The organism is Arthrobacter terricola, assembly GCF_004354015.1.
GTDB lineage: Bacteria > Actinomycetota > Actinomycetes > Actinomycetales > Micrococcaceae > Arthrobacter > Arthrobacter terricola.
The window spans coordinates 1-46,063 of sequence record NZ_SMRU01000036.1 but is presented as its reverse complement, the minus strand read 5'-3'; the positions used below and the strand labels follow the sequence as shown (position 1 = coordinate 46,063).

The following is a 46,063-nucleotide window of genomic DNA, read 5'->3' as shown; positions in this document are numbered from 1 at the left end:
CACCTCCGGACTGTCCGGCTTCACCGGATTCCGCATCATCATCCTCCCCCAAGCCCTGCGCATCTCCACCCCGCCCCTGGCAGGACTCGCCGTCCTCGTCTTCCAAGGCAGCGCCCTCGCCTTCGTCATCGCCGTGCCCGAACTCATGTCCAAAGCCTTCGAAATCGGCTCCATCACCTTCCAATACCTCTCCGTCTACCTCCTCACCTCCATCCTCTACGGCACCCTCACCCTCCTCTTCCTCGCCCTCGTCAAACTCCTCGAACAACGCCTCAACCGCCACCTCCAACGCAACTAAAACACCCCCACATCTCCAACACCACAGCAAAGAAAGAAGAACCATGTCACGCACTCCCCGCGTCCTCGTGCGCGCGCTTTCAGCCGGCACCGCCGCCGGCCTGCTCGCGCTCTCCCTCGCAGCCTGCGGAGGCACCGACAGTGCCAGCAGCAATTCCAGCTGCAAACCCGCCCACGACGGCCTCAAAACCCTCACACAAGGCCAACTCACCGTGGCCAGCTACGACTACGCACCAGCCACAACCCTGACCCCCGACGGCGGCGTCACGGGTACCGAAGGTGACCTGATCGGCGAGATCGCCAAGCTCGAATGCCTCCAGGTCACCGTCAGCTCCTCCGGCGGTGCCGGTGCGGTCATCCCCTCCGTGCAGTCCAAGCGCGTCGACATCGGCTCGGGTGACTGGCTGCGCACCAAGGCACGCTCGAGCATCGTGTACATGAGCACCCCTCTGTGGAACGACCCCCAGGCGATCATCTCCACCAAGGGCCTCACGAGTGACGACCTCGCGGGCAAGAAGGTCGGCTCGGTCGCCGGCAACCTTTACAACAACAGCCTGCAGAACTGGCTCGGCGACAACTTCAAGATCTACCAGGACGACGAGTCCATCTACGCGGACCTCAAGGCAGGACGCATCGACGCCATCGTGGCATCCGCCGCATCAGCCAAGGGCCGTTTCAAGACCGCGCCCATCGACGGCGCGAAGGTGATCGACGTCAAACCGAACCCGCATGTCCCTGAATTCGCCTCGGTGGGCCAAGTCATGTTGCCCTCGAGCCTCGACGACCAGGCCCTCGGCAAGGCGATCGACGACGACATCATGAAGCTCCGCGCGGACGGCACCATCAAGAAGATCCTCGAAAAGTACGGACTCGACCCGGCGGTCGGCGAGCCGGGTGCGCCCAGCGAACTGTAATAGGAGCACCACCTGAACAAGGGCGGCGCCAAGGGCGGCGCCGGATATCCTGTCCGGCGCCGCCCTTCCGCTACCCGACGGGCGCCGTACGCGCCCTTGGCACTCAAGTAAAACGAAACAAAGCAAGGGAGCAAGGACATGAGCGGAACCGTTGTTGTAGGCGTTGACGGCAGCCCCACAGCACGAAAAGCGGCGGAAACCGCGAGAGATCTCGCCACGGCACTCGGCGCGACCCTCCATGTGGTTTCGGCGTTTGATAGCGACCGTTCGGACGTGTTCGGTACCGGCAGCAACAAATGGCTCGTGTCAGACGCCGACAAGGCCGAACAAGTAGCAAGGACCGTCGCCGATACCCTCGGCGGGAACATCAACATCACCTATGCGGCAGCCGGCGGCAGGCCGGCCGATGCCATCATCAGGGAGGCAAACCAAAAGGAAGCCCGCCTTATTGTGGTGGGCAACCGGAGGATGCGAGGCATCGGACGCGTCCTGGGCAGCGTGGCCAACAGTGTGGCCCATAACGCGCCCTGCGACGTCTACATCGCCAACACCTACGACGCAGACTAAGCCTCAGCGTCCGTCGCGGGCGGGGACCTGGGATAGGCGAACATCACTGCTGCCGAGACGATCCAAATGATCCCCAAAGTACTCAGGGACAAGGCCCCGCCCAAACCGGTGGCGGCGGCAGCGAGCATGGCACCGCCGGCCGATGCGCTCGTGCGCAAACCGGCACTGACGGTGAAAACCTGGGACTTGAGCCGCGGAGTACTGTGCCGGTCGCGCAGACGGAGCATCGCCGTCGTCGTTGAAGCCGTAAAGACGCCGGACAGTCCGATGGTGACGAAAACCCAAGGCATGCCGAGGTCAAAGGCGGCGCTGATTGTCAGCAATCCTGTTGCCACAAAACCTGCCGTCATGGTGCGGTCAGGACGCCCGCGGCTGGGCCGCAAGGTCTCCCAGAGGGCGCCGATCAGGCTGCCGACAGCGAAGGCTGTCACCAGACCGGCACCTTCGCGCGGTGACCCCACCCGTTCAACGGAAAGTGCGACGACGGCAATCGCCAAACCGCCTTGGCCCACCTGGGTCAGTGTCGAGGAGGCCGTCACGATCGCGAGGGGTCGGTGCGCGAAAATCCTTCGAAATCCCGCTTTGACAACCTGCCATGGCGGCTCTGATGAATGGTGGTGGGCACGCCCCTTGATGGCACCGGCAAATGAAGTGCCGGCAAGACAGATTCCCGCCAAAGCGAAGAGGGCGGCCTGCGCGGAAAGAAACGCCGCAATCAGGGCAACAAGCGCGGGGCCGGCCACTGCTGAGACGTTGTAAGAGAGCGCATCGTAGGCGAATGCCCGCCGTCCGTCCGGAATCGTATCAGCGACGAAGCTGGACAATCCGCCCATGTAAAAGGGCGAAGCTGCGCCCGCGAAAGCCATCAGGGTTATCACGGCGGGCAGCGGCAGTTGGTTCAGATTGGCGGCCGCAAGGAAGGCCAGGGCCGTGAGTAGTCCTGAAGCCGCGACGAGTATCGCGGGGCGACGCGCCATGTCGAGTGCTGCCCCGACTGCCGGAGCTGCAACCACGCTAGGGCCAAGGAATGCCGCCACCAAGCCACCCCCGACAGCCACATTATGGGTCTGGTCGATCGCCAGGATGGGAAGTGCGACGAGGGAACCGGCCATCGCCGTTCTTTGCGGTATAGAGGCAGCCAGATAGCCGAACGCACTCAACTGTTTAATACCTTTCAAGAAAGTAACGGCGCCTGCCACCACTGTGAAGTGGTGGCAGGCGCCGTCGTGGGACTGCTGCGGACGACTTTCGCCTGTAGCCTAGCTGGCTGTTTCAGCTGCAGCGAAGGCGGGTGCGCCTTGTTCCTGCTCTTGCGGGGCCCAGATGTCGCCCACGGTGAAGCCGTTGGGGAACGGGTCGTCGTGATCCAGGACCCAGGTGCTGAAGCCGGTTATCCACGCCTGGCCGCTGAGCGTCGGGACTACTCCGACGTGGTCGTGGATCGTCACTTCTTCCACCAGTTCGCCGGTGTAGACGTTGCCGAGGATGCCTTCATGGCGGAAGGGCTGGTTCAGTGCGAGTTGGCCCTTGGCGTGCAGGGTTGCCATCTTTGCGCACGTTCCGGTCCCGCAGGGGCACCGATCGACGCCGCCGGTCCACGTGGCGGGATTGTCGAAGTCCACCGGGCCACTGGCGACGGTAACGGCGTTCTTGCGGTCCGCGTTGGGGTTGTTGGTGAGCCCGGAAAGCTGGGAGATGGTGATGCCGATGCCGGGATAGTCCGGATGCGATACAGGCAGCTGGTCCTGGGCTGCGCGGAGGATCAGGGACGAGATACGCGTGATGTCACGCCCCTGCTCCGGGACAAGATCCAGCCCTTCGAACTGGCTGACATCCGCGATGACATAGAACATGCCGCCCCACGCGACGTCGACGGTCACCTGGCCGAGCTCGGGAACGTCGATCGCGGTGTCAAGATAAACGGCATACGCGGGGACGTTCTTGAACTTGACCTGCTTAACCTTGCCGTCCTTGCATTCGGCCTCGATGGCGATGAGGCCGGCAGGCGCTTCCAGGTTGAATTTGGTGATGGGCTCCTCCATGGGAATCATTCCGGTTTCCAGGAGGACCGTAGCGACGGCGATAGTGTTGCCGCCGCTCATGACCGGGTATTCCACCTGCTCCATGATGATGAAGCCGGCGACGGCGTCCGGATGCTTCGGGGGCACGATCAGGTTGCAGCACAACGGCGGATATCCGCGGGGTTCGCGGAGCATGAGCTTGCGGAGCTGGTCGTCGTTTTCCTCGAGCCATTTCATTTGCTCGTAAACCGTGTCGCCGGGGATGTGCGGCACGCCGCCGGTGATGACGCGCATGGGTTCACCGGAGTGGGTCTCCACGGATTGGATCATTCGTTTGAAGGACATTGGCTTCGCCTGGATTCTCTGTTGGGGAAGTGGTGGTTGGAGGTGGGTTACTTGGCGCCGTGGGCTTCTGCGGCGCGCAAACGGTCCAGGAGGCCGTCGTCGATAGTGACCTCCTCGGGGAGCTTGGTGTTTTCAAGGGCCGGGAGCCGGACCTGGTGCTCGCCCTGCAGGGTTTCGAGCTGTTTCGTGAGGCGTTCTACAGATCCTGAGAAGATGCCGGGATCGATGCACAGCAGGAACACTCCAATGCCCGGCGATGTTGCCCCGTGATCGAATGGGGCGGCATCCATCGAGAAGTTGGCCCCGGAGAGCGTCGCCAGAATCTCGACGAGCAATGCGATGTTTCCGCCACGGTGGCCACCAAAAGGCAGGAGCGTGCCGTGGAGGGCTTGTTCCGCGTCTTGGGTGGGTTGCCCGTCAGGACCAAGGGCCCACCCGGCCGGAATGGGATCGCCCGCCTCGGCGGCCCGCCTGATATTGACGAACGCCGTGGATGAAGAGGCCTGGTCGATCACTACCGGGAGCTTGCCGGGCCGCGGGATGCCATATGCCAGCGGATTTGTGCCAAGGATCGGCTTGGGCGCTCCACCCAGCGACATGAGGGAAGGGCTGTTTGCAGAGGCCAGGGCCACAATTCCCTGCCCGGCCAGGCGGCGGGGGTAGTAGCCGAGTTCGCCGCAAGTGTATGACCCGCGGATCCACAAGGCCGCGATGCCGGACTCCCGGGTGGCCTGCAGCAGTTCTTCCAAGGCGTCTTCGAAGGCGACTTGGGCCAGTCCGTTGCGGGCATCGACGTCGACGACGGCTCCCGCGGCGCGCCGAACGGCGGGCTGGGCGTCCGCGACAATGCGGCCTGTCCGGTAACCATCAAGGTAGTCGAACAGGTGGGCGACGCCGACGGCGCGGTTGCCCACGAGCTCCGCTTCAACGGTGGCACTGGCCAGGACCTGGGCGGCCTGCCCATCGGCGCCAGCGGCCAGCAGCGCACGCTCGCACAGGGCAGCCAATTCCTCGCTGCGAATGGTGGTCATCAGGGATTAGTCCTTTCAACGAGCGGGCGTCGGTGCCAGCCGGGGAGCGCAGCCATTGGACAGGCTGCGCCGTCTCCAAAGATTGTGGTCTGATCACCATAACTTGCGATATGTGATCACACAAGAGTTTGCTTATTCATGGTCTCGTTCCATGCTCCCCCTACAAATGAAGGAAGCAAGTGCCAAAACCATCAGGTTTCAAAGTTGTCCATCCAGCCCGGCTCTCCCGAATGAGATGGGCCAACGGTGGCGGTGCCACGCGCGAGATCGGCATCGGATTCAGGGATGCGCCGCATACCGCCGGGTACGCCTGGCGGCTCAGCCTGGCCGAGTTGACCCGGGCCGCGGACTTCTCCCTGCTACCCGGAATCGACCGCATCTTCACGCTTGCCAGCCCCGGACCGCTGACCCTCAGCATCAACGGCGTCCAGCGCACGCTCGAACTGGGCCAGGCCGTCGAATTCACGGGAGAGGCGAAAGTCCAGGTCGCGTTGCTCACGGCAGGCCCGCAGCTAGGCCTGAACCTCATGACCCATCGCTCCATTTCCGCCGGGGCGGTGTTGACAGCACGACGGAACGGAAGGCTGCAACTGGACCCGAGGGCCGGCGTCGTTGCCGCCACCGTCTTGGCCGGACGGGCAACCTTGACCGGAGATCGGAGGCTGACGGATCTGGCTACGCTCATCCTCGGTTCGGAAGTGGAGGAACTTCACGCCGAGGACTGCCTCCTCGCCGTCACAACCATCCACTCGGATTAACTGCAGCGGCCGGATTCGCTCAGACCTTGTGTGATTTGTGATCACAAGATAATGTGGTGTGAACAACACTCGGAAGAGGGTTGGGCCACAGAAGGAAGTGCACCAATGCCTAACAGACTTCTGCTGCATGTCGCAGAGAACAAGCAACTTGAAGCGATCGCCACCCGCAACCGCTTCACCCGTCCCATCGTCGACCGATATGTCGCCGGGAACGGACTCGAAGACGCCTGGGCAGCAACCGCAGAACTCAACAAGGCCGGCATCGACGTCAGCCTTGATCTCCTGGGCGAGTCGGTCCACCACCTGGCCCAGTCCAAAGCGGCAACCCAGGAATACCAAGGCGCCATCGAGAACATCCAGAACCGCGCCCCGGGCTCCACGGTATCGGTCAAGCTGTCCCAACTGGGCATCATGATCGATCCCCAGGAATGCGCCAACAACCTCAAGGCGCTCCTGGATGCCGCGGCAACCCACGGAGCAACCGTGGAAGTCGACATGGAGCACAGTTCCGTCGGCCGGGAAACGCTTGCGATCTACAAGAGCATCCTCCCTGACCACCCGAACACGCGGGTGGCCATCCAAGCCAACATGCGCCAGACCCCCGAGGACCTGGCATCCTTCACGGATATCAAGCCGCGGATCCGCCTCGTCAAGGGCGCCTTTGACGAATCATCAGCGGCAGCCCTGCGCAACGCCGACGAAGTGACCGAGCAATACAAGTTCCTCTCGCGATGGGCACTCCAGCACCTGCCGGACCCTGCATTCGGAACCCATGACGACTCGTGCGTGGACGTCGTCAAGAAAGCCGCGGCCGAACTCGGCGTGGACAAGCGATCCTTCGAATTCCAGATGCTTTACGGGGTCCGGCGGAAATTGCAGGACCAACTGGTCAGGGAAGGGTACCGGGTGCGCGTATACCTCCCCTACGGCACGCAGTGGTACCCGTACCTCATGCGCCGGATGGCCGAAAAGCCCGCCAACCTCCTGCTTTTCCTGAGGTCGCTGATCGGAAGCTAGCCGAAATCCGACAACCCCTGAGAAACCCACTGAACCAACCCGTCGCCCCCGCTTCGGAAAACCCACGAGGAGAAAACCGGATCATGTCCGCCCAATCTGTCAGCGTAACTGGCAACTTCAAAGTCCCCACGCCCTACAACGAGCCGTCGCGGGAATTCCGTCCGGGTTCGCCGGAGGCCGCGTCCGTCAAGAAGGCGATCGCGGAGGTCACCTCCAGTGTCCGCGACCTCCCCCACGTCATCAACGGCGAACGTTCCATGACCGGCGAACTGCGCAACGTCGTCGCGCCCCACCGCCACTCCCAGGTATTGGGCCGCATTCCCACCGCCGATGAAACCGTCATCCAGGCCGCCATCGACGCGGCCCTCGCCGCCCAGCACGACTGGTCCCGTACCCCTTGGTGGGAGCGCGCCGCGATTTTCCTCCGTGCAGGGGACCTCGCTGCCGGCAAGTACCGCGATGAACTCGTGGCCACCACCATGCTCGGCCAGTCCAAGACTTTCCACCAGGCAGAAATCGACGCCGCGAGCGAAGTGGCGGACTTCTTCCGCTACAACGCCCACCTGGCGCAGCAGATCTTCAGCGACCAGCCCGCGGCCCTGCAGGGCGAAGGCAACACCCTGGACCAGCGCGGACTCGAAGGCTTCGTCCTGGCAATCACCCCCTTCAACTTCACCGCCATCGCCAGCAACCTGCCCACCACCGCCGCCTTGATGGGCAACGTGGTGGTCTGGAAGCCTTCAGAAAAGTCCGCGCTCAGCAACGACGTCCTGATGCGCATGTTCGAAGAAGCAGGCCTGCCCCCGGGCGTCATCAACCTCATCCACGGTTCCGGCCGCGCCATTTCCGATTACGCGATGGCGCACCCGGACTTCGCCGGACTGAACTTCACCGGCTCCACCGACGTGTTCCGCAGCCTCTGGAAGAAGACCGGCGAACACATCGACCAGTACCGCTCCTTCCCCCGCCTCGTCGGGGAAACCGGCGGAAAGAACGCCGTCGTGGCCCACCCCAGCGCCGACACCGGCGCAGTCCGGGCCTCCCTGATCCGCAGCGCCTTCGAGTACTCGGGCCAGAAGTGCTCCGCCGCATCCCGCACCTACCTGCCGCGCAGCGTCTGGAACGTGATCAAGGATGAACTCATCGAAACCACCAAGTCCCTGCGCGTGGGCGACGTCGTTGAACACGAAACCTTCACCGGCGCCGTCATCGACGAGACCTCGCTCCGCAAGCTCGAAGCTGCCATCGAGAAGGCCAAGGGTTTGGAAAGCCACACCCTCCTGGCCGGCGGCAACGTCCACCCGGAGGAAGGGTGGTTCGTCGAGCCCACCATCTTCGAAACCACGGACCCGCACGCCTTCACCATGAGCGAGGAATTCTTCGGCCCGCTCCTCACCGTCTATGTCTATGAAGACAACGAATGGGAATCCGTGCTGGATCTCGTGGACCAAACCAGCAACTACGCCCTCACCCTGTCCATCTTCGCCAACGACCGCCGCGCGATCTCGCTCGCCCTGGACAAGCTGCGCAATGCCTCGGGCATGACTTACGTCAACGACAAGCCCACTGGTGCGCTCATGGGTCAGGTCTCCTTCGGCGGCGGCCGCGCGTCCGGCACGAACGACAAGACAGGCTCCCGCCTTGCCCTGCAGCGTTGGCTGAGCGGCCGGTTCATCCACGAGAACTTCTCGCCGTCGTCGGAATGGCGCCAGCCCTACCTCGCCCAGTAGGCAGCACGTGAAGCAGCCGCCGCCTGACCACTCCAGGCGGCGGCTGCCACCCTCTCACCGGTTTGTTCCACGCTTCGGAAAGCCACCCCTCATGAAAAAGCGAATCCTCCCCAAAAAAGCCTCCTCGACCGCCTTGTCCGACTTCCCGAAGCGGCGCGACGAGCGCGGCACGGCGATGTCCATCCTGCTCCTGTTCGCGAGGCACCGAAGCCTCAGCAGCCAGCAGATCGCCGGGCTCCTTCGGCTCCCGGCTTCCACTGTCTACCGGCACCTCGAGACGCTGCTCCAAGCCGGGTTCGTGGTGGAGAGCCAGTCCATGGGCCGCTACGCCGCCGGACCGGAAGTGGTGCGGTTGGCCGACAACTACCGCGAAGAGGCCTTGGCACAGGGCGTCGTCTCCCACCGGCTCGAACAACTTTCCAAGGAAACCGGAGAGCTGGCCGCCTACCTGGTCCAAAGCAGCCGGGAAGTCCTGTGCGTCGAGTCGGTCGAAAGCATCCATATCCTCAGCTGCAGCTACGCGGCCGGCCGGTCCCGCCCCCTGCTTAACGGCGCGAGCGCGCGGGCCATCCTCGCCCACCTCCCGGAAGAAGAGATCAACGAGATCCTTGCCGGCCATTTCCTCGCCCCCGCGGAGGAAACCATCATCCGGACCGACCTGGAAGAGATCAGGGCCCGCGGTTTCGCCACCAGTTCCGGCGCCCTGGCTCCGGGCGTCTGGGGCGTCAGCGCCCCCGTCTTCGGCGAAACGGGGCTCGCCGGCGTCGTCACCACCATGGTTCCGCTCGACCGCGCCGCAACAGACGCGGAACGGAACCGCTTCATCACTTTCACCCGCCAAGCCGCCCAGGACCTCAGCCGGGTCGGCGCGAGCGCCTGATGCTTCCGCTGGCTGACGGAATTCCGACGGCGGTGCCTCACCGTGGTGCCTCACCGAGCCGCCGGAGGCAAAACACGTCCGGCTCGCCTAGGATCGATTCCATGGCAAGAAACGCCGACGCCGACGAACGGCAAGAGACCACACCCTCCGCACCGGGCAAGCAGGCCGAACCATCCCTCGGCCTTGCGATTACGCCCACCCTCGTTGCAGACCAGGTCTACAACGCGCTGCGCACGGCAATCCTCACAGGGGAACTGGCAGGCGGGTCGCCACTGCGGGTCCGGGATATCGCCGCGATGGTGGGCACCAGCGTCATGCCGGTCCGCGAGGCTATCCGGCGCCTCGAAGAAACAGGACTTGCCACGCGGGTCGCCGCGCATCGGGGAGCCGTGGTCCGCGAGTTCACAGTCACCGAACTGATCCACATCTACGACGTCCGCGCTACCCTCGAAGCCGAAGCCGCCCGCCTCGGGGCAGCCAAAGTCACCGACGCCGATATCGCGCGCATGGAAGCCGCATGCTCCCGAATGCAAAAAGCAGTGGCCGAGCGCCGGGTATGGGACGCGCTCGACGACGACGAAGACCTCCTCCGCACGCTGTACAAGGCCGGCGGAAACCCCGTCCTTGTGGACGTCATCGAAAACCTGTGGCTCCAATGCCGACCCTATAAGGTCATCGGCGCCACCGAAGCCATTGATCACAACGACGCCAGTCTCTGGACACCGCAGCCCGCGCTCTTGGAAGCGTCCCGGGCGCGCGACGTCAAAGCCGCCACCAAACTAACAAAGCAGTCCCTTGCAAGCGCCCGCTCCCGGCTGGAAAAACGGCTCGAGCAGCACTAAGCACCACCCGCCGTCGTAACGCAACGCGATTGCAACCCCGCACGGCATGCCGGTCGCCTATGCTCAACACCAGGTAATCGACGGCGATCCACCAAGGAGCGGGCATGAGCAATTGGCGAATCAGGGATTTCCATTCCTCGGACATGGACGGCATCCTGCACCTGTGGGAAACGCTCAAGGCGGACAACGTGGAGCCGGTCTATGCGCTTTCCGAAGTGTTGGCGTCGTGCGAAAAGGACCATGCCGTCGTCGCGGTGCAGGGCGATCAGGTGGTGGGTGCCGCCGTCGGACGCGCGGCGCACGACCAAGGCTGGATCGTGTTCCTGGCCACGCTGCCCGATTTCCGCGGCCGCGGGATCGGCACCTCGCTGCTGTCCGCCGTCGAAAACCGCATGGCGCCACACGGCCTGAACAAGCTCTCGGCGCTCATGCCCGAGTCCGAGACCCGCGTCGAGGCGTTCCTGGGCCGCGGTTTCCTGCTCAAGCAGAACCTGCACTACTTCGAGCGGACCATTCCGGTGCAGCGCCAGGAGCTTGAGCCGTTGAGCCAGCTCGGCGGCCGGATCCTGGCCCGCGACCTGTGGGAGAACGTCGCCGGCATGCGGCGCGAGAAGGAACTGTTGGAGCGCCGCCTGGTCCTGCCCCTCGCCGAAGCCGACCTCGCGGACGAATTCGGCGTGGTGCCGCCGCGCGCCGTCGTGCTCTTCGGCCCTCCGGGAACGGGCAAGACCACGTTCGCGAAGGCGATCGCGTCCCGGCTCGAATGGCCGTTCGTGGAGGTCTTCCCGTCCCGCCTGGCGTCGGATCCGAAGGGCCTGGCCGGCGCGCTGCGCGAGACGTTCCTGGAGATCGCCGAACTCGAGCACGCGGTCGTGTTCATCGACGAGGTCGAAGAGATCGCCGCGCAGCGTTCCGGCGAGCCACCATCGCCGTTGCAGGGCGTCACCAACGAGCTCCTCAAGATCATCCCGGCCTTCCGTGAACAACCCGGCCGCCTGCTGGTGTGCGCGACGAACTTCATCCGCGCCCTGGATTCGGCGTTCCTCCGCCACGGCCGCTTCGACTACGTCATCCCGATCGGCCTGCCGGACACCCACGCCCGCGAAGCCATGTGGCAGCGCTTCATCCCGGCGAGCGTGGTGGACTCGATCGATGTGGACTTGCTGGTCTCGCGCACCGAGGGCTTCTCCCCCGCGGACATCGAGTACGCGGCCCGCAGTGCCTCCCAGCGTGCGCTGGAAAAAGCAGTGTACGACGTCGGTACGTCGCCCGCCGCTGCCGGCTCACCGGCGTCGAACGGCCGCAAGGGACCCGTCACGCAGGACTACCTCGACGCGATCGCCGATACCCGCACCACCGTCAGCGAAGAAGTGCACCGGGACTTCCTGGAGGACATCGACGTGCTGGGCCGGGTTTAACAGGCGCCGGCCCGCCAATTCGCTGGAAGCGTGCGAACTCGCCGGAAAATTCCGGCGAGCGGGAGGGCTTCCGGCGAAGTGGGCGGAAGTGCCTGAGGATGAGGAGGAACCATGGTGTTGTTTCTGACAATCCTGAGCGGGATCGCATGGACGGTGGTCTACATTGACGCCATCCGCGTGGGATTCCGGGATAAAAGCTACGCGATCCCGGCCGCGGCGCTGGCCTTGAATATCGCGTGGGAATCGATTTACGCCTTCCATTCGCTCACTACGACGCCGTCCGTGCAGGGGTTCATCAACCTCGCGTGGGGACTTGCCGACGTCGCGATTGTGTACACCTTTTTCGCGTTCGGCCGGCGTGAATTGCCCGACTTCGTCACCCGACCCATGTTCATTGGATGGGCGGTCTTGCTGGGCGTGGCGGGGTTTGCGGTCCAGGGCTTGTTTGTCCTGGAATTCGATTGGGATCTTGCGGCGCCGTACGCGGCTTTCCTGCAGAACCTACTGATGTCCGGCTTGTTCATTGCAATGTTCGCTGTTCGCCGTGGCTTGCGGGGCCAAACGCTGTTGATCGGTGCGTCGAAGTGGATTGGCACGCTGGCACCGACCATCAGTTTCGGCGTGCTCCAGGATTCCCCGTTCATCCTGGGAATCGGTGCCTTGTGCAGCGTCTTCGACCTGACGTACATCGGACTGCTCCTGTGGGCCAAGCGAAACCCCTCGAGTTTGTGCACAGAAAACACCCCTTAAACCGGCGGCTTTTAAGGGGTACGAGGTGTACACAAACTCGGGAGGGAGGGGCGGAACGAACGTGCCGTTTTTCGAGTTGCGGGGCTTGATTCGGGGTTCAGGGAAGCGCAAACTGGGGGAATCGGAACGAACGTGCCGGTTTGTCGCAATGGTAGCTAAGGAACAGTTGCAGCCGACGCCAGGAAGGATGAGCATGTCCCCTGAGGAGTTCGCCCGATCCCTCGGCTCCACCGTCCGCGCCCGCCGCGGGTCCCTCAGCCTGAGCCAGTCCGACCTCGCTGACCTCGCCGGGGTGTCGGAGCGCTTCGTCCGCTTTGTCGAGCAAGGCAAAACCACCGTCCAATTGGAACCCCTCTTGTCCGTGCTCGGCACGCTGGGCCTGGAACTCACGGTCGCGCACGCCAACAAAACAACCAACAAAACAGCCCAACCATGACCTTCCACCGCATCGCCGACGTCTACAAGCAAGGCATCCTCGCGGCCCGCATCGAGCGGCATGAAGGCGGCACCAAGTTCAGCTACCTGCCGCGGTACCTCGAATCGGGGGGCCCGGCCGTCGCCACTACACTCCCCCTCACCAGCCAGGCCGTCTTCACCCCGAGCGGCGCGGTTCCCGCCTATTTCACCGGGCTGCTCCCTGAAGGCCGCCGCCTGAATTCCCTGCGCCGCGCGGTCAAAGCCAGTGCCGACGACGAACTTGCCCTCCTCATGGGCGCGGGCGGGGACGCCGTGGGCGATGTCCAGACCGTCCCGCATGGCGAGCAGCCTGCGGAAGGGGGCTCCGCCGTCGTACTCGATTCGAAACTGCCGCTCGACTTCGACGCCCTGCTGGGCGACTCCGGACTCATCGATCCGGTGGCCTTGGCGGGTGTGCAGGACAAGTTGTCCGCGGGGATGATCTCGCTCCCGGTGGCGCAGGCCGGCAAGCGGTTCATCCTCAAGCTCAACGCGCCCGAGTTCCCGTTCGTTGTGGAGAACGAGTTCCTCATGTTCCGTTTTGCGCGCAAGTTGCGGATCCCCGTCAGCTCAGTCCAGTTAGTGCACGACGTCGGCGGGCGGGCGGGGCTACTCGTCGAGCGTTTCGATCGGCTCACCGGAGCCGACGGCGTGCCGGTGCGCCTCGCCGTCGAAGATGGTGCCCAAGTTCTGGGCCTGTACCCTGCGGACAAGTACAGCGTTCCGTTCGGCGACGTGTGCAGGGCACTCGCCGCGCATTGCGCCGCGCCCTTGCCAGCCCTGCGCAACCTCGCGCTCCAACTCGCTTTCGCCTGGCTTACGGGCAACGGCGACCTCCATGCCAAGAACGTCTCGATGGTCCAGTCCCCGGGCGGCGAATACACCATCGCGCCGATCTACGACATCCCCTCCACAGTCGTTTACGGCGACAAAACCCTCGCGCTCGGCATCGGCGGAAAGAAAAGCGGCATCTCCCGGAAGCATTTCCTCGCCTGGGCAGGAAGGCTCGGCCTGACCGACCGCGCGGCGAGCGGCGTTCTGGAGCTCGCGCTCAAAGCGTCGGGTCCGCTGATGGCAGAGCTCGACGCCGGCGCGTCACCTTTCGGGGCGGCGCAAACCCGGGATTGGATCAAGGAACTCAAGCACCGGCGAAGATTGATGGGTGGATAGTTCGGATCCTGGTAAGAGGCAAGTTTCGATCCTAGGTTCACGGGAGTCGCGGCGCTAGGCTCGCTTTCGAAGGCGAGATCGCCTCGCCCCGAGCCAAGGGATCGAACGGATGACACAGCAGGTCGACAAGCAACCGGCATCCACCAAAAGCGTTCCTCCGCATCCACGGCCCTATTTGAGGCCAACACGGTTGCTTACCTACACCGAACCGTCCAGGCTGCATCCATCAGTCCTGGCAGAAGCCGAACGTCGAGCCGCAAGCATTCAACTGCGGGTCGCGGACGCAATCACGGCTTTTGCAGGATCGATGAACTTCGTCTACCTGCACGTGCTGCTGTTCGCGGTCTGGATGCTCGTGTTTGAACAGAGTCCGTGGCCCACGCTGACGCTGATCGTCTCCCTGGAAGCGATCTTCCTCTCAACCTTCGTGATGATCGGCCAAAACCGCCAGGCGGCTTTCCAGCAGGCGAAGGCGGACCACGACTACAACGCCCAAGAGCAGCTGCTGGAGGAGAACACCAAACTCACGCGGACGATCCACGAGCTCACGCGCCAGATCCACGAACACATCCTCCTTGAAACGGCCGCGTCCGCTAGTCGGGAGCCCACCGCATCGACCAAGAACGAGCCCGGGAAGGCATAGACCCGCTGCGTTCCGGTCGATTCAGCCGTTCAGTCGTCGGCCAAGCGGTCCAGTTCGGACAGCAGGTCCGGGTTGAGTCGGTCGAGGATCAGGTGGCTTTCTCCGCGCGGAACCGCCGTGTACAGCACTTTGCGGGCCTCCGCGTAGCGGGCGGTCGCCGGCGGCCTGTCCGGCCACTTCTCGGCGAACGCCTGCATCCGTTCCGGCAAGGAGGTGTGCGCGTTGCAGGCAATCTTGACCAGGCTCGCGTCATGGTCTTCGGCGATGTGGAGGATTACTTCCTCATCGCTGTCCGGATTGTCATTGAACCGTCGCGTCACCCGTTCGATGATGGCCACGGCCCGCTCGGACACGCCCATGTCCACCAGCGCTTGCTTGGTGATGGGGGTGTCCTTGGCGATGTCGTGGAGGTAGCCGGCGATCTGGATGTCGTCGTCGAAATCGACCAGGGCCTCGCCCACCGCCAAAACATGGTCGCGGTGCGGCCGCTTCAGTTTGTCCTTCTGGCGGTAGTGGGCCACCTCGGCAAGGACCTTGGCGGTTTCAACAGTGAATGTCATGCCGTCCTCCTAGTGAGACAGTCCGGTAATCGCCTTGCGCACCGCAGCGCTCAGTTCGAGGTTGCGGCACCCTGCACCACCGGGTTCGGCCTGCTGCGGTACGTAACCAAAGGCGAGTTCATACACAGGGTCCGCGAACCCCAAAGACGCGCTGGCGCCGTCGTGCCCGAACGCACGGTGGCTGCCGTACGGGTTCCGCGCGTGCGATCGCATGAACACCGTCGCGAAGCTGCTCGTATCACCGAACACGCGGTCGATGCCAAAGACCTGCTCTTCCGAGACCGTCCGGATGGTTTCCTCGCTGAGCAAGGGCCCGACGGCGGAACGGTCGCCGTCGGGGGCAAGTCCTGTGAGCGCCGCCGCGTAGACGCGCGCCATGCCTTCGGCGCTGGCGACGCCGGCGACGGAACACAAGCCCGCCGCCCGGACCTCGCGGATATTGGGCAGGTCGAGGATCGCTTCTCCCACCGAGTTGGCAGACAAACCGTAATGGCTGGCGGGGTCGATCCACGGCTGGGCGGGGTCGGCCTGCCAACGAAGCGTCGCGTACCGGGCCTCCTCGGCATCCGGGAATCCCAGGAAAAAGTCGGCACCGGTAACAGCGCGGATCCGCTGTTCGTAGACTTCCTGGAGCGTGGATCCCGTGATTCGCCGGCACAACTCCTCCATGAAGACGCCGATGGTCAGGGCGTGGTAACCGAACGCGGCGCCGGGCTTCCACATCGGGCGCAGGCGGGCGAGCTTGGCCGCGGCGAGCTCGGAGTTGTTGCATTCCTCCAGGGAAAAGCCGCCTTCGATGCCCAGGAGGCCCGCCTGGTGGGAAAGCAATTGGGCAACGGTGACCGCAGCCTTCCCTTCGGCCCCGAATTCGGGCCAATACTTGACCACTTCGGCGTCGAGGTCCAGCAGGCCGTCCTGGACCAGGAGGGCGATGACCAACCCGGAAACGCCCTTGGAACACGAGAAGACACCCGTGACCGAGTCCGGACGGCGGTGCGGGCCGCCGCTGATGTTCAGGACCTTGACCCCTCGGTGATAGGCCGCCAACTGGGCCGAGTATTCTGGGTCCTCGCTGAGGTATTGGCCAAAGAGTTCGGCTACCGGTTCGAATCCTGGGGCAATCGTCTGTGCATCCACCCGGACAGCTTAATCCCTTCTGCCCCCTAACCTCGCTACGCTCGGCCAGGGAACCCGGCAGAATGGGCCCAGGCCCGACTGTCCATGGTCACCACGATCTTGCCCTTGGCGCGTCCCTGCTCGAGTGCGGCGAAGGCGTCGGCGATTTTTTCCAAGGGATAGGTACTGTCCAGGACCGGTTTGAGCCGGCCTTCCGTGACCAGCCGCGCCAGGGCAGTCAGGTCTTCGCCGCTGGGGTGCATGAACAGGTAGCGGTATTTGACCTTCTCTTCGCGCGCGCGTCCGCGTAGCCCGAAGCTTGCCGCCCAGAACAACACTGTCAGCCAGGCAGGTGCGCCGAGGTCCTTCAGCGCGGTCTGCGGTTCCGGCATTCCGGCGATGCTGACTACCGTGGATCCCGGCTTGAGGATCTTGAACGTCTGCTCCAGGGTTTCCCCGCCAACCAGGTCAAGGGCTGCGTCGAAACCGCTCAGCACGGTGGCAATGTCGTCCTTCGTGTAGTCGACGACGGCGTCCGCGCCGAGGGAGCGGACCAGGGCTTCCCCCCGGGGAGACGCAGTGGTGGTCACCTCTGCGCCGAAGTGCTTGGCGAGCTGGATCGCGAGTGTGCCCACTCCGCCGGCGCCGCCCGAGATGAACACCTTCATCCCGGGTTTGACCTTGAGTTCATCCCGGAGCGCTTGCAAGGCGGTGAGCCCGGCGAGCGGGAGGCTCGCGGCTTCGGCATAGCTGAGCGACCTCGGCATAAGGGCCACCAGGTCCTCATGGACGGCGGCATGTTCGGCGAACGCACCGAGGCTGGCCTTGTCCACACGGGCGAACACCCGGTCTCCGGTTGCGAAGCGGCGCACGCCAGGACCCACGGCTTCGACAATTCCAGCCAACTCGCTTCCGGCAACCAGCGGCATCCTGGGCCGGGTGATGAGGCGCACCGCTCCTTCGCGCTGCTTGTAATCGACGGGATTCAAGCCAGCCGCGAAAACCTTGACCAAGACCTCGCCGGGGCCCGCGATGGGCTTCGGCACGTCTTGGAGTTCCATGGCCTCGGGTCCGCCATAGCCGGTCAGCACGTATGCGAGCACCTAGTCCCCCTTCCGGATCATCGCTTGCAGCCGCCCGGTCCACACCCATGGCTCGAGCGGCAATCGGGCCGGTTCAAAACGGTCCACGGCGTCACCCAGCGGCCCCATTGGCAACTCTAGCGACTCCAGGATCATGTCCCGCACCTCTTCGGCGGAAAGCCCGACGGCGGCGAGGTCGCCGAGCGTGACTGCACCGTCGCGCTTTGCCAGGCGGTCGCCGTCGTGATTCACCACGAGCGGCACGTGCGCGTATTCCGGAACCGGCAAACCCAGGACGGAAGCCAAGTACGCCTGGCGCGGCGTGGAGGACAAGAGGTCGTCGCCGCGGACCACCTGGTCGATGCCTTGTTCGGCGTCGTCGACCACGACCGCCAGGTTATAAGCGGTCACGCCGTCGTTGCGCCGGAGCACAAAGTCGTCCACGATCCCCGTGTAGGCCCCGTGCAACTGGTCCTCAACAGTCCATTCCTGCGTTTCGGAACGGAGCCGGATGGCAGCGGGGCGAGTGGTCCGGCGGATCTCCCGTTCCGCCGTCGAAAGCGTCCTGCAGGTCCCCGGATAGGCGCCTTGAGGAGCATGCGGCGCAGACGGGGCCTCCTGGATTTCCCGGCGCGTGCAAAAGCACTCGTAGGTCAGTCCGGCGTCGCTCAGCTGCTTGATCGCGGAATCGTACAAAGCGGCGCGACCCGTTTGGCGGACGACGCCGCCGTCCCACGTGACGCCCACCGCTTCCAGGTCCCGTAGCTGGACGGCTTCGGCCCCGGCCCGCGCACGGTCGAGGTCTTCGACGCGCAACAGGAAAGCACGGCCGGTGGAACGGGCGAAAAGCCACGCGAGCATGGCCGTGCGCAAGTTGCCCACGTGCAACTCACCCGAGGGGCTCGGGGCGAAGCGGCCGGCGGAGGTCATGCCTCAAGCCTATGCAGCACAAGAGCCCCTCAGCTACCGCAACGCGTTCGGTGGCTCAGGGGCTCTTGATGATGGTTGCCGGCCGCCCTTCATTGGCGACACCGGCGGATGCGGAAGGACAATGCTGTGAACAAGAGTCATTCAGCGGGCTACATCCTTGCGGGATGTGTTTGCGGTGACCGGTTGGTGTGCCGGCTGGTCCGTAGCCTCTTGGGTTCGGCGGTAGCCGTTCCCCTCGTTGCCATAATTGCAGCAGGATCCCGGCAGTTGGCGCAACAGACCTAACCTCGAGTGGTCAATCTGACCAAACTCTTGGAAGAATGTAAGCAGCGGATAGTCAGTTTGCCGAAGCCACCTCCAGAAAGCCCCACCATGCACGAATTGGATTCAACGGACAAGCGGATCCTCGCAGCGCTCGACGACGATCCCCGGGTTCCCATCATGGTGCTCGCCCAGCGCCTGGGCTTGGCCCGCGGAACGGTACAGTCGCGCCTCGAGCGGATGTCGGCGTCGGGGGCTTTGCGTCCCAACAGCAGCCGGGTCCTGCCGTCCGCGCTGGGCCGCGGCGTCGCGGCGGCGGTCAGCGCGGAACTGGACCAAAGCCGGCTCAACGAAGCGATCGCGGCCCTCCGGGAAATCCCCGAAGTCCTCGAATGCCACGCCCCCGCCGGCGACACCGACCTCATCATCCGCGTTGTCGCCACGAGCCCGGACGATCTCTACAGGGTGTCCGAAGAGATCCGGCTTTGCCCCGGAATCGTGCGCACTTCAACGAGCATGTTCCTTCGCGAAGTGATCCCCTACCGGACCACCGGCCTCCTCCACCCCTAAACGGGCGGGCCGGTGTTGGTCTTGAGGTTCTTCATCACCAGCGTGGATGTAAGGCGTTCGACGGCGGGAAGCGCCGTGAGCTGGTCGTCATAGAAACGCTGGTACGCGGGAAGGTCCGCCGCGATCACTCGCAGGAGATAGTCCGGCGAACCGAAGAGCCGCTGTGCCTCCACGATGTTCGGGATGGCAGCCACTCGGTCCTCGAAATCGGACATCGTGGCCCGATCGACCTGGCGCAAGGTAACGAACACGATCGCCTCGAAACCAAGGCCAATAGCCGCGGGATCGATGTCCGCGCGATACCCCCGGATCACCCCGGAAGCCTCAAGATCGCGCAGCCGCCGATGGCACGGAGCCACGGTCAGACCCACTTTGCCCGCGAGCGCCGTGGCAGTTATCCGGCCGTCTTCTTTGAGGTGGCGCAAAATAGTTCTGTCTATTCCGTCAATCACGCAAATATCTTACCCATCCGGCGGTGAGTTGAGCTAAAAAGAGGAACACTTATGGGGCGATTTTCCCTAAAGTTCATGGTGTACCCACCAGCCAGGAGCCACCATGAATCCCCAGCTTTTCATCGCGTTCGTGATCGTCGCCTTCAGTTTGGCGGCCACGCCGGGCCTCGACTGGGCGTACACGATTTCCGCCGGGCTTCGGCAGCGGAGCTTCGTCCCCGCGGTGGCCGGCCTGTGCAGCGGGTACCTTGTGCATACAGCCCTCATGGTGGTTGGCCTTGCCGCCCTCCTGGCCGGCGTTCCGGGGCTCCTCGGCTGGCTCACGGTCGCCGGGGCAGGCTACCTGCTGTGGCTCGGCATCGGCACCATGCGCTCATGGCGGAGCGCCAGCTTCGCCGCGGATGACGCCGTCGGGCAGTCCCCCACGCAACTGCGCACCTTCCTGCAGGGAATGGGGACCAGCGGTATCAACCCCAAAGGCCTCCTGTTCTTCCTGGCGCTGGTGCCGCAGTTCGTGAGTCCGCAGGCGTCGTTGCCGGTGCCGGTGCAGTCGGGTGTGCTTGGATTGACGTTCGTGTTGCTGGCGGGGGCCATCTACACAGTGGTGGCGTTGACGGCCCGGAGGCTTCTGCAATCGCGGCCCAGCGCGGCACGCGGAGTGACACTGGCCAGCGGCATCATCATGATGGGGCTTGGGGCCGTGCTGCTCGGGGAACAGGTGCTGCCGCTCCTGCGGTGACGCCGGCCGTGGCGGCTGCGGGCTCTAGCGTTCGCGCGCGGGGCGGCCTATCGTCGGCTTCATGTCTGACGACTTTTCAGCCCTCGTGGAATCCTTCAAGCAATTCGGCGTATCACGGGCCTTTGGCCCTGCGCAGCAGATCGGCGGAGAGGAACTGATCCCGGTCGCCGTCGTATCCTTCGGTTTTGGCGGAGGCGGCGACGGCAACAACGCGGCCGGTGGCGGGGGCGGCGGCATGGTCTTCCCGATCGGAACCTACGGCCGCAAAGCCAACGGGAGCATCGCGTTCCAGCCGAACACCCTGGTGCTCATGGCGTTGATGCTGCCGCTCGTCGGAGCCGTGGGGGTTTCGCTGCGGGGAGTCATCAAGGCGCTGCGCTCCTAGTCGCCCGGCTCGCTGAAATCCTTGTTCCACAACCGGCGGATTTCGGCGTCCTTGCGGATTCCGTCCACGGTTTCGAGTTCCCCGTTCTTACGGTCCTTCCCGCGCAGGCCGGAGCGGGGCTTCGGCGCGCGGGCACCCGGGGGACGTGCACCCGGGGGACGGGGGCTGGAAGCCTTCAGTCCGACGTCGAGCACTAACAAGGCGCGGTCCGTGAACGCGTCATTGCGCAGCGCCAGACTGGTCTTCTTGCGTCGAAGCACTTCGGCGAGCGCCGCCAGCGCGGCCCTCCGCTCGCCCAGGCTGTTGAGCGAGCGCGCCCGGATCAAGAGGAGCGCCGCCGAAAGATCGTCCGCGTTGCGGAGCCCTTCGGTCCAGGCGACGACGTCGGCGTGCCGCTCGAGCGTCCCCGCGGCGGTGCAGCGGGCCAGCGCGGAAGGCAACGACGGCGGCAAACCGGCCAGGACTTCGAGCGACTCTTCCGTCTGGCCCGCCTCCCGCAAGCAGTGCGACAGCGCCAGGAACACGGATTCCTCACTGAAGAGGACCGGTACGTCGATCCGCTCGGCGACCTCGACCCGCGTGACCACCCTGCCAAGGTAGGTGGCCGAGAACTGGCTCGCGTCGTCGTCGATCCGTACCGAAAGACCGCGCCGCAGCAGCTCCGACGCGCGAAGGTACCCGCCGTGCTGGTACAAGAGAAGGCCGGCGATGACGTAGCACAAGCCCGCCCAACCCGGATTGGCGCGGGCGAAGGCGATGAGGCGGTCGGGTTCGGTGCTGGTGAAAACCGCTTGGTACATGGTCTTTGCTTGCTTGCCGGAAAGCCGCTTCAGCCTGGGAACATCCCCGACGACGTCGATCCTGCCCGCCGTTTTTCCCTTCAGCACGGCGCTTATCGCCCCGACCAGGCCGTCGGCCAAGCCGCTCACCGAAGTCCGGACATGTCCATTCCTGAAAGGCGTGATGTCCCGCGTTTCATTGAAGATCGGGCCGTTGGCCCCAGGAACCGGCGACTCGCTCATGTTTGCCGCGCCATCGCCCGGCCGGAACCGGGACGGGAACTCGAACAGTCAGGCATCACAGAACCATGCTAGCTGCGCTGGTTCCACCCCTTCCCCCTCTTTTTCGCCGCATTCGGGAGTAAGATATCTTCGTCGGCAGGGTTCCGACTCCTTGCCGCGATACGGCCCTCCATCTGAAGGGCCGGTGGAAATCGTGATCGGGAGGAGCTATGACTACTGCTTCGCACCCGGCGCAGCACCATCACGTCATGGGGCTGACGCTGCACAACACAGCACTCACCTTGGGCTGGGTTTTCCTGGCTGTTGGTGTTCTGGGATTCATTCCTGGCATCACTACCAATTACGGCGCGATGTCCTTCGCTGGGCATGACTCGGGCGCCATGCTTCTTGGAGTCTTCCAAGTATCCATCCTGCACAACATCGTCCACCTGCTGTACGGAGCTGTAGGCCTTTACCTGGCCCGGACCGACGGAATGGCCCGTGGATACCTTCTGTTCGGCGGTGCAATTTACCTCCTGCTGTGGATCTACGGCCTTATCGTTATGTCCAACGCAAGCGCGGACTTCGTGCCCTTGAACAGCGGCGATAACTGGCTGCACCTGGTCCTCGGCATCGTCATGGTTGGCCTGGGAATCTGGCTCGGCCGGGACATTAGGGAGGAAGCAAAAGGCCGCGCCATGTAGCGCAGGCTGATTGCGGCACCAACTGAAAAGCACGACGGCGGCCACCCCTTCGCGGGGCGACCGCCGCCTTTGTTTCTACCCTAGAAGGCGATGCGGCGGGTTTTTCCCCGACGCCCGCTCACATCCCGCGCCCTTTCGTCCGTTGGCCAGGCGATTCATCCTTTAAGCCAGAATTGCGCAGCTCCTAAGCGGCGATGACTGCTATCCACACTCCGACCACCCACGTACTTGCCGCCAAGCACGCCAGGGTGAATTCCGCCAGCATTCCCAAACCCGTGGCCTTGAGCGCGGCAGCACTGGTCTTGATTGCGCCTCTGAATTTCCTGGTCCGAAGCAATTCATTCAGGAAAAGGCCTACCGCGAATCCCAGGAACAAACCAACCACGGGAAGGACAAACATCCCCACGATTCCCAGAACTACCCCGGCCAAAATGGAACGATTTGGAATCCGGTGCTGCTTGAGTTTTCGACCCGTGAGCACAGTGCTCGATGCCATGCCCGCCAGGACGAACACTGCGCCGATCCCGAACGCTATCCACCCCACTGCGCCGGCACCGCCCCAAAGAGCCCACGCCAATAAGCTCAAGCCGATCAAGACGCTCCCCGGCAGCACCGGAATGATGGTGCCGATCACGCCCACCACAATCGCGAGCCCGCACAGCACGGTCACTACTGATTCGGCGTCCATTGCCCCAGTCTAGGTTGGGCAGACCTGCGCGAGGGTCGGGAAAAAACCCACCAGAACTGCGCGAGCGTCGGGAAAAAACCCACCAGAACTGCGCGAGCGTTGGGTGGACTGCCGGGAAAAAGAACGACGGCGACTCCACCCTGGGGAGCGTCGCCGTCGTCGGATCTTCGGGCGAGGTTGGCGTTACTCGGCCGCGGCGGCGACGGCGGCCGTCACCGCGGGAGCGACGCGCGGATCCAGCGGGCTCGGCACGATGTATTCGGCGGAGAGGTCTTCCTCGGCGAGTTCGGCGATTGCCCGGGCGGCGGCGATCTTCATTGCCGGGGTGATGCGGCGTGCGCCGGCGTCCAAGGCTCCGCGGAAGATGCCCGGGAACGCGAGGACGTTGTTGATCTGGTTCGGGAAGTCGCTGCGGCCCGTGGCCACGACTGCCGCGTACTTCACCGCGACCTCGGGAAGGACTTCCGGATCAGGGTTGGACAGGGCGAACACGATTGAATCCTGGCTCATGAGCTTCAGGTCCTCCTCGGCCAGCTTGGACGAAGAAACACCGATGAAGACGTCCGCTCCCTGCAGAGCCTCGGCGGGGCCGCCGGAAATCCCGCGCGGGTTGGTGCGGCGGGCGAACCGGGCTTTGACGCTGCTCGAATCGTTGACCAGGTCCGCGCGCTCGGCGTTGATGATGCCCTTGGAGTCCAGCAGGACGACGTCCTTGACGCCCGCGGTCAACAGGATCTCGGAAACCGCAATGCCCGCGGCGCCCGCACCGGAGACGACCACCTTGAGGCCTTCGAGCTCGCGACCCGTCACCTTGGCGGCGTTCGTCAGGGCCGCGAGGACTACGACGGCAGTGCCGTGTTGGTCGTCGTGCATGACCGGGCAGTCGAGGGCTTCGATGAGGCGCTCTTCGAGTTCGAAGCAGCGAGGCGCTGCGATGTCCTCGAGGTTCACCGCGCCGAAGCTCGGGCGCAGGCGAACGAGGGTTTCGATGATTTCGTCCACATTGGTGGTGTTGAGGACGAGCGGAATGGAATCGAGGTCGCCGAAGGCCTTGAAGAGGGCGGACTTTCCTTCCATGACGGGAAGGGAGGCGCTGGGTCCGATGTTTCCGAGGCCCAGGACGGCGGTGCCATCGCTGACGACGACCACCAGGCGTTCGGCCCAAGTGTGGGTGCGGGCGAGCTCGGGCTTGGCGTGGATTGCCCGGCTCACTTCGGCGACGCCGGGAGTGTAGGCAATGGAAAGGTCCCGCTTGTCCGCAAGCGGGACGGTGCTGGAAACGGAAAGCTTTCCGCCTTCGTGGGCGGCGAAGATTTCCTCTTCGCTCAGCGCCAGGGCGGTCAGGTTCTGTTCAGGGGTGATGGTTTCGACGGACACGTCGTTGTCTCCTCATGGCTAGCCGTGTACCCACGGCACGTCGGGCAGGTGTTGAGGCTTCGGTGCGGACCAAGGGTGGCTGGTCCGTGCTGTGAAGCTCCTGCGGATATGGGCTGCTAGCCGCTTGGCCCCTGCCTCGGTAGGCAGGGGCTTGATAGGAAGACTAGATAATTCCAGACGTCAACACATACTTTTGGTCATAGTGGTCTAGACCAATTACGCGAATTAGCGGGAAAACTACGCTGCCGCGAACAGCTTGCAGGCGTTCTTGAGGTCCTTTTCGGCGTCAAAAAGGGAGAGCCGGCGGCAATTGACCGACTGGACCAGACCAGTGATCATGTGCAGCAAAATCCGCGCATTCCCCTGGTCCCGGGTTGCCGCTGTGACCATCTCGACAGACAGCGCCTCGATGTCCTTCAGGAGCACGGGGATGTCGCCGTCACGCGTATCCCACGCGCGGGAAAGGCAATGCTCGACGGCGGGCTGCATGACCCGCATGTGGAATATCTCCATCGCGAGCCCTGTGAGTTCTTGCTGGCTGGACCGCGACGAAGCCGGCTTGGAGTCCCTCAGTTCCCGGAGCTGGTTCCGGAAGACCGCGAGCATCAGATGAACTGTGGAGGGGAAGTACCTGTAGAGCGTCCCGAGCGGAACGTATGCCCGGGTGGACACGTCCGAAAGGCTCACAGTATCAAACTGCCGCTGGGCGAATCCGGCGGCAGTCTTCAGGATGCGGGCGTAGCGCAATAGCTGTCTTGGCGTGGTGGGGGCGGCTGCCATGTGCGGCAGCCCCGCGGCCAGATCCAGCGAATACGGTTCCAGGGAGTTCGGTTCGGACATTTCCGGCGTTCTGTTGGTTGGGCTTCGTTCTGGGACAGTGCCCGGCCCCCCATAGGCCGCGCGCATCCTGACAATGATACGGCAGCAAGTTGTCAGTTCCCTGAGAGCGCAGCCCGCCTACGCGACGCCTTTGATCTTGACGACGAACACCGCACCGAGCAATCCGATAGCCGCCGCGGCCACATACAGCGAGACGTAGCCGCCCCAGGACACCACGAAAAACGAGGCCAACGGAGGAGCGATCACTTGGGGCAACGAGTTTGCGATATTGATCACTCCGAGGTCCCGTCCGCGATCCAAAGCCGCTGGCAAGACTTGGGAGATCAGGGCAAAGTCGACCGCGAGGTACGCCCCAAAACCGATGCCGAGCACCACGGCCCCGGCAATCGCCCCCGTCCACGTTGGTTCGAACGCGAGGATCAACGAAGCCGCGGAAATGACAATGGAGGAGACAATCACGAGGGGTTTGCGTTTGCCCATCCGATCACTGATAGCACCGCCCACCACGCTGGTGGCGATCACCATGACGGCATAAAGGCCGGTGAGGATGAGGACCCCGAATTCGGGCGCGATCCCCTGTGTCTCCTGAAGCCGGACGGCGTCCTTGAGGAAGAAGAGCAGGTACAGCGTGACCATGTGGTTGCCGACATTGACCAGGAACCTCGTCAGCCAGGCCCACGCAAAGTCCGGATATTTGACGGGCGAGACCCAAAAACGCTTGAGAAACGCCCACAATTTGAAAGGTGGCCGTTCCGCCACGGGAAGGACGGAGTCGTCGTTCTTGAAAAAGTAGAGGACGACGCTCACAAGCAGCACCACGGCACACACGATGAAGCCGAGGGCGAAGTTCCCGGAGACAACCGACGCGATCACCGCGCCGGCAAGGATCCCAGCGGTCTGGCCCATGGCAGCAAGGCCTCCCACCGTGCCCCGCTGCGGCACTGGGACACGGTCCGGGATGGCTGCGGTAATGGCTGCGTATGCACCATTACAGCCGGCCTGGACAAGGCACCACAGGATTGTCATGACGGCGACGTTCGGCGCACCCGCGAGCCCTACCAAGGCCGCGGCACCCAGGACGGCCCCGAAGACCACCCACGGCACCCGGCGCCCGAATCGGGAGGCGGTGCGGTCACTTAAGGCTCCGAAGAGGGGGTTCGCGACCATCGAAACCGCTGCGCCGCATCCGGTGACCAGCGCAAGGATGGCTTCCTTCTGCCCCTCGTCAAAATGGATTGCCTGCTGCCCGAGCAACACTTGGAGCGGACCGAAGAAGGCAGCGTTGATGCCCACATTGACGAGCACCAGCCCGCTGATCCACAGGGAGCGGACACGCTGGACAGGCTCGGCGAGCGTCGTCGTCGGGACGCCGGATGTAGGTGGAACATTGGACAAGCTCATGACAGTGCTCCCCTGGCGTCAGGACGTGTGGAATCAGCCTATCGCCGCGCACCCCTCAGGGACCGGGACGAATTTGTGTATGTGGACATCTACCCCGGCTGGAACAGCAGCAGGCAGGTGGCGGTAGGTTAACTGCAACGGACCGAGGAGGAGCACGATGAACACGCCCGCGAACCCCATCAACACCGCCGATCTCTACGATGAGCGCGCCGAAGATGTCGAGTCGATATCACTTCAGTTCCAGGACCTCGGTGGCTTGACCCATTTCAACGGCCCGGTCCGCACCATCAAGTGTTTCGAGGACAACGCCTTGGTGAAGGCAGTCCTGGCGACTCCGGGCGAAGGTTCCGTCCTGGTGGTGGACGGCTACGGATCGCTCCGCACGGCCCTGATGGGGGACATGATCGCCGAAAGCGCCGTCGCGAACGGTTGGGCCGGCGTCGTGATCAACGGGGCGATCCGCGATCGCCTGGCGATCGCGAAGCTGCCCTTGGGCGTGAAAGCCCTTGGCAGCAATCCCAAGAAGAGTTCCAAAGTGGGCCGCGGCGAGGTGGACATCGCCTTGGTGATCGATGGAGTGCACATCGAACCGGGCAACCTCATCTACTGCGATCCGGATGGAATCCTTGTTGAGAGGTAGCAGTGGAGAGATAACAGTGAAGCGGTAACAATTGTCACTCCATTCTGGTACGACAGGGAATACAGGAGCGATTAGGATAGTTACTGAAAGCAACTATCCTGCTTAGTCCCCTTTTCTGCCATCCTTGGAGAAGCAATGTCCAAAACCACGCCCGTACGGGCCGCCGGCGAGGTCCTGACGCACCGTCAGACGCTCACCGTCATGGTGGGCCTCATGCTCGGCATGTTCCTGTCATCGCTGGACCAGACCATCGTGTCCACGTCCATCTACACCATCGCCAACGATCTCGATGGCCTCTCGCTCCAGGCCTGGGCCACCACGGCTTACCTCATCACCTCCACCGTCAGCACGCCGCTGTACGGCAAGCTCAGTGACATCTTCGGCCGCCGACCGCTCTACCTGGCTGCCATCCTGATCTTCCTGGCCGGCTCCCTGTACGCCGGATCGGTGCACTCCATGACCGAACTCGCCATTGCCCGCGGCATCCAAGGCATGGGCGCCGGCGGCCTGTTGGCCCTCGCACTGACGATCATCGGCGACATCGTCGCACTCAAGGACCGCGCCAAGTACCAGGGCTACTTCATGTCCGTGTTCGGCGTTTCCTCGGTGCTCGGGCCCGTGATCGGCGGCGCCTTCGCCGGCGCTTCGCACATCCTCGGCTTCGACGGCTGGCGCTGGGTCTTCTTCATCAACCTGCCGATCGGCCTCGCGGCACTGGTGGTTGTCTTCATCTTCCTGCACCTGCCCGCAAAGCACGTCAAGCAAAAGATCGACTACTGGGGCGCCGCTGCCATCACCTTGGCAATCGTGCCGCTGCTCCTCGTGGCCGAACAGGGCCGCAGCTGGGGCTGGACCTCCACGAACTCGTGGATCTGCTACGGCGTGGGCTTCGTAGGTATTGTCGCGTTCCTGCTCGTAGAGAAGCGCGCCGGCGATTACGCCCTGATCCCGTTGCGGCTCTTCAAGAACATCACCTTCGGCTTGTCCTCGCTGTTGAACTTCATCATCGGCATCGGCATGTTCGGCGCGATCGCGATGCTCCCGATGTACCTGCAGCTCGTCAAGGGTCTCACCCCCACCGAGGCCGGCCTCTTGATGATCACCTTCACGGTGGGCATCCTCTTCGGTTCCATCACAGCGGGACGCACCATCTCGTCGTCGGGCGTTTTCCGCGTCTTCCCGATCATCGGCACCGCAGTCCTGACGGCGTCCGCCGTCGCCATGGGCTTGTCCCTCGGAGTGGACACCGGCCTGTGGGTTCCCGGCCTGATCGCTGTGTTCTTCGGCGTCGGCCTGGGCTTCTGCATGCAGCCGCTCACTTTGGCCATGCAGGTTTCCGTCCCGGCGAAAGACATGGGCGTAGGCACGTCCACCGCCGCGTTCTTCCGCTCGATGGGTGGCGCCGTGGGAACCGCGGTCTTCATCTCGATGCTCTTCAGCCTGGCCGCGGACAAGATCGCTTCCGGCATGAAGGACGCGATGGGCAGCGCCGACTACCTCAAGGTCCTCAAGGACCCGGCCGTCGCCGCCGATCCCGCAAACGCCAAGCTGTACGACTTCTTCAAGAACGGCGCCAGCAACGACTCCCTGAATGACACGAGCTGGCTGCACCACGCCAACCCCGTGCTCACGCGGCCCATCACTGAGGGCTTCGCCCAGGCGATCGACGGCGTCATGCTGACCGCCGCGGTCCTTACCGGCATCGCGTTCCTCATCAGCTTCGCGTTGCCCAACAAGAAGCTGACGGATCCGAAGGCCGCCGCGAAGGAATCGGTCTCCGCGCACTAAAGTTCCGGCCCGGCAAACGAACAGCGTCACGGCAGGCAGTCTTTTGGACTGCCTGCCGTTGTCGTTTCCAGAGATGCTTACACGAGGTGCGGTTCGTGGGTCTTCAGGTAGCGCCGTCCGCCGAGGGCCACCAGGATCGCGATCGCGAGGGCGACTGCGCCGGCGAAGAACGGGACCTGCGGACCGAAGTGTTCACCAAGCTGTGCCGCAATGAACGGGGCAAGGGCCCCACCCATCCAGCGCACGAAGTTGTACCCTGCCGACGCAACGGGACGCGGCGAATCGGACACTTCCATCGCCAGCTCGGTGTAGAGGGTGTTGTTGATGCCCAGCAAAGCTCCCGCCACGATGACAAGTACGACGACGGCAGTCACCGAGTGCCCCGCGGCCAGTCCCAGCCCGGCAAGGTCGAGCAGGAGGACGCCGAGCGTACCCACTAAAACGTTGGTGGTGCCGAAGCGGCGCTGCAGCACGGGAGCTACGAAGACCGAGAACACCGCCACGGCCACGCCCCAGCCGAAGAACACCGCACCAATTCCGTAGGCGTCCATTCCCAGGATGAACGGGGTGAAAGCCAGGATGGTGAAGAATCCGTAGTTGTAGAAGAGGGCGCTTGCGGCCGTAGTGCGCAGTCCCTTGTGGCCGAGTGCGAGGAGCGGGTCACGCAGCCGGGCTTTCTTGGCGGGGGTAGGGGTCTTGGGCAGGAGCGCCATCAAGGCGATGAAGGAAATGGCCATGAGGACCGCGGTGCCGAAGAACGGTGCGCGCCACTGCCAACCACCCAAGAGAGCGCCGAGCAGGGGGCCGAGGGAGATGCCGAGCCCGAGGGCCGCTTCGTACAGGATGATCGCGGTTCCGGTCCCGCCGCTTGCGACGCCGACAATCACCGCGAGCGCGGTGGCCACGAAGAGCGCGTTCCCGAGTCCCCAACCGGCACGGAATCCGACCAGTTCACCCACGCTGCCGGAAAGGCCGGACAGCGAGGCGAACACCACGATCAGCGCCAGGCCGATCATGAGCGTCTTCTTGCCGCCGATGCGCGATGAGACGAATCCGGTCACGAGCATCGCGACGGCGGTGACCAGGAAGTAGCTCGTGAAAAGCAGCGATACCTGGCTGGGGCTCGCTTGGAGGTTGTTGGCGATGGCGGGAAGAATCGGGTCCACCAGGCCGATGCCCATGAAAGCGAAGACCGCGGCGAGGGCCGTGGCCCACACAGCCTTGGGCTGCTTGAGGAACGAGGCTTTCTCGGCCTCGAGGGTTTCTTCCGCTGGCTGCAATTGGCCTGCGAGCTGGCCGTTCATGGACTGTTCTCCTTGTTTTTCGTTTAGTTCTGGAATGAGTTGTTGATCTTGTCGAACACCGGCAGGGCGGCGGCGATGGAGTCGCGCTCCTCTTCGCTGAGCGTGCCGAGGATGCCGGCGATGTACTCGTTGCGGCGGCGGTCAGCATTCTCGATGGCGGCATGCCCTGCCGGCGTCGCAACGACCCGTACGGCGCGTGAATCGTCGGGGTCGGCTTCGCGCTTGACCAGGCCCGCGCGTTCAAGTTTGATGATCTGTTCCGTTGCGCTGGGGACCTTGACCCCAAGGTTCCGGGCGATCGCCCCGACGCGGGCACCGCCGTCGAGCGCCATCTTGAGGACTCCCAACTGTGCCGCGCTGAGCTGCTCTTCTGAATCAAGGCGGCGCATCACGTAGACGCTTTGCCGCAGCGCTTCCCGGAAGGATTGGGCGAGGGCCATGAGCGCTTCCTCGGGTCGATCGGTGTTCATAGTTAGGTATCCTAACAGTTAGGCAACCTAAATATCAAGAGACCTGGACCACAACCGGCGAGAATTTCGAGTGAAACGTTCAATCACAACTTTCCGGAGGCTTCGCGCTACCTTTATCTAGCCGATCTGTTAGCCACGTCACCATCGTGGCGAATCACCTGAAGGATGCAGATATGTCTGAACAGACAACAAAGGGGCAACGCAGCGCCTCAAGCAAGGACAGTGAACCCCATCTCGCGCGTTCACTAAGCAACCGCCACATCCAATTGCTCGCCATTGGCGGCGCAATCGGCACGGGCCTCTTCATGGGCTCCGGTAAGACGATCTCGGTGGCCGGCCCCTCCGTGATCTTCGTGTACATGATCATCGGCTTCATGCTGTTCTTCGTCATGCGGGCAATGGGCCAGCTCCTGTTGTCCAACCTCAACTACAAATCGTTCAGCGATTTCGCGGGCGACCTCATCGGTCCCTGGGCAGGCTTCTTCACCGGCTGGACGTACTGGTTCTGCTGGGTTGTCACCGGAGTCGCCGACGTCATCGCCATCGCCGGGTACGCAAAGGAGCTATGGCCCGGCGTGCCGCTCTGGATCCCGGGCTTGGCCACCATCGCCATCCTCCTCGCGCTGAACCTCCCCACAGTGAAGGCCTTCGGCGAGACCGAGTTCTGGTTCGCCCTCATCAAGATCGTTGCCATCGCCGCACTGATCATTGTTGGCCTCGTCATGATCTTCTCCGGCTTCAAGTCCGACGCCGGAGCCGCGAGCTTCACCAACCTCTGGAGCCACGGCGGCTTCTTCCCCAAGGAATTCATGGGCTTCGTAGCCGGCTTCCAGATTGCCGTCTTCGCATTCGTCGGCATCGAACTCGTGGGCACCGCAGCCGCCGAGACCAAGAACCCGGAGCACAACCTGCCCCGCGCCATCAACGCCATCCCCGTCCGCGTCATGCTTTTCTACGTCGGCGCCCTCATCATCCTGATGTCCGTCATCCCGTGGACCGAATTCAAGGCCGGCCACAGCCCGTTCATCGCCATGTTCTCGCTCGCTGGGCTGGGGATCGCGGCTACCGTGGTGAACCTCGTGGTGCTGACCTCCGCGATGTCCTCGGCCAACTCGGGCATCTACTCGACGTCCCGCATGGTGTTCGGTTTGGCGAACGACGGCGACGCCCCCAAGGTGTTCGGCCGCCTGTCCCGCCGCAAGGTTCCGCAGAACGCCCTGTTCCTGTCCTGCGTCCTGCTGCTGTCCGGCGTCGTCCTGCTTTACGCCGGCAAGGACATCGGAGCGGCCTTCGACATGGTCACCACCGTTTCCGCGGTCTGCTTCATGTTCGTCTGGTCCATCATCCTGGCCAGCTACCTCGTGTACCGGAAGCGCCGACCGCACCTGCACGAAGCCTCCACTTACAAGATGCCCGGCGGCATCGCGATGGTCTGGGTGGTCTTCGCCTTCTTCGCGTTCCTCGTATGGGCCCTGACCACGCAGCCCGACACCCTTACCGCGCTGCTCGTCACCCCCGCATGGTTCGCCATCCTGGGTGTGGCCTACTTCGTGGTCCGGAAGACGCCCCTCCACCAGGCCCGGGTGGCAGAGTGGAAAGCCATGGCGGAAACCGAAACGGCCGCCGTCGTGAGCTCCCGGTAGCAACACGCGCCAAAAGCGAAACCGCTCCTGCACACGATGTGCAGGAGCGGTTTCGTCTTTTCTATCCAGTTGTGGGCGAGCGACCCGCAGGCCCTACACCTCCGCTTTGCGCTCCTCCACCAGTTTCTGCACGTGCGGGAACAACGGGTGCGACGGCGGCAGCTCGGTGATGCGTTCGACGGCGTCGGCGGCGTCCATTTCCGCGAGCATCCGGACGAGTTCCACGGCCTCGTCGTCCGCTCCGTCGTCGAAACGCAAAGCTGCCGACATCGCGTCCAGCAGGGCAACCGGGGTAACTCCTCGTTCGGCGAGTTCCGCGGCGGGTCCGATGAAGCGCTCGTGGCGCCCCAGCTTGCGCAGCGGTGCCCGGCCGACGCGGTTCACGGTGTCCGGCAGGTACGGATTGGTGAAGCGGGACAGGATCTTCTGCACATACGCTTCCTGCTCCGCCTCGACGAACTCGTGCTTGGCCACGAGGAGTTTCTTGGTCTCCTCCAACACAGCCCGGACCCGCGCAGCCACCGAAGCATCCGCCATGGCATCGGATATCTTCTCCAGGCCGGCCCCGTAGCCGAAGTACGCCGCCGAAGCGTGTCCTGTGTTGACCGTGAACAGTTTCCGTTCGATGTAGGGACCAAGCTCGTCCACGAAGGTCGCGCCCGGGATGACCGGCGCTGTGCCCCCGAACGGAGTGCGATCGATGACCCACTCGTAGAACGTCTCGACCGTGACGTCCAGCCCCTGCCCCGGAGCCTGGTTGGGAACGATCCTGTCCACCGCGGTGTTGGCGAACACGGCCACCTCGGAAAGGTCGCCGGCGGCCCCGTCCCACGCCGCCCGCACTTCAGTCTGCAGGAGGTCGGTGGCATTGATCGCGTTCTCACAGGCCATCACCTGCAAGGGAGCCAACGACGGCGAGCGACCCGCGAGGCCGCGGGCAATCACAGGTGCCACGAACTTGAGGATGTGCGGCCCGACGGCCGTGGTGAGGACATCCGCCGTCGCGATTTCCGCGACGACAGCTGCCTCCTCGGTGCCCGAATTCAAGGCCCGGAAACCGGACACGGTCTTGACTGCCGCATTTTCGCCGACCTCGTGGACCTCATAGGAGGACGCGGCGGCGAGTTGGTTGATCAGTGCTTCCGCGACGTCCGCGAAAACCACCTCGTAACCAGCCTCGTGCAGCAGCAAGCCGACGAATCCCCGTCCGATGTTCCCGGCCCCGAAATGGACTGCCTTCACTATGCGTTGACCTTTCCGAACAGTTCCAGCACTTCGTCCACCGATGTGGCTTGCTCAAGCTGCGCCACTTGCGCCTTGTCCGTGAAAATCTTGGCGATGGAGGACAGGATGTGCAGGTGTTCGTTGTTGATGCCGGCCACGCCGACGACGAACTTGACTTGCTTGCCGGCCCAGTCGATGCCCTCGGGGTAGCGGACGATCGATACGCCCGAGTGCTTGATGTGGTCCTTCGCAGCGTTGGTGCCGTGCGGGATGGCCAGGAAGCTGCCCATGTAGGTGGACACGGATTCCTCGCGCTGGTGCATCGCTTGCACGTAGCTCGTGTCCACGGCTCCGCGGTCCAGCAGGAGCTGGCCGGCTTCGTCGATGGCCGAATCGCGGTCCCTCGCGGTTCCGTTCAGGACCACGCTTTGGGCGAGCAGGACATCCTTGCCCCCGACGTCGGATGGCTCGGCCGCGTGGGCACCGCCCCCTTGGGCGACCGGTTCGGCAGTCGCCGTCGTGCTTTCAGCGCCCGGTCCCGCCTTGCTTTCCTTGACCATTTCGACGATTTCGTCGTACCGCGGGCTGTTCATGAAGTTATCCACGGAGACGTGCACGGCGCTGGAAGTGGCCGGGCGGGCGCGTTCCGTCAGGTCCTGGTGCGTGACAACGACGTCGTAGTCGTCACGCAGGTTGGCAATGGACGCGTTGGTCACCTTGACTTCAGGGAAGCCCGCCGCCTTGATCTTGTTGCGCAAGACCGAGGCACCCATAGCGCTGGAGCCCATGCCGGCGTCGCAAGCAAAGACGATGTTCGCGATCGGGCGGGTCAGGACGGCGGTTCCGACGCCGGCACCCACCAGTGTGGAGGCGACGGAGCTCTTCTTGCCCTTGAGCGCTTCCATCTTGGAGGTGGCTGAGCCGAGGTCCACTTCGTCGCTGTGGTGCGTGGTCCGGAGGATCAGCGAAGAAACCAGGAAGGAGACGGTTGCTGCCAGGACGACCGACAAAATCACACCGAAATAACTGTCACGGGCCGTCTGGGCAAGGACCGCGAAGATGGATCCCGGGGCTGCCGGAGCGACGAGGCCCGAGTTGGTGATGGCAAGCGTCGCAATGCCCGTCATGCCACCGGCGATGGTTCCGAGGATGAGCAGCGGGCGCATAAGGACGTACGGGAAGTAGATCTCGTGGATGCCGCCAAGGAACTGGATGATCAGGGCGCCAGGTGCCGAGGCCTTGGCCGCGCCGCGTCCAAAGAAGATGTAGGCAAGGAGAAGTCCTGCACCCGGACCGGGGTTGGCTTCAAGCAGGAACAGGATGGACTTGCCCTGTTCGAGCGACTGCTGGATCCCCAGCGGGGTCAGCACGCCGTGGTTGATGGCGTTGTTCAGGAAGAGGACCTTGGCGGGCTCGATGAAGATGCTGGTCAGCGGAAGGAGTCCGTTGTGCACCAGGAACTCGACGAAATTGCCTGCAGCCGTGCTGAAGTTGGTAACCACGGGCGAAATTCCGAAGAATCCGAACAGGGCGAGCAGCGCTCCCCAAATGCCTGCCGAGAAGTTGTTGACCAGCATCTCGAAGCCGGGACGGATCTTGCCATCCCAGATGGAGTCGATCTTCTTCATCGTCCAGCCGGCCAGCGGACCCATGATCATCGCGCCGATGAACATCGGGATACCGGCACCGACAATGACGCCCATCGTCCCGATGGCGCCAACGACGCCACCACGGACGTCGTAGACCATCTTGCCGCCGGTGTAGGCGATCAGGAGGGGCAGGAGGTAGGTGATCATGGGGCCCACAAGGCCCACATTCGGGGTGCCAGCAGCACTGTTGCCGAAGCCGCCGAGTTCGGGGTTGGGCAGCCAGCCAGTCTGGATGAAGAGGGCCGTAATGATGCCCCATGCGATGAAGGCACCGATGTTGGGCATGATCATGCCGGAGAGGAATGTTCCGAACCTTTGGACATGCACGCGCATGCTGGTGCGCGGTTTCGCAACGGTCGCTGTTGCCATGGGTGAATTCCTAACGTGAGTCCCGCAGCTGTGCGGGATCAGTCGATGTATATCGAAAAGGGAAAAGCTCTAGTAGCTGCCGGAAGGACAGCTCTTAGGAGCTGCTGGAAATCCGGTGAAGCCATTCGAGGAACAGCTTCAACTCAGAACTGGATAGTTGGTCTGAATGGGAGGCCTGCAGTGCCGCATTCAGGGCGATTGCCGCAACAACAACTGACGATTTGCCGGAGTCGCCTGTTGCGGCGCCACGGGCGGTATCCGTGGACACGGCGAAAATCATGGAATCCCGGGTCATGGTGGAGAGCTCGATACTCCGGTCTTCCAAGGGTTCTGCGATGAGCATGAGCGTGACTCCCACATTGGCCGCGAGAATACTCCTCGCCGCCTCGCGCGGGGGTACGTTGATCTGCCCGGCGATCGCTGCCTTGTTCAGCATTTCCTCCAGGAGCGCCTCGGCATCGGCCACGATGGACGGCCTGCTCTCCGGACGGATATTGCCGAACATCACCAAATAAAGGTGCGGCTGGGTAAGCCCGAACTTGACGTGGTTGTCCCACATCCGCCGGACATCCTCCAGGGGCTCCCCGGAGGGTGCGAAATCCCGCTCCCCCGCCACGTACTCCTCGAAGCCGGCTGAAACAACGGCGTCGAACAGCCCCTCCTTGTCACCGAAGTGGTGGTAAAGCGTGGGCGCCGTGACTCCGGCAAGCTTGGTGATTTGGCGCGTAGAGACCGGTGACCCGTCCGAATTCGCCAGCAACTCGGCAGCAGCGCGAAGCAGCCGAGTTTTGGGCGGAAGCTGGTCATCGAAACTCATAGCCGCTACCCTAGCACCTATAGCAACGCTATATGAAGTGAATCACAGGGGATTTTTTCGGGTCACGAGGCGCCGCAGCCACCGGGGTCCGGTCCACGAGCAGGAACAGAGGATTTCAGTGCAGAATTTCCAAGGAGTAGGCGTCAGCCCGGGCCGCGTCATCGGCACTATCCGCCAGATGCCCAAGCCAGTCAGCGAACCGCCGTCGGGCGAACAGCTAGCCGCTTCCATCAGCACGGAAGACGCCATCGCCGGGCTTAAGACGGCGGCCCAATCAGTCCACGACGAACTCAAGGCACGCGCGGACAAGGCCAGCGGAGATGGCCAGAAAGTCCTGGAAGCCACTGCACTCATGGCCAAGGACACGATGCTCCTGAAGTCGGCCGCCAAGCTCATCAACAAGGGCACCTCCGCCGAACGTGCCATCTGGGAAGCAGGCGCCTCAGTCTCCGAAATGCTCCACAACCTGGGCGGCTACATGGCCGAGCGTGCTACGGACGTCCTCGACGTACGCGCCCGCATTGTCGCCGAACTCCGCGGAGTCCCCGCCCCGGGGATCCCGGCGTCGGACGCCCCGTTCATCCTGGTGGCCGAAGACCTGGCTCCCGCCGACACCGCAACGCTGGATCCCCTCATGGTGAAGGCATTGGTCACCTCCGGCGGCGGACCGCAGTCCCACACGGCAATCATTGCGCGCTCGCTCGGCCTGCCCGCCGTCGTCGCGGCCCACGGCGTGGACGACATCCCGGACGGGACCGAAGTCTTCGTTGATGGCGCCGCCGGATCCCTTACCGTTGAGCCCACCGAAGAGCATCGCACTGCGGCACTCACGTGGCTGGAGAACGCCGCTACCCTTGCGGTATTCGACGGACACGGCACGACGGCGGACGGCCACTTGGTGCCCCTCCTCGCCAACGTGGGCGGAGCGAAGGACGCCGCCAAGGCCGCGGCGCTCGGCGCCCAGGGCGTTGGCCTGTTCCGCACGGAATTCTGCTTCCTCGAACGCGACACCGAGCCGACCGTGGAAGAACAAGCCGCCGCGTACAAAGGCGTGTTCGACGCGTTCCCGGGCAAGAAAGTGGTGCTCCGCACCCTCGACGCCGGGGCCGACAAGCCCCTGCCCTTCCTCACGGACGCCACCGAACCGAACCCTGCCCTCGGCGTCCGCGGCTACCGCACCGACTTCACGACGCCCGGCGTCCTTGAGCGCCAACTCGAGGCAATCGCGACGGCGAGCCGCGAATCCGAGGCGGATGTGTGGGTCATGGCGCCCATGATTTCGACGGCGGCGGAGGCATCGCGTTTCGCCTCGATGTGCGATGCCGCGGGTATCAAGACTCCTGGCGTCATGGTGGAGGTGCCGTCGGCCGCGTTGACCTCGGCCTCGGTCCTGCGCCACGTTGGATTCGCTTCCCTGGGAACCAACGACCTCACCCAGTACGCAATGGCGGCCGACCGCCAGCTCGGACCCCTCGCCGAACTCAACACTCCGTGGCAACCTGCTGTGCTGCGGCTTGTGCAGCTGACCGTCGCCGGTTCACTCGAAGAAGGCAACGGGAAGCCAGTGGGCGTCTGTGGTGAGGCGGCCGCCGACCCGGCCCTCGCCGTCGTACTCGTTGGGCTGGGCGTGACCACCCTCTCCATGACCGCCCGCTCGCTTGCCGCGGTGGGCACTGTCTTGAGGACGGTCACGCTGGAGCAAGCGCAGGAACTGGCCCGCTTGGCACTTTCTGCGCCCGATGCCCTCGACGCCAAGGCCTGGGTGCGCGCCAAGCTGCCCGTCCTCGAAGAACTCGGCCTCTAAACGCAGTGGGACTCCGGCCCCGGACGAATATCTTGTTGGAGAGGTCTATCCGGGGCCGGAAAATGGGCTACATCACGGGTTCGCCGTCAATCAGTCGGCGGACTTTCCATGGATTGGCGTCCTTCAGCGGGGCCGGCCGGAGCTCCTCGGGGAAGTTCTGGTAGGCCACCGGGCGGAGGAACCGCTCGATCGCGAGCGTGCCCACGGACGTCGTCTTCGAGTCCGAGGTTGCCGGGTACGGACCGCCGTGGACCATGGCGTGGCTCACTTCCACGCCCGTGGGCCAGCTGTTGATGATGATCCGCCCGACTTTGCGTTCCAGGGCCGGGACAAGCGGGGCCGCGGAAGCGTAATCGTCTTCGCTCAGGTGCAGGGAGGCCGTGAGCTGTCCGTCGAGCTTGTTGGTGGCGCTGACGAGATCGTCCACGTCCTTGTAACGGATCACCAATGACGCTGCGCCGAAGATTTCCTCGTGCAGGATCTTGTTGTGCGTGAAGACATCAAGGTCCGCACTGAAAACAGCCGGTGCGGGCGCGTTTTCCCCAGGGCCGGCGCTTCCGCGTCCGAGGAGTTCGACGTCGGCGACGCCCTCGAGCGCGTTGTAGCCGTGCTGCCAGGCGGCCGCGATCCCGCCGGTAAGCATGGTCTGACCGTGCAGCGGGGTGATGTGGCCCGTGACGGCGGCGGCGAAACGGTCCCCTGCCTCACCGGCCGGGACGAAGACGAGGCCCGGTGACGTGCAGAGCTGTCCCGAGCTTCCCGTCACGGACGCGACGTACTGCTTGGCGAGGGTATCGACGTCTCCGGCGAGGGCGCCGTCGAAAACGTAGACCGGGTTGATGGAGGACATTTCCGCGTAGACCGGGATCGGTTCGGGCCGGGCCGCGGCAGTGCGCATCAAGGCCGTTCCGCCCGAGCGGGAGCCAGTGAAACCGACTGCCTTGATGGCGGGATCGGCAACGAGGGCCTGGCCGATGCTTGAGCCGGAGCCATAAACAAGGGAGAAGACGCCCGAATGGAGGCCGAGGTCCTTCACGGCCTGGGTGATGGCCTTGCCCACGAGTTCAGCCGTGCCCGGGTGGGCATTGTGCGCTTTGACGATGACCGGGCAGCCCGCGGCGAAGGCTGAGGCAGTGTCGCCGCCCGCGACCGAGAAGGCGAGCGGGAAGTTGCTCGCGCCGAACACGGCGACGGGGCCGAGGGGAATCTGCTGCTGCCGGATGTCTGCCCGAGGCAGGGGCGTCCGGTCGGGCAAGGCCGGGTCGATCCGGACTCCGCGGAAATCCCCCTGGCGGACGACGTCGGCGAACAGCCGGAGCTGCCCGATGGTCCGCGCCCGCTCGCCGCGCAAGCGGTCAAGGCCAAGGCCCGTCTCCGCCGACGCGCGCTCCACCAGTTCATCTCCGACCGCTTCGATGTTCTCGGCGATCGCTTCCAGGAACCGGGCATGCTGCAGCGGAGCCAAGGCGGAGAAAGAGTCGAAAGCGTCTGCGGCGGCCTCGGTGGCCACCCTCAATTGCTGCTCACTGATCAGCGTGTAAGCCGGCTGCAGATGCTCGTTGGTAGCCGGGTTGAAGCCGTTGGTTGTGCCGTTGGTGCCGGGAATGGCTTCACCGGCGATGAGGGAATGTCCTTCGAGGGTCATGGGGCGCCTCCTGGGCGGTAGGAACGATGCGGGCTATCCCAAGTGCCAGATGCCGAGGGATGAGAGGAGTTCGCGCGGGTCCCAAACGACCCATTCTTCGGCGAGCTTGTCGCCGTCGAAACGGAGGAAGGATGCGCCGGTGACGGTGATGTTGCGTCCGGTAGCGGGCACGTCCATGAACTGGCCTTGGTGTGTTCCCTTCGTCTGCCAGTGGATGGCAGCCGTATCGCCGTCTTCGATGATGTGCAGGATCTCGGTGGTGGTATCCGGGAAGGCTGCGTGGGTGGCTTCGATGGTTTTGCGCAGGCTGGTGTAATCCTCGCTCCCGGTCTTGGACCGGCGGACATAGCCAGGGGCCAGCAGGGCTTCGAAGGCGGAGAGGTCTCCGTCGCCCCAGGCACGGTTCCAGGCTTCAAGTATGGTGTCGCGGCGGCTCATGATGCGCTCCTGACGGGTACGGTTTCCGGTGCGGCGACGACGGCAGGCGCGACGGCGGCCGGTGCCGGGATGTCGATGGGCAGGTATTGGCCGAATTTGCCGGCGCGGAAGAGCAGGGCGTCGCCGGTGCCTTCTTCCATGTTCGTCACGGATCCTACGACCATGTAGTGGTCGCCGACGAGGACTTCGGCGGTCACCACGCAGTCGATGTAGGCGGTGGCGCCGTCAAGATGCGGGGTACCGAGCGGGCCAGGGGTGGAAGGCAGGCCTTCGAACTTTTCCGGGCCCTTGCGGGAGAGCGACTTACAGATGGGGATCTGGTCATCGGCGAGGATGTTGGCCGTGAATTTCTGCAGCTTGCGCAGTTTCGGCCAGCTCGAGGAGGACTTGTCCACGCAGAACATCACCAGCGGCGGTTCCAGGGACAGGGATTGGAAGGTGCCGACCACGAGGCCGAGCTTCTCGTTGTCGTCGTTAATGCCCGTGATCGCGGTGACGCCGGTGGGCAGTTTGCCCAGGATCTGGCGGTAGTAGGCGGGGGTGATGCCGTCCTGGACGGGAGCGGGAATGGTGTCCATGATTATGCCTTCAGTTCTGCGTGAACGGTGCGGCCTGCGCGCAGGCCGGATTCGATGGCGCCGTCGAAGAAACCGGCCCAGAGGTTGGCGATGTCGCCGCTGGCGAAGTGGAGTGCGCCTTCGCTGGCTTGTTGTGCTGCGTGGTATTTGGTGAGTTGGCCGGGGCGTTGGATGAGCCAGGTTTCCTCGGCGTAGGGGTCCTCGCCCCATTTGTGGCCGGCGACTTCCAGGACTTCCAGGTCATCACGCCAGACGTCGACGGCGGCCTGCACCTGTGCTTTGTCGGTGACGTCGATCCGGTTCCCGTCGGCGCCGAAGCCGACCAGCACGGCGTCGTTCTCGCCGATGAACTCGGTGCGGATGACCGAGAGCGGCTTGTCCTGGGCGGAGTAGGCGAAGAACGGCTTGATCGGGCCCGGGGTGCCTCGGCGGCCGACCCGCATCCAGGCCTTCACGCCCTGGGAGGCGGTGCGTTCCCGGCTGGGGGCGAGCTTGCCTTCGGAGAGGGCGGGCTGGATGTCGAGTTTGTGCAGGATGTTCACCGGCAGGGTGATCACGGCTTTGCGGGCCTGGAGCTGCTGCCCGCCACCATAGGTGACGGTGACGCCGTCGTTATTGTGCTCCACCCGGGTGACCGGGGCGTTCAGGCGGATTTCCGCGTCCGCGTCTTCGGCGATGGCGTTGGCCAGGGTGTCGTTGCCGTCCTTGAGGCGGTAGATCGCGGAGGCTTCGTGCATCAGGTGCCAGTGCCCTGAGGATGCGGCGGTCCAGCGCAGGGCGTTGACGTAGGCGCACTGGTCCAGGGGGGCGTTGAAGTGGCCCACCCAGGCGGCTTCGTTGGCGTTGCGTTCGTCCACGGACAGGTCAAGCTTGTCCAGCATTTCCTGCAGGTTGTACTGGTCCGCTTCGGCCAGGTCCCCGTTGGTGAGCGGGGCGTCCGGGCGCGGCAGCCACTTCATGGTGTCCTCGAGGAGCCGGGTCATGCCGGGGTCGATGAGGGCCATGAAGTCATCGAGGTTCCCGCGGCGGACTTCGTCGCCGGCGAGCCAGTAGGTTTCCTCCGAGCGGGGGCCGCGGGAGACGTCCAGGCCGTAACGGGTCACTTCGGCCCAGGCGTGGGGCTGGGTCCAGTGCAGCCAGTTCCCGCCCAGTTCGAGTTTGCGGCCCAGGCGGTCCTCGGTCCACAAGCGGCCACCGAGCCGGTCGCGGGCTTCCAGGACCACGACCTTGTGGCCGCGGTTGCCCAGCTCACGGGCGGTGACCAGGCCAGCCAGGCCGGCACCAATTACAACGACATCCGTCTGTTCAGTCATGAGTATCTCCGTTGATATCCGTCGGGGGTGACCGCGCTTAGCGGGCTGCTTCGCTCAGGTGGGTGGCACGGTGGGCAGTGGCGGGGTGCCCGTTCAAGGTGTATTTCTGCCCGAAGAGCTTCTCGCGCAGCGTGACCGGTTCCTGGTCTTCGTTGCGTTCGGGGGCGATGATCCCCTGGGCGCGCAGTTCAGGCAGGGCGAGTTCGATGAAGTCGTCCCAGCTGCCCGGCTTGGTGGTGTAGCTGAGGTTGATGCCGTCGACGTCGGCCTCGTCGCGCCAGCGGCGCAACTCCGAGGCGATGGTTTCCGGGGAACCGATGATCGTGGAACCCGTTCCGCCGACCGCGAGGAACTCGGCGATCTGGCGCGGAGTCCAGTCACGGTCCGGATCAGCCTTGGAGAACATGTCCACCATCGACTGGCCGGCCTTGGTGCCAACCGAACGAAGCGGTACATCGAGTTCGTATTCGGACATGTCGATGCCGGTCCAGCCACTGAATCGGGCCAGGATCCCGTCGATCGGGGCATTGTCCACGGCCTTTTGGTACTTGGCCTGGGCCTCTTCATTCGTGGGAGCGACCACGACGGTCAGCAGGATGACGATCTTGACATCCTGCGGGTCCCGTCCGGCGTCGGACACGGCCTGGCGCAATTTGGCGACCGTGCGCTTGGCGCCTTCCACCGACGTGCTCTGGATGAAGACAGCCTCAGCGTGCTTGCCGCCGAATTCCATGCCACGCGACGACGAGCCGGCCTGGAACAGGACGGGAGTGCGCTGCGGGGACGGTTCGCACAGATGGAAACCCGGAACGGTGAAGTGCTGGCCGGAGTGGTTGATCTGGTGGACCTTGGCGGGATCGATGTAGGTGGCGGACTCGGCGTCGCGCACTACGGCGTCCTCTTCGAAGGAGGATTCCCACAGCTTGTAGACCACGTCCATATACTCGTCTGCCATGTCGTAGCGCTCGAGCGGGGTCACCTGCTGTTCCTTGCCCAGATTCCGGGCTGCCGCCTCGGAGTAGGAGGTCACGATGTTCCATCCAACCCGGCCGCCGGTGAGGTGGTCCAGGGAGCTGAACTTGCGGGCCAACAGGTACGGCGGTTCGTAGGTGGCCGAGACGGTCACGCCGAAAGAGAGGTGCTTGGTGACCGCCGCCATGCCGCTGATCAGCACGGTGGGGTCGTTGATCGGGAACTGGGCGGCGTCGCGCAATGCGGCGTCGCCGTTGCCGCGGTAAACGTCGTGGTAGCCGACGTTATCGGCGAAGAAGATGCCGTCGAAGCCAGCGTCCTCCAGCTTCCGGGCGATCCCGGTCCAGTACTGAAGGTCCGTGTAGCGGTAGCCCTGGTCACCTTCATTGCGCCACGATCCGGAGGTCAAGTGGGCCGGCGCGAAGACGTCGAACGCAAACAGGCTCAAAGGTTCATTTTTCATGGCAACGGTACTTCCTTGGACTCATGCCGACCAGTGCGACAACATTACATTCGAACGTTCATCATCTGAACACTGCGTTCAATTTAACGTGTTAGCCATTTCACTGTCAAGGACTTGGAGGCATTACTTTCGAACGCGCTGTTCACTATTGACACCATCTGTGGCGTGTGTCATATTTTTGAGCACGACGTTCACCAATTGAACGGAACCCCCTCTTATTCCAGGCCTGGACCTTTTCCCGACGCGCCGTCGTCCATCCGTCCGTTAGAAAAACACGAGAACAAGGAAGTCCATCGTGAGTACACCCGTCGTTCCGGCCCCGAGGCCGTTGAAAACGCAAGCCCCGCTCGATCCCCAAAAGAAGCGGTTCCTCTACAAACTCAGCGCCGTGATCGCCGGCGGCATGTTCATCGACGGCTTCATCCTGGGTGGCATCGGCCTCGTGATGCCCGCATTGACCGCAGACCTCCACCTCTCCGCCACGTGGCAGGGCCTTATAGGCGCCTCGGCCCTCATCGGCATCTTCTTCGGCGGACCCATCGGCGGTTTCCTGGCTGACAAGATCGGCCGGAAGCCGATGTTCATCGTCGATCTCGCCATCTTCCTGGTGGGTTCCGCGGCTCAATTCTTCGTAGCCGAGCCCTGGCAACTGTTCGCCATCCGCCTGCTCATGGGCATGGCAATCGGCGCCGACTACGCCATCGGCTGGCCCCTGCTGGTCGAGTTCTCCCCGGCCAGGCTGCGAGGCAAGCTCATGGCGTTCCAGGAAGTCGCCTGGTACGTGGGCTACCTGCTCTCCTACGCGGTGGGCTACTACCTGTCCACTGCCATCCACGCCGACTGGCGGATCATCCTCGGCATGAGCACCGTCCCGTCGCTCATCGTGTTCCTGCTCCGCCTGGGCTCACCCGAATCCCCGCGTTGGCTCATCAGCAAGGGCAAGATCGATGAAGCACTCGCCATCGCCAAGGCGCACATGGACGAAGCGGATGTCCAGGACTTGGCGAACGAAAAGTCGGAGAAACCCAATTTCGGCAAGCTCTTCTCCCCGCAGTACCGCAACTCCACGATCTTCGTGTGCATGTACTGGGTCTGCAACGTCACTCCGTATTTCGCCATCGCAACCTTCGCGCCCGTCGTGCTTGAAAACCTTGGCATCCAGGACGGTTTGACGGGAGCACTGCTGCTCAACGGCGTCGTAGTGGCCGGTTCCCTTGCCGCGATGTTCCTGATCGAGCGGGTCGGCCGACGCAAGTTGTCCATCCCGCCCATGTGGATTGCCGCCGTCGCACTCGTCATCATCGGCCTGTTCTCGCACTTCTCGCCCACCATCATCCTGATCTGCTTCATCGCGTTCTCCTTCTTCAACGCGGTCTCCACGGCGCTGACGGGTGTGTACCCGGGCGAGGTCTTCCCCACCGAAATCCGCGGTGCCGGCGTCGGATTCGCCGCCGCATTCTCACGGATCGGTGCCGCGGCGGGCACCTTCATCCTCCCGATGTCCGTGGACAGCCTGGGCGTGGGAACCACCATGCTGATCGCCGCCGCGATCTGCGTGCTCGGCGCCGTGATCTCCCAATACCTGGCACCCGAAACGAAGGGCCTCAGCCTGAGCGACACTTCGGCGCCCTTGGCCAAGTCGGCCCTGAAGTAACCCTCCCCTCCCCCGGAGTTTGTGTACAGATCACACCCCTTAAACCTCGGCGGGTTCTAGCGGTCGTTGCAACACCCTGATTTTTGGGAGTTGCAACGACCGTGGTTCGTTCAAGCCGTTATGGGCTGGAAGAGAAGGCTGCTTTCTTCGCGGTGTTTGATCGTTTGCAGAATACGACGGCGGCCGCGAGGGAATGCGGGATCAATCCGGTGACCGGAGCATCCTGGGTCCGGAAGGCCGGGTTGAAAGGCCGGGGAAAACGGGGAGCCGGCCCTCACCCGGGGCGTGAGGAGTTCTTCCGGTTACGGTCCTCCGGGACGTCCCGGAAGGAGGCTGCTGCACGTGTC

At 63.9% G+C, this 46,063-nt stretch carries 44 protein-coding genes and 1 pseudogene; 22 read left to right on the top strand and 23 right to left on the bottom strand.

The window, feature by feature from the left end:
* The 3 genes and pseudogenes from E1809_RS26890 to E1809_RS22490 all read left to right on the top strand — a co-directional run.
* Positions 1–298 (top strand): annotated as a pseudogene (locus E1809_RS26890) (hypothetical protein); the annotation flags it as partial.
* A gap of 43 nt (positions 299–341) precedes the next feature.
* Positions 342–1,211: a substrate-binding periplasmic protein gene (locus E1809_RS22495; RefSeq protein ID WP_133206477.1), complete on the top strand. Its 870-nt coding sequence runs from the start codon at positions 342–344 to the stop codon at positions 1,209–1,211.
* A gap of 138 nt (positions 1,212–1,349) precedes the next feature.
* A complete protein-coding gene (locus E1809_RS22490) occupies positions 1,350–1,778 on the top strand; it encodes a universal stress protein (protein ID WP_133206476.1) in 429 nt (142 codons plus the stop codon).
* On the opposite strand, the gene E1809_RS22485 is transcribed toward E1809_RS22490, so the two are convergent.
* From E1809_RS22485 to E1809_RS22475, 3 genes are all read right to left on the bottom strand, one after another.
* Positions 1,775–2,890 (bottom strand): MFS transporter, encoded by a 1,116-nt coding sequence (locus tag E1809_RS22485; RefSeq protein WP_133206475.1) that lies wholly within the window; start codon positions 2,888–2,890, stop codon positions 1,775–1,777. The two genes, E1809_RS22490 and E1809_RS22485, sit on opposite strands and share 4 nt — an antisense overlap.
* Before the next feature lie 147 nt (positions 2,891–3,037).
* On the bottom strand, positions 3,038–4,144 hold the full coding sequence (locus E1809_RS22480; protein WP_133206474.1) for a proline racemase family protein: 1,107 nt from the start codon (positions 4,142–4,144) through the stop codon (positions 3,038–3,040).
* Positions 4,145–4,191: 47 nt separating this feature from the next.
* Complete coding sequence (locus tag E1809_RS22475) at positions 4,192–5,175, bottom strand: Ldh family oxidoreductase (protein ID WP_133206473.1); 984 nt, start codon at positions 5,173–5,175, stop codon at positions 4,192–4,194.
* 230 nt (positions 5,176–5,405) lie between these two features.
* Between E1809_RS22475 and E1809_RS22470 the strand changes: the two genes are divergently transcribed.
* The 10 genes from E1809_RS22470 to E1809_RS22425 all read left to right on the top strand — a co-directional run bounded on the left by E1809_RS22470 (position 5,406) and on the right by E1809_RS22425 (position 14,839).
* Positions 5,406–5,933 (top strand): HutD/Ves family protein, encoded by a 528-nt coding sequence (locus E1809_RS22470; RefSeq protein ID WP_205754305.1) that lies wholly within the window; start codon positions 5,406–5,408, stop codon positions 5,931–5,933.
* 105 nt (positions 5,934–6,038) lie between these two features.
* The gene (locus E1809_RS22465) at positions 6,039–6,950 is read left to right on the top strand and encodes a proline dehydrogenase family protein (RefSeq protein WP_165962458.1); all 912 of its coding nucleotides are present in this window, start codon (positions 6,039–6,041) and stop codon (positions 6,948–6,950) included.
* A gap of 83 nt (positions 6,951–7,033) precedes the next feature.
* A complete protein-coding gene (pruA, locus tag E1809_RS22460) occupies positions 7,034–8,680 on the top strand; it encodes an L-glutamate gamma-semialdehyde dehydrogenase (protein ID WP_133206470.1) in 1,647 nt (548 codons plus the stop codon).
* Between the two features lie 91 nt (positions 8,681–8,771).
* A complete protein-coding gene (locus E1809_RS22455) occupies positions 8,772–9,560 on the top strand; it encodes an IclR family transcriptional regulator (RefSeq protein WP_133206469.1) in 789 nt (262 codons plus the stop codon).
* Between the two features lie 101 nt (positions 9,561–9,661).
* Complete coding sequence (locus E1809_RS22450) at positions 9,662–10,402, top strand: GntR family transcriptional regulator (protein WP_133206468.1); 741 nt, start codon at positions 9,662–9,664, stop codon at positions 10,400–10,402.
* Positions 10,403–10,506: 104 nt separating this feature from the next.
* Positions 10,507–11,820, top strand: coding sequence for an ATP-binding protein (locus tag E1809_RS22445; RefSeq protein WP_133206467.1), 1,314 nt, complete (start codon positions 10,507–10,509; stop codon positions 11,818–11,820).
* A gap of 111 nt (positions 11,821–11,931) precedes the next feature.
* Complete coding sequence (locus E1809_RS22440; protein WP_133206466.1) at positions 11,932–12,570, top strand: transmembrane-type terpene cyclase; 639 nt, start codon at positions 11,932–11,934, stop codon at positions 12,568–12,570.
* Positions 12,571–12,763: 193 nt separating this feature from the next.
* On the top strand, positions 12,764–13,006 hold the full coding sequence (locus E1809_RS22435) for a helix-turn-helix transcriptional regulator (protein WP_133206465.1): 243 nt from the start codon (positions 12,764–12,766) through the stop codon (positions 13,004–13,006).
* Entirely contained in the window at positions 13,003–14,196 is a 1,194-nt protein-coding gene (locus tag E1809_RS22430; RefSeq protein WP_133206464.1) for a type II toxin-antitoxin system HipA family toxin, read from the top strand. The genes E1809_RS22435 and E1809_RS22430 overlap by 4 nt, the downstream gene beginning before the upstream one ends.
* Before the next feature lie 109 nt (positions 14,197–14,305).
* Positions 14,306–14,839, top strand: a complete 534-nt coding sequence (locus E1809_RS22425; protein WP_133206463.1) for a DUF1003 domain-containing protein — start codon at positions 14,306–14,308, stop codon at positions 14,837–14,839.
* A gap of 29 nt (positions 14,840–14,868) precedes the next feature.
* Here the strand turns inward: E1809_RS22425 and E1809_RS22420 are convergent, their stop codons facing one another.
* Genes E1809_RS22420 through gluQRS form a run of 4 tightly spaced genes read right to left on the bottom strand, consistent with a single transcriptional unit; the run spans position 14,869 to position 18,527 of the window.
* Complete coding sequence (locus tag E1809_RS22420; protein WP_133206462.1) at positions 14,869–15,399, bottom strand: HD domain-containing protein; 531 nt, start codon at positions 15,397–15,399, stop codon at positions 14,869–14,871.
* A 9-nt stretch (positions 15,400–15,408) separates the two neighbouring features.
* Positions 15,409–16,536 carry a serine hydrolase domain-containing protein gene (locus E1809_RS22415; protein ID WP_133206461.1) on the bottom strand — a complete coding sequence of 376 codons (1,128 nt, stop codon included), beginning with the start codon at positions 16,534–16,536 and terminating at the stop codon, positions 15,409–15,411.
* Positions 16,537–16,571: 35 nt separating this feature from the next.
* Entirely contained in the window at positions 16,572–17,618 is a 1,047-nt protein-coding gene (locus E1809_RS22410) for an NADP-dependent oxidoreductase (protein ID WP_133206460.1), read from the bottom strand.
* Positions 17,619–18,527: a tRNA glutamyl-Q(34) synthetase GluQRS gene (gene gluQRS / locus E1809_RS22405; RefSeq protein WP_133206459.1), complete on the bottom strand. Its 909-nt coding sequence runs from the start codon at positions 18,525–18,527 to the stop codon at positions 17,619–17,621.
* 372 nt (positions 18,528–18,899) lie between these two features.
* Between gluQRS and E1809_RS22400 the strand changes: the two genes are divergently transcribed.
* Positions 18,900–19,358: an Lrp/AsnC family transcriptional regulator gene (locus E1809_RS22400; RefSeq protein WP_133206458.1), complete on the top strand. Its 459-nt coding sequence runs from the start codon at positions 18,900–18,902 to the stop codon at positions 19,356–19,358.
* Here E1809_RS22400 and E1809_RS22395 read toward each other — a convergent pair.
* Complete coding sequence (locus E1809_RS22395; protein ID WP_133206457.1) at positions 19,355–19,810, bottom strand: Lrp/AsnC family transcriptional regulator; 456 nt, start codon at positions 19,808–19,810, stop codon at positions 19,355–19,357. The genes E1809_RS22400 and E1809_RS22395 overlap by 4 nt on opposite strands.
* Positions 19,811–19,913: 103 nt before the next feature.
* Between E1809_RS22395 and E1809_RS22390 the strand changes: the two genes are divergently transcribed.
* Positions 19,914–20,549 carry a LysE family translocator gene (locus E1809_RS22390; RefSeq protein ID WP_133206456.1) on the top strand — a complete coding sequence of 212 codons (636 nt, stop codon included), beginning with the start codon at positions 19,914–19,916 and terminating at the stop codon, positions 20,547–20,549.
* A 61-nt stretch (positions 20,550–20,610) separates the two neighbouring features.
* A complete protein-coding gene (locus tag E1809_RS22385) occupies positions 20,611–20,934 on the top strand; it encodes a hypothetical protein (protein WP_133206455.1) in 324 nt (107 codons plus the stop codon).
* On the opposite strand, the gene E1809_RS22380 is transcribed toward E1809_RS22385, so the two are convergent.
* Positions 20,931–21,956, bottom strand: coding sequence for a hypothetical protein (locus E1809_RS22380; protein ID WP_133206454.1), 1,026 nt, complete (start codon positions 21,954–21,956; stop codon positions 20,931–20,933). The genes E1809_RS22385 and E1809_RS22380 overlap by 4 nt on opposite strands.
* A 209-nt stretch (positions 21,957–22,165) precedes the next feature.
* Between E1809_RS22380 and E1809_RS22375 the strand changes: the two genes are divergently transcribed.
* Positions 22,166–22,639: a DUF4383 domain-containing protein gene (locus E1809_RS22375; protein ID WP_133206453.1), complete on the top strand. Its 474-nt coding sequence runs from the start codon at positions 22,166–22,168 to the stop codon at positions 22,637–22,639.
* 184 nt (positions 22,640–22,823) lie between these two features.
* On the opposite strand, the gene E1809_RS22370 is transcribed toward E1809_RS22375, so the two are convergent.
* The 4 genes from E1809_RS22370 to E1809_RS22355 form a co-directional block, all read right to left on the bottom strand.
* Positions 22,824–23,327, bottom strand: a complete 504-nt coding sequence (locus tag E1809_RS22370) for a DUF456 domain-containing protein (protein ID WP_133206452.1) — start codon at positions 23,325–23,327, stop codon at positions 22,824–22,826.
* A gap of 183 nt (positions 23,328–23,510) precedes the next feature.
* Positions 23,511–24,704, bottom strand: coding sequence for an NAD(P)-dependent malic enzyme (locus tag E1809_RS22365; RefSeq protein ID WP_133206451.1), 1,194 nt, complete (start codon positions 24,702–24,704; stop codon positions 23,511–23,513).
* A 237-nt stretch (positions 24,705–24,941) separates the two neighbouring features.
* On the bottom strand, positions 24,942–25,544 hold the full coding sequence (locus tag E1809_RS22360; RefSeq protein WP_133206450.1) for a TetR/AcrR family transcriptional regulator: 603 nt from the start codon (positions 25,542–25,544) through the stop codon (positions 24,942–24,944).
* 117 nt (positions 25,545–25,661) lie between these two features.
* Positions 25,662–26,945 (bottom strand): MFS transporter, encoded by a 1,284-nt coding sequence (locus tag E1809_RS22355; protein WP_133206449.1) that lies wholly within the window; start codon positions 26,943–26,945, stop codon positions 25,662–25,664.
* 157 nt (positions 26,946–27,102) lie between these two features.
* Between E1809_RS22355 and rraA the strand changes: the two genes are divergently transcribed.
* Complete coding sequence (gene rraA, locus E1809_RS22350) at positions 27,103–27,585, top strand: ribonuclease E activity regulator RraA (RefSeq protein WP_133206448.1); 483 nt, start codon at positions 27,103–27,105, stop codon at positions 27,583–27,585.
* Between the two features lie 135 nt (positions 27,586–27,720).
* Complete coding sequence (locus E1809_RS22345; protein WP_133206447.1) at positions 27,721–29,373, top strand: MDR family MFS transporter; 1,653 nt, start codon at positions 27,721–27,723, stop codon at positions 29,371–29,373.
* A 77-nt stretch (positions 29,374–29,450) separates the two neighbouring features.
* On the opposite strand, the gene E1809_RS22340 is transcribed toward E1809_RS22345, so the two are convergent.
* Positions 29,451–30,677, bottom strand: a complete 1,227-nt coding sequence (locus E1809_RS22340) for an MFS transporter (RefSeq protein WP_133206446.1) — start codon at positions 30,675–30,677, stop codon at positions 29,451–29,453.
* 23 nt (positions 30,678–30,700) lie between these two features.
* A complete protein-coding gene (locus tag E1809_RS22335; protein ID WP_133206445.1) occupies positions 30,701–31,147 on the bottom strand; it encodes a MarR family winged helix-turn-helix transcriptional regulator in 447 nt (148 codons plus the stop codon).
* A 173-nt stretch (positions 31,148–31,320) separates the two neighbouring features.
* Between E1809_RS22335 and cycA the strand changes: the two genes are divergently transcribed.
* On the top strand, positions 31,321–32,790 hold the full coding sequence (cycA, locus tag E1809_RS22330; protein WP_133206444.1) for a D-serine/D-alanine/glycine transporter: 1,470 nt from the start codon (positions 31,321–31,323) through the stop codon (positions 32,788–32,790).
* A 93-nt stretch (positions 32,791–32,883) separates the two neighbouring features.
* Here the strand turns inward: cycA and E1809_RS22325 are convergent, their stop codons facing one another.
* The 3 genes from E1809_RS22325 to E1809_RS22315 form a co-directional block, all read right to left on the bottom strand.
* The gene (locus E1809_RS22325; protein WP_133206443.1) at positions 32,884–34,032 is read right to left on the bottom strand and encodes a mannitol-1-phosphate 5-dehydrogenase; all 1,149 of its coding nucleotides are present in this window, start codon (positions 34,030–34,032) and stop codon (positions 32,884–32,886) included.
* Positions 34,032–36,032, bottom strand: coding sequence for a PTS mannitol transporter subunit IICBA (locus tag E1809_RS22320; RefSeq protein ID WP_133206442.1), 2,001 nt, complete (start codon positions 36,030–36,032; stop codon positions 34,032–34,034). The genes E1809_RS22325 and E1809_RS22320 overlap by 1 nt, the downstream gene beginning before the upstream one ends.
* A gap of 94 nt (positions 36,033–36,126) precedes the next feature.
* Positions 36,127–36,849 carry a TetR/AcrR family transcriptional regulator gene (locus E1809_RS22315; protein ID WP_133206441.1) on the bottom strand — a complete coding sequence of 241 codons (723 nt, stop codon included), beginning with the start codon at positions 36,847–36,849 and terminating at the stop codon, positions 36,127–36,129.
* Positions 36,850–36,967: 118 nt separating this feature from the next.
* On the opposite strand from E1809_RS22315, the gene ptsP reads away from it, so the two are divergent.
* Complete coding sequence (ptsP, locus tag E1809_RS22310) at positions 36,968–38,653, top strand: phosphoenolpyruvate--protein phosphotransferase (RefSeq protein ID WP_133206440.1); 1,686 nt, start codon at positions 36,968–36,970, stop codon at positions 38,651–38,653.
* A 67-nt stretch (positions 38,654–38,720) separates the two neighbouring features.
* On the opposite strand, the gene E1809_RS22305 is transcribed toward ptsP, so the two are convergent.
* From E1809_RS22305 to E1809_RS22285, 5 genes are read right to left on the bottom strand one after another with little or no spacing between them, the layout of a single operon-like run.
* On the bottom strand, positions 38,721–40,298 hold the full coding sequence (locus E1809_RS22305) for an aldehyde dehydrogenase (NADP(+)) (RefSeq protein WP_133206439.1): 1,578 nt from the start codon (positions 40,296–40,298) through the stop codon (positions 38,721–38,723).
* 33 nt (positions 40,299–40,331) lie between these two features.
* On the bottom strand, positions 40,332–40,736 hold the full coding sequence (locus tag E1809_RS22300) for an ester cyclase (protein ID WP_133206438.1): 405 nt from the start codon (positions 40,734–40,736) through the stop codon (positions 40,332–40,334).
* On the bottom strand, positions 40,733–41,314 hold the full coding sequence (locus E1809_RS22295; protein ID WP_133206437.1) for a flavin reductase family protein: 582 nt from the start codon (positions 41,312–41,314) through the stop codon (positions 40,733–40,735). Before E1809_RS22295 ends, E1809_RS22300 begins: the two co-directional genes overlap by 4 nt.
* A gap of 2 nt (positions 41,315–41,316) precedes the next feature.
* Positions 41,317–42,645 carry a flavin monoamine oxidase family protein gene (locus E1809_RS22290; protein ID WP_268908732.1) on the bottom strand — a complete coding sequence of 443 codons (1,329 nt, stop codon included), beginning with the start codon at positions 42,643–42,645 and terminating at the stop codon, positions 41,317–41,319.
* Between the two features lie 19 nt (positions 42,646–42,664).
* Complete coding sequence (locus tag E1809_RS22285) at positions 42,665–44,062, bottom strand: LLM class flavin-dependent oxidoreductase (RefSeq protein ID WP_133206435.1); 1,398 nt, start codon at positions 44,060–44,062, stop codon at positions 42,665–42,667.
* 295 nt (positions 44,063–44,357) lie between these two features.
* Here E1809_RS22285 and E1809_RS22280 point away from each other — a divergent pair, with 295 nt between their 5' ends.
* Positions 44,358–45,716 (top strand): MFS transporter, encoded by a 1,359-nt coding sequence (locus E1809_RS22280; protein ID WP_235835731.1) that lies wholly within the window; start codon positions 44,358–44,360, stop codon positions 45,714–45,716.
* The last annotated feature ends 347 nt before the right edge of the window (positions 45,717–46,063 follow it).

Coding starts and splice junctions, on each gene's coding strand:
- E1809_RS22300 (WP_133206438.1), bottom strand. CDS start 40,736: ATGAGCCGCCGCGACACCATACTTGAAGCCTGGAACCGTGCCTGGGGC.
- E1809_RS22475 (WP_133206473.1), bottom strand. CDS start 5,175: ATGACCACCATTCGCAGCGAGGAATTGGCTGCCCTGTGCGAGCGTGCG.
- E1809_RS22315 (WP_133206441.1), bottom strand. CDS start 36,849: ATGAGTTTCGATGACCAGCTTCCGCCCAAAACTCGGCTGCTTCGCGCT.
- E1809_RS22465 (WP_165962458.1), top strand. CDS start 6,039: ATGCCTAACAGACTTCTGCTGCATGTCGCAGAGAACAAGCAACTTGAA.
- E1809_RS22490 (WP_133206476.1), top strand. CDS start 1,350: ATGAGCGGAACCGTTGTTGTAGGCGTTGACGGCAGCCCCACAGCACGA.
- E1809_RS22305 (WP_133206439.1), bottom strand. CDS start 40,298: ATGACCCTCGAAGGACATTCCCTCATCGCCGGTGAAGCCATTCCCGGC.
- E1809_RS22480 (WP_133206474.1), bottom strand. CDS start 4,144: ATGTCCTTCAAACGAATGATCCAATCCGTGGAGACCCACTCCGGTGAA.
- E1809_RS22430 (WP_133206464.1), top strand. CDS start 13,003: ATGACCTTCCACCGCATCGCCGACGTCTACAAGCAAGGCATCCTCGCG.
- E1809_RS22285 (WP_133206435.1), bottom strand. CDS start 44,062: ATGAAAAATGAACCTTTGAGCCTGTTTGCGTTCGACGTCTTCGCGCCG.
- E1809_RS22390 (WP_133206456.1), top strand. CDS start 19,914: ATGAATCCCCAGCTTTTCATCGCGTTCGTGATCGTCGCCTTCAGTTTG.
- E1809_RS22420 (WP_133206462.1), bottom strand. CDS start 15,399: ATGACATTCACTGTTGAAACCGCCAAGGTCCTTGCCGAGGTGGCCCAC.
- E1809_RS22375 (WP_133206453.1), top strand. CDS start 22,166: ATGACTACTGCTTCGCACCCGGCGCAGCACCATCACGTCATGGGGCTG.
- E1809_RS22345 (WP_133206447.1), top strand. CDS start 27,721: ATGTCCAAAACCACGCCCGTACGGGCCGCCGGCGAGGTCCTGACGCAC.
- E1809_RS22450 (WP_133206468.1), top strand. CDS start 9,662: ATGGCAAGAAACGCCGACGCCGACGAACGGCAAGAGACCACACCCTCC.
- E1809_RS22425 (WP_133206463.1), top strand. CDS start 14,306: ATGACACAGCAGGTCGACAAGCAACCGGCATCCACCAAAAGCGTTCCT.
- E1809_RS22435 (WP_133206465.1), top strand. CDS start 12,764: ATGTCCCCTGAGGAGTTCGCCCGATCCCTCGGCTCCACCGTCCGCGCC.
- E1809_RS22455 (WP_133206469.1), top strand. CDS start 8,772: ATGAAAAAGCGAATCCTCCCCAAAAAAGCCTCCTCGACCGCCTTGTCC.
- E1809_RS22440 (WP_133206466.1), top strand. CDS start 11,932: ATGGTGTTGTTTCTGACAATCCTGAGCGGGATCGCATGGACGGTGGTC.
- E1809_RS22340 (WP_133206446.1), bottom strand. CDS start 30,677: ATGAACGGCCAGCTCGCAGGCCAATTGCAGCCAGCGGAAGAAACCCTC.
- E1809_RS22320 (WP_133206442.1), bottom strand. CDS start 36,032: ATGGCAACAGCGACCGTTGCGAAACCGCGCACCAGCATGCGCGTGCAT.
- cycA (WP_133206444.1), top strand. CDS start 31,321: ATGTCTGAACAGACAACAAAGGGGCAACGCAGCGCCTCAAGCAAGGAC.
- E1809_RS22470 (WP_205754305.1), top strand. CDS start 5,406: ATGAGATGGGCCAACGGTGGCGGTGCCACGCGCGAGATCGGCATCGGA.
- E1809_RS22495 (WP_133206477.1), top strand. CDS start 342: ATGTCACGCACTCCCCGCGTCCTCGTGCGCGCGCTTTCAGCCGGCACC.
- E1809_RS22295 (WP_133206437.1), bottom strand. CDS start 41,314: ATGGACACCATTCCCGCTCCCGTCCAGGACGGCATCACCCCCGCCTAC.
- E1809_RS22385 (WP_133206455.1), top strand. CDS start 20,611: ATGTCTGACGACTTTTCAGCCCTCGTGGAATCCTTCAAGCAATTCGGC.
- E1809_RS22380 (WP_133206454.1), bottom strand. CDS start 21,956: ATGAGCGAGTCGCCGGTTCCTGGGGCCAACGGCCCGATCTTCAATGAA.
- rraA (WP_133206448.1), top strand. CDS start 27,103: ATGAACACGCCCGCGAACCCCATCAACACCGCCGATCTCTACGATGAG.
- E1809_RS22355 (WP_133206449.1), bottom strand. CDS start 26,945: ATGAGCTTGTCCAATGTTCCACCTACATCCGGCGTCCCGACGACGACG.
- E1809_RS22370 (WP_133206452.1), bottom strand. CDS start 23,327: ATGGACGCCGAATCAGTAGTGACCGTGCTGTGCGGGCTCGCGATTGTG.
- pruA (WP_133206470.1), top strand. CDS start 7,034: ATGTCCGCCCAATCTGTCAGCGTAACTGGCAACTTCAAAGTCCCCACG.
- E1809_RS22400 (WP_133206458.1), top strand. CDS start 18,900: ATGCACGAATTGGATTCAACGGACAAGCGGATCCTCGCAGCGCTCGAC.
- gluQRS (WP_133206459.1), bottom strand. CDS start 18,527: ATGACCTCCGCCGGCCGCTTCGCCCCGAGCCCCTCGGGTGAGTTGCAC.
- E1809_RS22360 (WP_133206450.1), bottom strand. CDS start 25,544: ATGTCCGAACCGAACTCCCTGGAACCGTATTCGCTGGATCTGGCCGCG.
- E1809_RS22445 (WP_133206467.1), top strand. CDS start 10,507: ATGAGCAATTGGCGAATCAGGGATTTCCATTCCTCGGACATGGACGGC.
- E1809_RS22335 (WP_133206445.1), bottom strand. CDS start 31,147: ATGAACACCGATCGACCCGAGGAAGCGCTCATGGCCCTCGCCCAATCC.
- E1809_RS22485 (WP_133206475.1), bottom strand. CDS start 2,890: ATGGCCGGTTCCCTCGTCGCACTTCCCATCCTGGCGATCGACCAGACC.